This is a genomic window from Pseudomaricurvus hydrocarbonicus (genome assembly GCF_011602365.1).
Taxonomy (GTDB): Bacteria; Pseudomonadota; Gammaproteobacteria; order Pseudomonadales; family Cellvibrionaceae; genus Pseudomaricurvus; species Pseudomaricurvus hydrocarbonicus.
Window position 1 is genome coordinate 173,015 of the sequence record NZ_JAAONZ010000006.1, and the last position, 57,671, is coordinate 230,685.

Here is a 57,671-nt window from a genome sequence, read left to right on the forward strand (position 1 = left end):
GGATGAGTACGAATTCTGGGGGCCGGGGATTCAATTGCAGTTGGTCTCTTCACCCCCGATTTACAAAATGCCCTTTGTGTTAACCGCCGAGATTGACGTGCCGGAAGGTGGCGCTGACGGGGTCATCGTTGCCGCGGGCAGTTATTTTAGTGGCTGGAGTTTCTATCTGAAAGACGGCAAGCCCGTTGCTTATGCTGCTATTTCGCCCTTGAACAAACCTGGTCTGCAATCGCGCATTGCCAGTGATACCGCATTAACACCAGGTAAACACCAACTCCGTTATGAGTTTGATCACGATGGTGCAGAGGGGGGGGAATTGGCGATCTTTGTCGATGGTGAAAAGGTTGCGCAAGGTGAGGTGACACGCCGGCCTGAAATTCTGGCGGGCAATGGTGAAACCTTTGATACCGGTCGGGACGCCAATGTGCCTGTGTCCAAAGAATACCAGGATCAGGGTGTCTTCACCGGGACGATTGAAAAAATCACCGTGAAAATAAAAATGCCGCTTGTTTATCGAGCTTACAAAGCCATAACGGGTTGAGGTTGTCTGGTCTTTCCCGTTGGTTTTTTGCAAGCAGATAGTCGCCATTCGTATAGGTCCGTTTGATGTGACCCATATTGGATGGCGCCGTACCGAGCTGTTTTACGCTGGCATGAACAACCGGTTTACGGTTGTTCATGCTGTTACTTATTAGACCATTACGATTGTACCGTGGGGAAGAGAGAAGAATTATGACCGAAATAACTCAGGGCTTTTTAAAAAAACCTGTATTAGTCACTGGCGCCAGTGGGTTTGTGGGCAGCCACATTGCCCGACAATTGGTGGCGCAGGGGCGTGAAGTCAGAGTCTTGCTGCGTAAAACCAGCAGCACGAAAGCACTACAAGATTTGCCTGTTGAAATTCATTATGGCGATGTCCTTGAACCTGCAACCATCCGTGCGGCGATGGCGGGCTGTGGTTCGGTGTTTTACAGCGTGGTGGATCCACGTTTTTGGTTGACCGATCCGACCCCTATCTTCCGCAATAATGTGGAAGGCCTGGTCAATGCCATGGATGTGGCTCTGGAGCTGGGGATTGAGCGCTTTATTTTCACAAGTAGTATGGGCACCCTGGGTTTCAATCCGGATGGCCCGGTGACTGAGAAATTCGAGTTTAATTGGCACGATAAGGCCTCGCCCTATATTCTCGCGCGGCTGGAAGCGGAAAACCAAATGTTGGCTTATTGCCGTGAAAAAGGGTTGCCAGGTGTGGCCTTGTGCATTGCCAATACGTATGGGCCGCAAGACTATCAACCTACGCCTCACGGCCATGCCCTGTGGGAAGTCGCTTCAGGGAAAATGGGCGCCACTTTAAACGCCAGTCAGCCGACGGTGGATATTCGCGATGCCGCCCAGGCTGCGTTGAAAGCAGAGACCCACGGGAAAGTGGGTGAGCGTTACATCATAGCCAACGAATACATCAGCAATCAGGAATTTTACAAAATTGCCACTGAGGCCTATGGCAACAAGCCACCGAAACTGATTCCGCTGCGCTTGGCGTATGGCATTGCCTGGGTGGCCGAGCGCATCTTTAAGCTGCTGGGCCGCAAAGATTATCTGGTCAGTACAACCGCGGTGTACCTCTCCGATGCTTTTAAGGAAATGGACAGCAGTAAAGCGCGACGTGAGTTGCACTGGAGCCCACGCCCGGTCGCCGAAACGATCCGCGATGCGCTGGCCTGGTACGAGCAGAATGAAAACCACAGTAGTCACTGAGTAACATGTGCACCCTTGGCCATGCCAGGATAGTGCCAGTGCCTGGCGTTGAAGTTGGCGTCGATGTTGAATGCAGCTGATCAACATCGACTCGGTGTGCAAAACCGTTCATTTAAATTGCCTGATGTTTTTGTTTTATTCTTTCCTGTCGTACTGCTTTTTCCGCCAGGGACAGTTCTCTGCGTTGACATGATTGCGCTATAGAGCCACTATTATTGGCAGTGAACGACACTGGTGATCATAGAACTATTATAAGAATATGAGGGGGCAGTTTGCGCAAGAACAGTAAGGAAGCAACCCGTGAGGCTATTTTGGCGGCGGCACGAACCGTATTGGCCTCAGACGGACCTGAAGCGTTAAAAGTATCCCGAGTGGCGGCTTTGGCCGGCATTAATCGTGGTACCGCCTACCAACATTTTCAAACCCGTGAGGACCTGATCAAGGCCACGGTTGAGTGGGTCAGTGATCATTTGTCATCAACGATATATGGTGATCTGGAGTTCAACGAAGACGGCTCGTTGGTTGAACTGAACCCTGGGAGTATTTATGAAGTCATTTCCCTGATGGTTAATTTTGCCGTTGAAAACCCGACCTTGGGGCGAGTCTGGTTGTTCGAGCTGTTGGCATCCGAGAACCCCGGGGAGGATAAGTTTTTCCGCTTGTTTAAGAAGACCACGCAACAGCTGGCGGAGAGTCAATACAGTCAGGGTGATATTGATGTCGAGGCATTGTCAGTCATTGTCTTATCCGGGTATTTTATCTGGCCGGAGTGGGTCAGGGCACACGCGGATACCGACAGCGCAAGAGCGGGCATGGCTGCCCGTATGAGTCGGGAAATGCTGCGTTTGTTTATGCATGGCGTGTTAAAAACAGAAGAGTTTCCACAGTTTGAAGATATTTTAAAACAATAATCCGTTCACTGTGGGATCTACCGAAGGGCGCCTGTGGCGCCTTTCTTTTTGTGCGCCTTCTTGCCTGCAACGGGAATTTACCTTTAGGCGGTAGTTTTGGCAGTGTTTTCGAGTAATGGCAGGCTGAACCCCATGGATAAAATGGCCTGAACGGTCACTTGATTTGTTAGGAATGTGGCCGCGATTGGTATATATTAGACAACAGTGATGTCTAAGTGAATGCGCACCACACAACAATAAAACCGGGCTGCGGCTGGGTTATTGCGAAAAATAAGGAGTCATAGAGTGACAGAAAATACAAAAGTGGCCGTTGTTACGGGGGGAGCATCTGGAATCGGTGCTGAAGTTTGTCGTTATCTGGCTAAAGATGGTATCGATATTGCCATCTGGGATCTGAATGAAGATTTGATGGCCGAGATCGCTGCAGAAATTAAAGCGATGGGGCGCCGAGTTACTATGGCGGTCGTCGATGTCTCCAGTCGTGAATCCATAGAAGCGGGTGCGGCCAAAACTCGTGCGGTCTTGGGGCCAGTGACGATTCTGGTGAACAGTGCTGGCATGCATTCCACCGCTCCTTTGGCCGAGATTGATGACGCGACCTGGAACAAGGTAATGGCGGTCAACCTGACCGGTTCTTACCTGGTGGCACAAACTCTAGCGCCTGATATGGAAGCTGCTGGCTGGGGCCGCATTGTGTTTATTTCTTCCTCCAGTATTCAAACGGGCTCTCCCAATATGGCGGCTTACATTGCTTCCAAGGGCGGTGTGATAGCGCTGACAAAAGCACTGGCTGTTGAACTTGGCCCCAAAGGCATCACCGTGAATAACGTACCACCGGGTATGGTTGTTACACCAATGTTGAAAAACCTGGAAGAAAATGGTGGCCTGGGCCCGGGTGGTGCTGAAGCTCTTGGGCAGCATTTGCCCGTTCGCAAGGCGGGTAAGCCCGAGAATATCGCTAAAGCAGTTTCTTATCTGTGTTCAGAAGAGGCTGGCTACGTCACTGGACATACCCTCAGCGTTAACGGCGGTCGCTATATGAACTAAGCCGTGACACGGGCTGGGTGGTGACATCCTCTGAGGTCGTTACCAGAATTCAGTAGTCGCAACACTTAGTAATTCAGCATTTTGTAGTTACGGCTTTATCGAGCTACGGCGCTACGTGGTGACAAAGCTAAGCTGTCAGCGATATTGGTAGCAGCGTATTGATGCAAAAGCCGGTGTAACAGCCGGCTTTTTAGGTTTCTGCTGGCGCTGGCATGACATTGTCACAAAGCGTTGGTTGCCCGGTAAATACGGTGCAGATTTGCATAAGCGCGCTCGAAGGTCGAGCGTCAATTGCTTCTCTATAATTGAACAACACTGTTGATTTGGTGGTTGCAGGCGCTGTATTATGGTGCTTTCATTAATCTGCGGCGATGTCGATTCTGCTTTGGCATCAACGGGCCGCCTGATTTGGTAGGGGACGACGAATGACTGATTCACAAGCACTGGAAGGGGTCCGGGTACTGGACTTGACCCGTGTACTGGCTGGTCCTTTTTGTGGCCAGATTCTCGGTGATCTTGGCGCCGATGTGACTAAAATCGAGCGCCCGGGGGTGGGGGACGATGGGCGCATGTATGGCTTTTCGTCTCTGCTGGACAGCGATGGTAACAAGACACGAGAGTCGGCATTCTATCTGACGGCCAACCGCAATAAAAAGTCGGTGACCTGTAACCTCTCCAGGCCGGAAGGTCAGGAGTTGATCCGCCGTCTGGCCGCCGACAGTGATGTGCTGATTGAGAACTACAAGGTGGGTAACCTGAAGCGCTATGGCCTGGATTATGAGAGCCTGAAACAGGTCAACCCCAAACTGATCTACTGCTCGATTACCGGTTACGGCCAAACCGGCCCCATGGCTACCCGACCTGGCTATGACGGTTTGTTCCAGGCCACTGGTGGCATGATGGCGGTGACGGGCATTCCGGAAGGTCAGCCAGGAGCGGGTCCCTTAAAGGCCGGTCCAAGTCTGGTGGATGTGTTTACCGGTCACAACGCCGCGCTGGCGATTTTAGGTGCCCTGAATCAACGCCACACGAGCGGGGAGGGTCAGTACATCGACGTGGCTCTGCTGGACTGTTCCGTGGCGATGACCTCGCACATCATGCAGGATTATCTGGTTTCCGGAGTTGCGCCTCCGCGACTCGGTAACGGTGGCAATGGCGGTGGCCCGGCAGATCTGATCAATTGCGCGGACGGCATTATTTATATCACCGCGGGTACTGATGAGCACTGGCGGGTACTGTGTGATTTGATGGAGCGCCCGGATCTGTTTGATGACCCGCGTTTTAACTCCAATCCTAAGCGTGGCACCAATCGCAATGAACTGGTGGCGATCATCAATCAATGGAGCATGGGTTGGAAGGCGGCTGATCTGCTTGAGGCTTTGGACAGTATTGGCTTGCCGGCGGCGCGCTATAACGAATTGCCAGAAGTGTTTGACGACGTGCAGGTTCAGCATCGTGAACTCAAAGTGACGGTACCGCACCCGGTGGCAGGCGAAGTTACTATGCTGGCAAGTCCGCTGGCGTATATGTCAGGCTCGCCGATGAAATATGTGGCACCGCCGACGATTGGCCAGCACACCGATGAGATTTTGGCTGAGCGTCTGAACATGTCTTCGCAAGAAATTGCCCAACTGCGCGAGACGGGTATCATTTAATCTCTGAATCCGGTCGATGTCCGCGAGCCTGGCTGTGAGCAAAGCGGGGAGAGGAGCGGTCGGATTAGAGCTAAAGCCTGGCAATGTCTTAAATAACATAAAGGTAGAATTCCAATGAAAGTAGCAATCATTACGGGCGCCGGCAGCGGCATTGGTCTGGCCACCGCCAAACAGATGCACGAGATGGGTATGGCCATTGTGGGTGTGGGCCGCAGTCAGAACAAGCTGGATACTCTGGTTTCGGAACTGGACAACAGCGACCGTGTGGCGACTCTGTCGGTAGATATTACGGCTGCGGATGCGCCTCAGAAGATTGTGGACTTTGCCCTTGAGCGTTTTGGCGAGATCAATTTTTTGGTCAATAACGCCGGTATCGGCGCGCCCAAGCCACTGCATGAAACCGATGATGAAACTCTGGATTACTTCCTCGACATTATGTTGCGCGCCCCATTTCGTCTCTGCCGCGAGGTGATTGGTCACATGAAAGACGGCGATGCCATCGTTAACATTACCTCAACCTACGCAGTGATCGGTGGCCGCCGTGGCGGTGCTTATTCCGCGGCAAAAGGGGGCCTGGCTTCGCTGACTGAGCACATGGCGTGTGAATACGGTCCATTGGGCATTCGTTCCAACTGCGTGGCGCCTGGTGTCACCATGACCGACATGGTGAAAGAGCGCATGAACGACAAGGCCTTCCGTCGTACCAACATCGAAACCACGCCTTTCCCGCGTCTGGGAACGGTTGAAGAAGTGGCTGGCACCATTGCCTTTCTGTGCTCGCCAGCCGCTGGTGCGATCAACGGCCAACAAGTGGTGGTGGATTGCGGTTGGACCTCAACCAAATATCTCTCCCAGTCGGTGCTGGATCTGGATTGATTGGTTTTACATGACGATTTGCGCAACAGGAGAGAAAAATGAGTAAAGGTTCGGTTGAGGATCGGCTGGCAATTCGCGAGCTGATAGAAACCTTCGCTGTGGGGGTGACCACCATTGATCCCGATTTGTGGGGCAGTACCTGGGCGCCAGAGGGTTGTTGGAAAACGCCTTCCATGCCAGCGGTTGTCGAAGGTAAAGAAGCTGTGGTGGAAAAGTTCAAACAAATGATGGCCTACATCAATTTTATGAGCATGAGTGCTGTGCCGTCACCGACGGATTTGGTGTTCGACGGCGACAAGGCCATCGGCCGAACCTATTGTCGCGAGCTGATATTTCCCAAGGCCGGCGGTCAGAAAATAGTGATTGGTTTTTTTGACGATGAGTATGTGAAGCGGGACGGCCAGTGGCTGTTCACCTCGCGTTTGTATACCGTGATCGGAGCGCAGTAAGACACCAGCGCTCATTTTCACAATACCCGGCGATTGATGGGCTTTATTGGCCATGGTTAGTTGTTGACCGCAGCCAATGGTCGTGGATTTCCCCGCATAGGGTCGTAGGTTTCCCTGCATACTGTCGTAGGTTTCCTTGCATACTAAAGCGATAATAAATGAGGACTTATTGATGTCTTTTGAAAGCGGACGTTACACCGCCGGTCATGCCCCCTCGGTGGCAGATGGCTGGAAGCTGGAGCGCTTGACGGAGCCCAGTCGTTTGTACGGGGCCAACGGTATTCGCACCGGTGCAGATGGGCGTATTTACGTGGCTCAGGTTTCGGGTAGTCAGATCAGTGCCATCGATGTTAATTCTGGCGCAATTGACATTGTCAGCCCCATGGGTGGTGACATCATTGGCCCGGACGACCTGGTGTTTGACGATCACGGTAACATGTTCGTCACTGAATTTACCGAAGGCCGGGTCAGTGTGAGGGAGACGAACGGCCGTACTCGTGTGGTTCACGGCAACCTGCCTTCCGCCAACCCCATTACGGTTTACAACGGTCGTTTGTTTACTGGTGAGTGTCGTCCCGATGGGCGTCTTCTGGAACTGGATCTGTACGGTGGCGAACCGCGCATCATTCTTGAAAATGTTCCCATGCCGAACGCGATGGAAGTGGGCCCTGATGGCAAGTTGTATGTTCCGATCATGGGCACCAACGAAATCTGGCGGGTTGATTTTGAAACCGGTGCCCGCGAGGTGGTTGCCACCGAACTGGGTGTGCCCGATTCCGTCAAATTCGATGCTCAGGGTTTTATCGTCTCGACTCAAGTGGGCAGCGGCGAGGTGCTGCGCATCAATCCCAATACCGGTGAGAAAACCGTATTGGCCAGTATTGCTCCGGGTCTGGATAACTGTACCTTTGTCGGCGAGCGATTGTTTGTGTCCAGTATATCCGGGCAGATCAATGAAGTTTTACCCGGTGGTGAATTGCGTTCACTGATTCACGACGGTCTGCAATGGCCATTAGGGTTGGCTGTGGCTGAGGACGGCGTGCTGTTTGTGGCCGACGGTGGTTACAACTACGCACTCAAGCCTGGCGGTGAACTTAACTGTATCGGCATGCTGTTTACCCCCGGCTGTCCGGGTTATGTTCGCGGCGTCGTCGCGGACGCTCAGGGACAGTTTCTGGTGACCACGGCCATGGGGCAGGTGTCGCGCTGGAATCCGGCTCAACAGCAGAGTGAAGTGCTGGCCGAGGGCTTTGACAGGCTCTACGGTCTGGCGAAAGTCGATGCGAACACGGTGATCGTAGCGGAATGTGGTACTGGTAAAGTGCTGGCCATCAGCACCGGGCAGGTACGGGAATTGGCCTCCGGTCTCAATGAACCCATGGGCGTTGCACTGACAGCCGACGGCACTTGTTTGGTCAGTGAAGAGGGTGCAGGCCGAGTGGTAAAAATCACCGCTGCCGGAGCCGAGACTCTGGTGGATGACCTGCAGCAACCGCAGGGCATTCTGGTGGTGGGTGAGATGCTTTACATTGTCGATGCCGGGGCTAAAGAGCTGGTGGCGGTTGATTTGAGCAACCACAGCCGCAGTGTTTTGGCCGCGGATCTGCCGGTGGGACCACCGCAGGGTGTGGTGCCGAAGTTTCTGCGTGGCGTGCCACCTTTGTCCGGGCCGATGGGATTGTTTGCCGGTATTGCCGCAGGCAGTGACGGGACCTTGTATGTCTCTGCCGATGCCGAAGGCAGTGTTTTGGCAGTGCGTCCCGAGCGATAAGGTGAAGCGTCAGCGGTAAGTCCGCTGGCCCCCAAAAGCCACAGCCACCTTGCGGGTGCTGTGGCTTTTGGGTGTTGGCGGTTTAACGAGCGTCTAAACCTTGCTTACCCTTCGGGATGGGTAAGCGCAAACTGTTTTGCATGTAGGCAACGGTTTTGTATTGCCCGGCGATGACCGTCAGTTCAATCAGCTCTCTATCCGAATAGGTTTCGGCCAGATCCGCCCAGGTCTCGTCGGTGATCATGGAATCAAAGTGCAGTTCTTCCATGGCGCGAAGAGTGGCGCGATCATGCTTGTTCCAGCCCGGGGCGGACGAGCCTTCAATGACCCACTCAATTTCTTCCGCGCTGATGCCATTGCGTTTAGCAATGACCACATGTGAACCCCACTCAAACGGCGCCTGTGACAGCCAGCCAATGCGTAAAATCGCGAGCTCGCGATCGCGAATGGATAAATCACAGCCGGATAAAAATTGCTTGCCCACACCGAGGTGCGCCAGATAGAGCTCCGAGTGACGAATTAAAATTTCCAGGCAGTCCAGATCCTCTCGGGGCTTTTGTACCCCGTCGACAACCACCATGCTGATTTCATCCAGCACCTGTTGCTGTTCTTCGCTGCGTTCTTCGGGTGGCAGTGCGGCGATACGTGGTGGTTTGCCAAGAATGTACGCTTCACGGGACTCCGTGTCGGTGGTGATGGTTTGAAATTGACTGTGCGTGTTATTGTTGTCTGACACGGTAAGCTCCTCTGATGGCAGAATGATTCGGGCTATAGTACACCAAAAACATCAGACCATTAGGGTATTTGGTTGGCCATTGCGTCAATTATAGGCCACACGGTTTAAAGCCGAGCGACGTCCTCGGAGTGGGGGCTGCAGCGCACCTATCCGTTGCTGCAGAGCTCGTTGAATGTTGATAACCCTCAAACTTATTTGGACGATTTGCTTTTTTTTGCATTTTCATACGCCACGAAAAATTCTCAATTTTTGCCTGAATAATTTCAGAGAAAGAAAACAGGCCGGCATGTTGGGTCAGCCAGGCTTTCATCGTCAGGCGCCGGTATTTATTTTAGGCTGACGTATTCATGTGGGTTTCATGCTTTAAAAATCAGAGTTCTTCTCCGCTGAGCTGCTGTGATAATTTCCGGCCGGCGGTCACCATCGCCTGTTGCAGTTCCGGTAATCCTTGTCGTTGCAGGTTGCTGCCGATGCCAATGGCCACTAAGCCGTGGTTGAGTTTTTCCCGGGATTTCCATACCGGTGCCGCGACCACCGTGACACCGGCAATGTAATTGCCGGTGTCAATGGCAAAGCCCTGCTCGCGGGTTTGTTGCACCTGGGCTTGCCACTGTTCAAACGTGGGCGGCTCATCCCAGCGCAGAGAATGAAAGCGCGCTTCGATGTCTTCCTCGGGGTAGTTGCCAAAGGCGGCAATGCAACGCCCGGTGGCGCTGATCAATGCCGGAAAACGGCTGCCGATTTGGGCGCTGATCTGAAAGTTATTGCCAGCCTGGGAAGTCGCCACCACGATGATGTGCTCCAGTCCAACTATGTGAACCCCCAGCATCGTGACGTCAAACTCCTGGCTGATGCGATCCAGAAACGGTTGTGCGCGATCGGTAAATTTATTGCGTCTGAGCCAGTGTCGGGCGAGGGTCAGGACACCGGCTTCCAGTGCGTAACGTTTGGTGTCCGGATCGAAGGACACCAGTTCTTCTGCCACCAGCGCTCTCAACACATGCAAGCAGGTACTGGGCACCAGGTTCAATGTTTTGGCAATGGTTTGCAGCCCAAGTGCGGCATCACTTTTTCCCAGCAGGCGCAAAATGGCTGCTGCACGAGCGATAGCCGGTGCTTTACTCGTTTTGACGGACTCGGCGAGTTTATTCTGCGGCACTGTTTTTTGCGTAAGTTCAGTCATTTCACGACCCTGATTCTGTGTATGGCGTGACAATAAACTATTGTTGTCTGGTTTGGAATGCAAGCCTATATTTCGATATATAAAATCATATTCTATATTTACAACAATGTTTGGCTGTGGCATTGTTGTGTCTCACCAAAAGACGGCGCGGTTGTAGTGGTGCTGCGTTAAAGCAAAAATAATCAATACCTGGTGGGTCCATGGTCAAGCTAACTGAGTACACATCCTTTGCGGATGCCCAGGCGCATGCCAATTCAGCGGCGTTGTGGGAACTTTTTGACGGCGATAAAGATTATCTCAACATTGCCAATGAGTGTATGACGCGCCACGCGGATGGGAGCGGACGCACCGCTGTGCGTATTGCCCACGCCGATGGCAGCGACGAAATCCTGGCCTTTGATGAGTTGGCGGCAAAATCTGCCCAATTTGCTCACTGGCTGGTAGAAAAGGGCATCAAGCCTGGTGACCGTATCGCGTTCATGCTCGAACCCTCTTTGCCTTTTTACACCAGCCTGTTTGGTGCAATGATGATGGGGGCCATCAGCGTTCCACTGTTCACCTTGTTTGGGTTGGATGGTCTGCGCTTGCGTGTCGATGATTGCCAGCCGAGCTTGCTGGTAACCAATGACGAAAAATTTGACATTGCCAGCCGGGTTGACGGGTTGAATACCGTCGTTGCCAACGACAGCCTGCTGGAAGAAATCAGTGGTTACCCAACGACCTTTGCGGCCAAAACCAAAGCGACTGATCTGGCGGTGTTTCAATACACATCGGGCACCACGCGTGAATTGCCTGCGGCGGTTAAGCACACTCACAAGTCGCTGGTAACCTTGATGTTTGCCGCTCTATACGGCACCGGTATCCGGCCAAAGGATCAGTTTTTCTGCCCGTCGTCACCCGCCTGGGGACACGGTTTATGGCATGGCACTCTGGCACCGCTGGCCATGGGTGTGACCACTGGAACCTTTGCCGGTCGGTTTGATGCAGAACGCCTGATGCAAGCCCTGCAGGATTATAAAATTACCAACATGTCTGCAGCGGCAACACATTACCGGATGATGAGAAATTCCGGCGCGGCGGACAAATTCAACTTTTCCATTGAGAAGCTTTCCTTCACCGGTGAGCCCTGCGATACCGCAACGCTGGAATTTATCGATAAAACATTCCATGTGCCGGCGTGCAGCATGTACGGCACCACCGAGATCGGTGTGGTATTGGTGAATTTTCCAGGTGCTGACGACTATCAAGTCAAACCCGGTTCATTAGGTAAGCCAATTCCCGGATTAAAACTGGAAGTACAGCGTGCCGACGGTACCCCAACCGAACCGGAAGAGGTGGGCGAACTGATGCTGTGGAAGCGCGATCATTGGGAAACCACCAAGGATCTCGCCAAGGTAGATGCACAAGGCTACCTCTACCACTGCGGGCGTGCTGACGACGTGATCATTTCCGCGGGCTGGACCATGAGTGCGGTGGAAATTGAAAACACTATGCTGAAACACGATGACGTTCAGGAGGTCGCGATTATTGGTGTCCCTGATGAGGCGCGTGGGCAGGTGGTGAAAGGGTTTGTCGTCACTGGTCGTGCAGCCAGCGATGAATTTGTGAAAGAACTGCAAACATTTACGCGGGAACGATTGGCACAGCATGAATTCCCGCGTCATATCGAATTTGTGAGTGAGCTGCCCAAAACGCCGGCAGGCAAGGTTCACCGCAAGATCCTGCGTGACCGTGAAGCTGCGAAAGCAGTGGCGGCCGGCAATTAAACTGAGGAGAAGAAAGAATGTCTACCAATAAATTTCCCAAAATCACCGAGGAAGGTTTGGCGGATCTGCGCGAGCGTATCGGCGTTAAGATCACCAATACCGTTGAACCCTGGAACTACGAAGCAACTCGTGATGCGGTGCGTCACTATGCTCACGGTATTGGTGATGATAACCCGCTGTGGTGTGACCCTGAATACGCCAAGAACACCAAGTTCGGTGATGTGGTTGCGCTGCCTAGCTTTCTGTTTACCACCAGCCGTATTATATCCGGTTACTGCGGTGGCCTGTCAGGTGTTCACGCCATGTGGGCGGGTGCAGACTGGACTTGGCACAAGCCGGTTATGCGCAATGACACCATTACGACAGAGGCCTACCTGAAAGATTTGGTGGAGCATCAGACCCGTTTTGCCGGACGTGCTTTCCAACAGATTTATCACGTTGATTTTTACAATCAGAACGGTGATCTGGTGGCTGAGGCCGACAGCTGGGTGTTCCGTACCGACCGCGACGAAGCCCGTGAGCGCGGTACCAAGTACACCGAAGTGAGAGGTAAGGTTGAGCCGTTTACCGACGAGCAGCTGGCCGAGTGGGGCAAGTTGTACGGCGACGAAGAAATTCGTGGCGCAGAAAAACGCTACTGGGAAGACGTGAACGAAGGTGATGAGCTGCCGCGCATGATGAAGGGCCCGATGACCGTGACGGGTTTCATCTGTTACGCGCAGGGCTGGGGTGGTCTGTACATCCGTGCCAATAAACTGGCTTGGAAAATGCAGCAGGCGCACCCGGGTCTGGGGATTAAAAACCGCTTCAATGTACCTGACTGTCCTGAGCGTGTTCACTGGGATGAGGCGTTTGCGCTGGAAGTGGGGGCACCGGGTGCCTACGATTACGGCCCCGAGCGCTGCTCCTGGTTGACGCATCATGCCACTAACTGGATGGGTGATGATGGCTTCCTGCGCAAGAGCAAATGCGAAATCCGTCGCCACAATCCGGACGGTGATGTCATTTTCATTGACGGTACGATTACCCGCAAGTGGGTTGAAGATGGCAAGCACCTGGTGGAAATCAAGCAAGTGGCTAAAACCCATCGTGATGAATTGTCAGCACAAGGTTATTCTGTGGTTGAACTACCGAGCCGCGGTTAATGGTTAACCCTGCTTCATAGCAGGTCATATCAGTCAGAGAAAAAAGGGGGTTCCTGCAATGGGAACCACCGTCTCTGGATCACATGCTTTAATTTCTTTATATGTTCACGTTGAGAGATTAAGGCGTTAGGATCCAGAGAGCTTTTTACAGCAGATCCAGTTTATTTAAGACGGTTCATTTATGAGCCTTTTTTAATAAAACGGATATGTAAAATAAAAAGACGTTACAAAGAACATTGTATCAATAATAAAAACGATTGCAGCCTGTGTGGTCATGCGATCACCCATTTCCGCAGAAGTGACTGAGACTACAGGTTACGACACTATGCAAAAAAAGAGCTCCATGACAGAGAGAGACGCCCAGGCTTGGGAGGGTCCTTTAACAGGGATTCGAGTACTGGATTTCACCCGGGTGCTGGCCGGGCCATCAGCCTCGCTCGCCCTCGCTGACCTCGGCGCCGAAGTGATTAAAATCGAGCCACCCGGCAACGGGGACGAAACCCGAACCTTTCCACCGTTTCGTGCCGGCGAGAGCCACTATTTCCTCAGTATCAATCGCGGTAAGAAAAGCATCGTGATCGACTTAAAAACTGAGGAAGGTCTGGTGCTGGCCAAAGAGTTGGCCGGCAAATGTGATGTGCTGATTGAAAATTACCGCCCGGGAGTGATGGATCGACTCGGGCTGGGGTATGAGGTGCTGTCAGAGTTGAATCCGGGGTTGATCTACTGCTCGATATCCGGTTTCGGTATGGATGGCCCGCTGCGCGACAGGCCTTCGTTTGATATTGTTTTGCAGGCGCTGTCGGGCGCACTGAGTGTCAATGGCGAGCCCGATTCACTGCCCACCAAAATGGGTATACCGCTGGGGGATCTCATCGGCGGGATCAATGGCCCTATCGGTATTTTGGCCGCCTTGCATGAACGCAATCGGACCGGCAAGGGGCGGATCATTGACGTCAGTTTGCTGGACGGGATGCTGGGTATGTTGGGCTATTTGGCCCAAATGGCTTTTTTTACTGGTGAAGACCCCAACCCCCAGGGTTCCCAACATCAAAATTTGGTGCCCTACGGTGCGTTTACCGCCCGCGACGGTTCTATCATCATAGCGTGTTTAACCAACAGCTTCTGGGGCCGAATTTGTCAGGCGCTGGAGCAGCCTGAATTAAGTCACGACACGCGTTTTGATAGTTTGGAAAAGCGTCGTGACCGTCGTGATCAGGTCAATGCCATTGTGTCGGCGTTTACCTCACAAAAATCGGTGCAGGAATTGGTGGACATTTTCACCGCTCATCAAGTGCCTAATGCACCCATTCTGGGAATACAGGAAGCCTTGTCACAGCCGCAGGCGGTGGCCAGAAACATGGTGGTGGAAACAGAGCATCAAACCCTGGGTAAAATTCCCATTGTGAACCGGCCGATTAAATTCCCGGGCAGCGAGCAACCCGTCCCCTCAGCGCCACCGGTGCTGGGTCAAAATACCGATCAGGTGCTCCGGGATGTACTGGGTTTGACGCCAGAGCGCATTCAGGCGCTGCGCGCTTCCCGCACGGTAGATTGATGTGAGTAGACACTTGGTTGGAGTCGCTGGTACGGTCAATTTTTAGTCAGAGTTTACTGGGTTTATCTTTCTATTGATGTTCATGGAGGTGTAGCCTGACGTTCATGACTTCTGTGTGGCCAGCACTTAGAATCCTGTGCAAACTTCAGGCATTGATGAAAAAACTCACCTGAAGGCGGGATAATAAGCCACCATAATCGAGCAGCAAGGGGAAAGCCGATGTCCGAATTGAGATTTGATGAGCGCGTAGCCGTGATCACAGGAGCCGGCCGGGGATTGGGCCGCGCATACGCTTTACTGCTCGCGTCCAAGGGCGCCAAGGTGGTGGTCAATGACCCCGGTGTCAGCATGAAAGGCGACGGTACCGATGCCGGGCCCGCCGAAGCGGTGGTGCAGGAAATTAAAGCCGCCGGCGGTGTCGCGGTCGCCAATACCGATTCAGTGGCCACACCGGAAGGGGGACAGGCGATGATCAACACCGCCCTGGACAACTTTGGCCGCATCGACATCCTGATACACAACGCCGGAATTGTCCGCCGCGCCCTGCTGGATGAAATCAGCATTGACGATTTTGAAGATGTGCTGGATGTGCACCTGCGCGGTGGCTTCCATGTCGTGCGGGCGGTTTTTCCGCACATGAAAGATGCCGGTTACGGTCGAATCGTGATGACGGGCTCCATTAATGGTCTTTACGGCAATGCCGGTGCCGCCAACTACAGTGTGGCCAAGGCCGGGTTGATGGGCTTGTCTAACGTTGCGGCGATTGAAGGTGCGGAGTTTGGCATCAAAAGCAATGTGATTTTGCCCGCGGCGGTCACCCGTATGTCCGAAGGCGTTGATACCAGCGCCTTTCCGCCCATGGACCCGGATCAGGTGGCACCGGCGGTGGGCTGGCTGGCGCATGAATCCTGTTCGGTCACCGGTGAAATGCTGATTTCAGCGGCCGGTCGGGTGGCGCGGGCTTTTGCCGCTGAAAGTGCGGGGGTCTATCAGCCGTCCTGGACGATCGAGCAGATTGGTGAGCAGATTGATGTGATTCGCAACTGCGACCACCCGCAAGTGTTTGCACCGGTTCCGACAGGCCATATTGATCATTTGAAATTCAGCTTTGCCATGGCGAGTCAGAAGTAGGGTCTGTCAGAATCACGCTTAGCTTAATAGAAACTCGGCATGAGCTTTGTTAATTGTCACAGATAATCGCTGTCGAACATTTATCACCAGATCGGTATTGAGTGACTATGGATAATTGGACCCGACGGGAAATGAAAGGCATTCCGGCATCGCTGGAAGCCCTCTGGACGCAGAAAGGTGATGATGGCTGGCGCTACGCGGTCAAGCTTGACGAAAGCCATGCCAACGCTCAGGGACTGATCCACGGCGGGGTGCTGATGACGTTTATGGATCACGCCCTGTCGTTGATGGTGTGGGAAAAATCCGACCGGGCATTCTGTTCCACGGTGCACCTCGACAGCCATTTTCTCAGTGCTGTGCGCCCGCCGGCGTTTGTAGAGCTGGAAGGTGAAATTCTTAAACAGGGACGCAATCTGGCGTTTGCCCGCGGGGTGTTGAAAGTCGAGGGCAAGGCCGTCATGGAGGGCAAGGGGGTGTGGAGCATTACCCGGCCCCAGCCGTCTGATGGTTGAATTCCGACTGGGAGGGGCTCACCCTCCCAGCCTTTGCTATCTCCCAATCTTTGCTATCCTTCAGCCTTGCCTATAGAGCGAGTGCGTCTCGGGCCATGAGTTGCTTCAGGCTATCAGCGATTCTGGCTTTTAGGCGTCAGCCACTCGAAATTCTGTCCATTCCAATACCGATTTAACATGAGCTTGTCTGTCAATTGTATGTCACAAATGATAATGATTAACATTTATGTTTACATGATCGTTTAGGTTGCTACAATACCCCCCAAATTCAACGCACTGTTTCTTGGGGAAAAACATGAGAAAGCCATTGTCCGTGGCGGTTTCCAGCGCCATTCTTACTTCAACCATTCTGGTTACACCCATCGCGTTAGCGCAGGGTGCAGCGGCGTCTGAGATTGAAGAAATGACCATCATCGGCATCCGGGAGGACCGCAAAAGCCGGGGTGCCACGGGGCTCGACTTGAGCGTTTATGAAACCCCGCAGTCGTTGACCATTATTGATGCGGCCACCATGGAAGACTTTGGGCTGGCGGACATCAATGCGCTGCTGAAAATGACCACCGGCGTCAATGTGGATTCCCCAGAGACCGACCGCACTTACTACAATGCCCGAGGCTTCGACATCACCAGCATGCATGTCGACAGTATCGGTATGCCCTTTGGCTCACTGATTGTGGGCGATGTGGATACCGCCATTTACGAGAAAGTGGAAGTTATCCGCGGTTCTAACGGCCTGATCACGGGCCTGGGGAATCCGTCCGGTTCCATCAACTATGTGCGCAAACGTCCTACTAATGACTTCGAAGGCTCGGTGAAGCTCTCTGGCGGTGAGTGGAACAACCGCCGGGCGGAAGTCGATGTGTCGACTCCGCTGACCGAGTCGGGTACCTGGGCGGCGCGTGCGGTGGCGGTGTATCAGGACAAGGACAGCTGGCTGGATCATTACAGTAATGATCGCCAGGTGGGGTATGTGGTGGTGGATGGTCAGGTGACCGACAGTGTGACCCTGGCCGTCGGTTACAGCCATCAGGACAATAACAGCAATGGCGTACTGTGGGGCGCGGTGCCCGTCATCTACAGCAATGGCGTCCAGGCCGATTACCGGGTGTCCACCTCCACTGCGATGGACTGGACTTATTGGGATACCCAAACGGATGAAACCTTCGTCGAATTAGGCTGGCAGATCAACGACCGCTGGCGTCTGACCGCCACCGCCATGCACACGGATTACGAAGAAAGCTCCGAGGTGTTTTACGTCTTCACCAACACCGGTTTGGATGTCGAAACGGGGCTGGGAATGGAAAGTTATCCTGGCAAATACGATGTGGAACGAGAGAACCTGATTCTTGATGCCAGCCTGAACGGTAATTTCAGCGCCTGGGGACAAGAGCACCAGTTGCAACTGGGGGTGAGTTCGGCGCAGAGCGATTCCGAATCCTTGGCTTATGCGGCCCTGAGCGGATTTGTTTCCATGCCGTCATTTCCCGGTTGGACCGGCAACGAGGTAGCGCGACCCACCTGGGCGGCGCCTTATGTCTCTGCCCATGAGGACATTGAACTCAATCGCATCTACGGCTCGTTACTGTTGTCTCTCACGGACAACCTCAACCTGATCCTGGGGCTGAACGCCGTGGATTACACCAACGATGGGGTCAGCTACGGTATCCCCACCGATTCCAGAGAGGATGGCAGCAGCCCCTACGTGGGCTTTACCTGGGAAATCGTTGATGGCTTGAACGCCTACGCCAGCTACAGCGATATTTATCAGCCGCAGTATGTGCTGGGTGAAGACCTGCAGGCTCTGGGCTCGGCGGAGGGCAAAAGCTACGAGCTGGGGGTCAAAAAGGCATTCACCAATAACACGCTGGTAAGCCTGGCGCTGTTCCGCACCGAGCAGTCAAACTTGCAGGAGTTTAAAGAGTACGGCGACGGCGACGGTGTTGATGACACTGATTACAGTGACGATTTCAACTACTCCATTTACCGTGGCATTGACGTTGAGTCCAAAGGCGTAGAGCTGGAAGTCACCGGCGACCTGACCGAGCAGCTTTCTCTGCAAGCGGGATTCACCCACCTCCAGATGGAAGATCCGAACGGCGACGAAGCGCGCACCTTTATCCCGCGCAACACCGCCAAGATGTTGCTGAACTGGGCTCCGGCCATGTTGCCTGACTTGAAACTGGGGATGTCGGCCCGTTGGCAGGATGGCATCTACTTCGATTCTGGCTACGGCCGCATTACCCAGGACAGCTATCTGGTGGTTGGCGGTTATGCCCGTTACGCCATTGCTGACGATTTCACCCTGAGTTTGAACGTGGATAACCTCACTGACGAGAAATACTTCAGCTCGGTGAAATACGAACAGGCGTATTACGCGGCACCGCGCAGCTACAACCTGTCGGCCAGCTGGAGTTTTTAACATCCACTAAGCGTTTTATATCGGAGGGTTACCTTCGAGATCACTGGATAACGGGGGCACTTGTGCCCCCTTTGTTGATTGTACAACGGGGCATTTGTGAATAAATCTCTCTTTAAAATCCACAGCTGGGCAGCACTGTTTGCGTTTATTCCGCTGCTGGTCATTTGCATCACCGGCAGTATCCTGGTGTTCAAACACGAAATTGATGCGCTGCTGATGCACGACAAGGTGCGGGTAGAACCCTTGGCTGAGCGTGTGCCTTTGGATAATCTGTTGGCCAGCGTAAACCAAGAACACCCCGAATATGAAGTGGTCGGTTGGGTTTTGTTCCAGGACATTGCCCGCGCCGATATGGTGTATGTCATGGAGAAGGGCACCAGTGAGTGGTCCTATCTGCTACTCAATGGTTATACCAATAGCTTGTTGTCCACCCCGGTCCCTCACGATCACTACCTCACCGACTGGCTGCTGGAACTGCACTACACCTTGCTGTTGCACGACACCGGGCTGCTGGTCACCAGCGTGTTTTCCATTGTGCTGTTGTTGTTGGGCATCACCGGTTTGATCCTGCACCGAAAGTTCTGGAAAAACTTTTTTACTCTGCGCTGGAACAGCCGCCTGGTCGTTTATTTTTCCGACCTGCACAAAATGGTGGGGATTATCAGTTCGCCGGTGCTGATCATTCTGGCGTTTACCGGTGCCTGGTGGAATATTTCAAGCTACCTGCACGAGTTGGAAGAGCATGCCGAGGGCATTGAGCATCACATCATGCAGGAACGCCTCTACAACGATGCCATATCTCTGGACGCCATCACTGCCGCAGCGCAACGGAGTCTCGAGGGTTTTACCCCAACCTACCTCTCGCTGCCCTGGGAGCCACAAGCCAACATCACCGTCTGGGGGGATGTGCCCACGGGCAATATTTTGAGCAGTCAATATTCCAGTACCGTGACCTTCGATGCTCAAAGTGGGGACAAACTCTCCAGTTATGACGTGCGTGAAGCGGGGCTGGGCGCTTTTATTGTGGACACCTACGGTCGCCTTCACTACGGCACCTTCGCCGGGCTTTTCTCCCGCATTCTGTGGGCGTTACTGGGGGCGTCACCCCTGATCCTGGCGATCACCGGTGTGACGCTTTGGTTCAAGCGCCGCAAGCAGCGGGCGCGGGCCAAGTTAAAACGTCGACAGCAGCCCAAGCCCGTTTTGCAGGGTAGCTGATTGCGCACGCAACAATTTTTCTTTCTTAAGCGGCAGACAGTGTCGGCAATGCGCGACTCTTTATTTCAAGGCAAATATTGGCTAAAGCTGTTGGCGCATTCACACTTAAAGGCCAGCAACATCTGGTCAAACGTGTTGTTTACAGCAACTGTGCCATTTGTTGCAGAAAAGTTAACAGCTTTGGCGTTACGCATTGACCCTAACGTTCAAACTGAAGAAATCGCTGGCAGTGTTATGGCCTTGGTACCCTGTCTGGAGCACCGTTAGAGGCATGGTCAGCTAGAGATATAGTCTGACAGAAATATAGCCAGGTGCCGTCACAGTTGCGGCACACTGATTGATTCGCTGTCACCATTAGACTTGCAGAAAAGCGCGTTTTGTTAAATGCTATAGAACACGCCCCAACCAAACACTCAACATGTCCAGTTCTGCTGTTGTTCTATTGTTGTTGATTATTGCGGCAAACAGCACGCCAGTGTTGCTAACCAGTCTCTTCGGAAGCCGCTTTAACCGTCCCGTGGATGGTAATCGGACGTTTCCTGGGGGCCGACCGGTGTTCGGCAAGAGCAAAACCTGGCGGGGAGTCATCGGTGCGATTCTGTGCTGTACCTTAGTGGCGCCATTGCTGGGTTACAGTGCGACCCTTGGTGCCAGCGCCGGTGCTTTAGCCATGCTGGGGGATCTATTTTCCAGTTTTACCAAGCGCCGCCTGGGGTTGGCCTCCAGTGCCCAGGCGCCTTTGCTGGATCAAATACCGGAGGCACTGCTGCCAGCCCTGGTGTTAAAAGGCGCTTTAGGGCTGGATGGGTTGGACGTATTAATGGTGCCAGTGTTGTTTTTGGTTTTGGAAGTGATTTTTTCCATCATCTTTTACAAACTGGGCATCCGCAAGACCCCTTATTGAAACCTAGAGACCAAGTGCCATGGGGTACCGTCAGGATTTATTCAAACCACCTAATCTGGTGAGTATGGTGCGGTTGTTCATGGCCCCGGTACTGCTCTATCTAGCGCTTAGACAACAACCTGGCTTGTATCTCGGCGCTGTGTGTTTTACCGTTTTTACCGATCTGGCGGACGGTTTTCTGGCACGCACATTACATCAAATTACGCCGCTGGGCTCATTGCTGGACAGCTGGGGAGACTTCACCGTTTATTTCACCATGGCTGTCTGCAGCTGGATCCTGTGGCCAGCGACTGTTGTGGAGCATCTGTCCGCATGGGTTGTCATTGTCCTCAGTTTTACGCTGCCGCCGTTGATTGGCTTGATCAAGTTCGGCAGTGTCACCAGCTATCACACCTGGAGCGTCAAACTGGCTGTGGCGGTTACCCTGATCAGCTATGTGTTGTTATTTGCCGATGTTCTGCACTGGCCCATTGATGTGGCTGCCTTTTTCTGCACGTTGGCGGCGATCGAAGAAATTACCATTACCCTATTGTTGAAACAGAAACGCAGTGATGTGCGGGGACTGTGGAAAATTTTCAAATAGCAGGTTTGTGTAATGGGTGATTTTATTAAGTGAATTTGGTTAAATGGCGACCATTGATGACCGAGGACAACGCTTGATTGACGATTGTACGTCTTCAGTCTCGTTAAGCGTTACGACGTGAGGACGACCTCACCTCTTGAAAACTGGCAGGGGACGACCCCGGAACACGAGAGGTGCTTATGCATTGGTTGATTCTGGTGCTAGCGGGTCTGCTTGAAATTGGCTGGGCAATTGGGCTGAAGTATACAGAGGGCTTTACGAAACTTTGGCCCACCGTCGGTACGGTGTTATCCCTGGTGGCGAGTTTTTTATTGCTGGGCGTGGCAATGAGAGCATTGCCGGTGGGAACTGCCTACGCGGTATGGGTAGGGATTGGGGCCGTTGGTACCGCCATACTGGGTATCGTGTTGTTCAACGAGTCTACCGAAATACTCAAGCTGGTCAGTCTTGGTTTAATCTGTGCCGGCATTGTGGGCCTTAAACTGGCCCATGGATAACCAGGCACTGTTGTCGAGCTAAAGCGGCTGGAATGAAAGGATTATGCGCAACTTTCGTTCTGAACCCTGTCAATCAACGCCGAGATATAGCTTTTAACATCCTCATGCCCTGCAGTAATTCCCAGGCTCTCTTCCATCACCAGCGTTCTGGCTACCGCCAGCAATAACAAATTTAGCCCGGCGGGTGTGAGGGATTCCTTGGCGGCAGCCTCGTGGTTCAAGGTTGCTTCCAGCAGTTTGGCTCGCCGTTGTCGAGTGTGTTGGGTGTAGCTGGCGATTTCCCGTTTGATGGCTTCGCGGTGACTGGCCAAAGCCATAAATTCCATCGCGATGGCGGTACGATCGGGGTCGAGAAAGTTAGCCCATAAACTGCCGAGGGGTAATGAGGACTTGAAGGCACCATCCTGCTTTTCTACCGTTGCTTCCACGGCACGGCGAAACACCGCTAAAAACAAATCATCGGTGGTGGGGAAATAGTAGTGGATCAGTGACGGCTTGACATCGATACTCTTCGCCACTCGGCGGCTGCTGACCGCTGCGTAACCCGACTCCAGCATCAGCCGTTCGGTGGCGTCGAGGATCAATGCCCGGGTCGCGGACTGCTCAGAACCCACTCGCTGTCGTACAGTGCTTTTCTTTGGCGGTGATTTTTCCGTAACCTTCTTGGGCGGCTTGCGATCTGTCATTGTGTCCTTCGCAATTACAGTGATTGAGCGACCGTATAATACGGGGCTAGCCGCTTTGGACCAAGTCTTAACAGCGATTGACTGCTGTTATCCAAGGCAGGTGGCCGGTGATTGTGCGAGGACGATACCAATGTCTCCAGCCTCCTGTCTCTGAAGGCAGGAGCTGAGTGTATACCTATTGACACGGCAACTGCATGTATGGACTTGGCCGTTTTAGCTCGCGTTTTTGTTCTTGCCCCAGCCATCACCGGTATCCAGTGTGCCGAATAACCAGTCATAGAACAGGGAGATGGTGGCAAAGTTACCACTGGTGAAACGCGAGTGATGGATATGGTGCATATCGGAGGCGTGCTTGAGGTATTTAAACGGGAAGCGATCGCTGTTCTGACGATCGTGGTTGTGAAGATTGATTTCGGAGAAGGCGATCCAGGTCAGTATCAGAGTGACAATGTGGAAATCACCCATAATGAAGCTCAATCCGAACACGGTGCCGACATACAACCCCAGGCCCATGGCCACTTCCAGTGGGTGAATGTAACTGGAGTCCATCCGGCAGGGGTCCTTCTGTTGATGGTGAACGGCGTGCACCCAGACCAGTGGACCGCCATCGTGGAACAGGAAGCGGTGGGTCAGGTAGTAGAAGAAATCATAGACCATCAGGATCACGACAATATCGACCAGGTATTTCCACCACACCTGGGGCGCGTCGGTAATCACGAACGGAATGATGCAGACGTAAATCACGGCCGTGAAAACGAGCCCCCACTTGCGGTTCCAGGCCTGATTTTTCACCCAGTGGGGTTTGGTGGATTTTTGCTCGACCACCGAGTGATTGAGATCACTGATTTCTTTAAAGACGCCAAAATGGGTTAACACCTTGCTGGAAAGGAAGGGTATCCCCATCACGCAAACCGCCATGATGAGCGACAACCAGCCCTCATAGTCCGCAGCCAGTGTGGAAAAAAACGTTGTATCCATTCTGTATCACCTCGCGTTATCGTCATTATTTTTTGTTGATTGGGTCGTGGGCCGGTGGGCATCAAAGTTGCCTTCCGACCCGTTTCTGATTTAGGTCTTATCGAATTTGGTCCAGTTCGGAATCAGCCGTTAGTGTCTGCCAGCAGATAACGATCCAGCTCCCGATGCATGTTCAAAATTAACGATTCTTGCTTTTCCGCCAGCCACGCCTGCTTCATCCCCTGAGAGCGCAACCCTTCCTGTACCCGGGGCAAATTGCTCAAATCCTGACGGGGGATCAGTCCCAGTTGTTGTTCGGGGTCGGTCACCTCCAGCACTTCAGCCCGTTGCGGGGTTTGGGCTGCGGGCAGGGTTTTCAGGGAGCGGATCTCGAAAATACATTGATTGGGATCGGTTGGGTGGGGCAGCACTCGGTACATGGCTGCGTTACCCGCTTGCGGTAGAATCAGGATGTTTGGGAAAATAAAATTCACACCGCCCCATTTGCCCACATTCTCAGCCGTCATTTTGGGCATGGGACGGTTCTGTTGGGCGGCCGTCTCGTATTGCAGTTTGACGTATTCTGCGCCGGGATTCGCATCAGCGGGCAGATTTTTCTCCTTTAACGACAGCAGTAATTCAATATCGGCTTTGAGGATCATGGCCTGTAACCCTTCCGCCGTCAGGTTCATTCGCTGTGCCATAGCGTCAATCATGTTGTCTTGCGAGGTGGGCTCCTGCACGTGTCCGGCAATGGGCGTTTTGGCGCCGCCAAAGAAATGGCCATGGCCATTTTGCTGTGGGATGTAGGTCAGATCCCGATAGAACATTTCACCGTCCTGGCGATCACCGTAGACCACTTCGCGGCCCACTTTTTCCAGTTGAGGGTGGGTGGCGGACACATGATAGGCCTCGAAAAAGGCTTCCTGTGCGACCTTCCAGTTGCAGGGAACCGGGGCCCGCTTCCACCAGTCGTGGTGCATATCGGCCAATACGAAATCCTCCAGAAACGGTTTGACCGGAGCAATAAACTCCTCAAAAGGCTGTGGGTTTTCATCCAGATTGATGAACACAAAACCGGCGTACACCACGCAGTGAACGGATCGCATAGCGACGTCTTCGTCGCGCAGATTGCCCCCGGCAAACTCGTTGCGCTCCAGAATCATCTGAATATTGCCTGCCAAATCCCAACGCCAGCCGTGGTACGGACAGATAATTTTATGGTCCTTAAAGTGCCCACAACCTTCACCCAGTGTGGTGCCGCGATGGGGGCAAAAATTGTAATAGGCCTTGACGTTGTTCTCATCAATCCGTACCAGCAAGATGGACTGGTCACCAATCTTGTAGGTGGTGTAATCACCGGTTTCAGGTATTTCATCCAGCCGCGCAGCGGCCTGCCAGACCTTTTTCCAGAGTTTTTCAAACTCCAACTGAGCAAATTCTGTTTCGGTATAACGGCCCGTGCCCACGCTCTGGGTGCCTGTTTTCCAATTCGAAGGCCAGTCATTGAAGCTGATGAGAGTGTTTTCTTTTGCAGACGTTGCCGGGATCAAGTTTTGGGTGATTGCGCTCATGGAAAGTCCTCGCCTGAGGTGATTGCTGGCAAATGTACCAGTCATTTATTGGTTGTGATTGTGGGATCTATGGTAGTTCCCCGGGAGTTAGCCTGTCCTTGATCTGGGTCAACACTGTTGTGTAGTTGTGGGTGCATGATGGCTTCACTGCCAGGGTGCTGTAGACCTTAAATAGCGCCTAAACAGCCCCGTACCATTAATCAGCACCACACAATAATGAGCTGGAGACAGAGCGATGAAAATGAACGACATGGTGATCATCAGCGTGGATGATCACATCAGTGAGCCCCCGGACATGTTTAAGCGTCACCTGCAGGGTGAGGATCTGGCCACCGCGCCACAGTTTCATACCACCGAAGACGGATCCAACTACTGGACCTATCAAGGCATGACCATGACGTCCGTGGGGCTGAACGCAGTGGTCGGCCGGGTACCGGAAGAATACGGCATGGAACCGCAGTCCCTGGCGCAGGTGCGCAAGGGATGTTATGACCCGCAAGCCAGACTCGATGACATGAACGTCAATGGCATTGCGGCTTCGTTGAATTTTGGCAGCATCGGTGGCTTTGATGGCAGCCGTTGTTTTCACAATGCTCCGGACAAGAATCTGGCCCTGATCCACCTGCGCGCGTATAACGACTGGCACATTCTGGACTGGTGTGCGACGGACCCTGGTCGCTTTATTCCGTGTGCCATTTTGCCTACATGGGATATGGACGCCACCGTTGCTGAGATTGAGCGCGTAGCGTCCATGGGCTGCACGTCGGTCACCTTAACCGAAAACCCCACCAAAATTGGCCTGCCCAGTATTCACAATGCCTATTGGGAACCCATGTGGAAGGCACTGTCCGACCACCAGATCACCATTTGTTTGCACATCGGCTCGGGTAACCCGCAGCCCCACGCATCGCTGGAAACCCCGATTGAAGCCTGGATTACCACCATGCCGATGTCGATTGCCGTCGGCGCCGCCGATTGGTTGCAGTTGGAAGCCCTGCAGCGCTACCCCGATCTGAGAATTTTTCTGTCGGAAAGTGGCATCGGCTGGATTCCTTACTTCCTGGAGCGGGCGGACTTCAGTCATTCCCGTCACACCGCCTGGACTCACTCGGATTTCGGTGGCCTGAAACCCAGTGAGGTGTTCCGCCGGCATTTTATGACCTGTTTTATTGACGATGCGTTCGGCTTGAAGAACTTACAGGACGTCGGTGAAGACATGGTGGCGTACGAATGTGATTACCCACACTCCGATGCGCTGTGGCCGGAAGTGCCGGAATACCTGGTGAAGTCGCTCGATGGTTTGTCGGACCTGCAGATCGATAAAATTACCCACCTCAATGCCATGCGCTGGTTGCGGTTTGACCCCTTCAAGCATTACACCCGTGAACAGTTGAGTGTCGGTGCACTCAGGGCTCAGGCGGCGGCGGATGGTGTGGATACGACGCCCATTTCCAGTGGTGGTGCTGCACCTCTGGCTGAGGGTGAAGAGAAGCGTCGCATTACCTCTGGCGACATAATGAAAATGTTTGAAAAGCAAGCGAAAGTGGCGTGATCGTGAGGGGCTGCCGGTTAACTCTGGCAGTTCCGTTGTGGATGGCAATGATCAATGATTCGCGACGCCGAATTGCAGAAGACAAAAAAGACAAAAAAGACAAACATCAGACAATCAACAGACATAACAAAGTCCTATTGATGCAGGAGAACTCCGATAATGAGTCATGCAGCCGCAGTACAAGCGACGGGTAAATTGAAATATGAAAACATTTCTGAATTCATTGGCTCGCGAATTCTGAATTCCAAAGAAGAATTGTTGAGCGGTGAACTGGGCAGTGAGCTTCGTGAGTTGCTGGAGCAGCGTGGCGTACTGGTACTGCCCAAGATTGACTTTAGCGATGATGAACAGGTGCAATTCACCGAAACTATTGGCAAGTTTTTGCCCGAAATACAGGGACAAAAAGTCTACAACATTTCGCTGGATAAAGAGAAAAACCCCAACCGGGACTATCTTAAAGGCTCGTTGTACTGGCACTTGGACGGCACCATGAACAAAGTGCCTATTGGCGCCGCCATTTTGACCAGCAAGGTGTTGCCCACCTGGGGAGGCAATACCGAATTCTGCAATACCTACGCCGCCTATGAGCAGTTGTCAGAGGAGGATAAACGGCTGGTGGCCGATAAAAAAGCCATGCATTCTGCCTGGACCTCTTTGTTTTATTACGAACCCGAGCCCTCTTCTGAACAACTGAACGCACTGATGGGGTTGGGTGAAGTGAATCTGCCATTGGTATGGACTCATCAATCGGGTCGCAAATCACTGGTGTTAGGCTGTACCGCGCATCATGTGCTCGATATGACCCCCACCGAGAGTACCCGCTTATTGGTTCGGTTAAGGGAGTGGGCGACCCAGCCGAAATTTGTCTACAGCCACGAATGGTCCGTGGGGGACACGGTCATCTGGGACAACACCGGTACCATGCATCGCGCCATGCCTTACGACCCGGACTGTGGTCGTTTGCTTCACCGCACCAAAACCGAAGGCGTAGAGCCGATTCAGTAGAGCGTAGACACAAGGTTTATGAATGCGCCGCCAGTGTCAGAGAGTGACCTGCGGTCAGGGATTCTCTGGTTCCCCTCGCGTCGCGTTTAGTTGTCTGTCTATTTATTAAAAATATCAGGTTAATAAAAATATCAGGAATACCCATCCTGAACTCAATGAGGTTGCAAGCCATGACTCTGTACGATGTGGATTTACCGTCAGCCGAAGACATCGATATTCCTGCGTTAAAGCAAAAATACCAGCAGGAGCGTGATCGGCGCATGACCCGGCAAGGGCAAAGTCAGTATGTGAAGCCGGTGGAAGATTTGTCTTATACCTACGAAGGCGATCCGTATACGCCTGTCACACCCCGTGAGCCGGTGAATGAAGACATCGACGTGGTGATTTTGGGAGGCGGCTGGTCCGGCATTATGGCCGGGGTTGAATTAAAACGCGCCGGCATCAGCAATTTCCGCAATATCGATCACGCTGGCGATTTTGGCGGTGTCTGGTATTGGAACCGCTACCCGGGGTTGCAGTGCGATAACGATGCCTATTGCTATTTGCCATTACTGGAAGAAACTGGCTTTATGCCTTCCAAGAAGTTCACCGAAGGTTATGAAATTCTGGCGTATGCACAATCCATTGCCAAACAATACGAGCTGTATGAAAAAGCCCTGTTTCATACCCTGGTGAATCAACTGCGATGGGATGAGAGCCGGCAGCGCTGGATCGTGAAAAGCAAACAGGGTGATGAGATTCGTGCACGGCATTTGATCGTCGCGAACGGCCTGTTGAATATCCCCAAATTACCCGGCTTGGAGGGTATTCACGATTTCAAGGGACACATGTTCCACACGGCCCGCTGGGATTACGATTACACCGGTGGCAGCCAACGCGAGCCGGTGTTGGACAAGCTGGCTGATAAAAAAGTGGCGATTGTCGGGACCGGGGCCACCGCCGTGCAGCTGGTGCCGTACCTGGGGAAATACGCCAAGCAGTTTTATGTGTTGCAGCGCACCCCCTCCTGTGTTGACACCCGGCGCAACTCGGAGACCGATCCGCAGTGGGCCGCTTCACTGAAGCCTGGCTGGCAAGCGGAGCGCCGTGCGAATTTTCATCGCGGTGCCAATGAGCGCTATCAGCCCGGTGAAAGCGATATGATTGTCGATATCTGGACGGAAGTGAACCGCCGACTCACTGATCAGTTTAATGAGCAGGATTATTACCCGGACATGGCCGGGTACGCAGAAGACCGGGACGTGATGGACTTTCGCGTGATGGAACGTTTGCGTCGCCGCGTGGATGCCATTGTCGAAGACCGCAACACCGCTGAAAAACTCAAGCCTTATTATCGGTATCAGTGCAAGCGTCCGACCTCTAACGACAATTATTACCAAACCTTCAACCGCCCCAATGTGGATTTGATCGACGTCTCACAATCGCAAGGGATACAGCGCCTGACGGAAAAGGGTTTTGTGGCCAATGGTCAGGAATATGAAGTCGATTGCATCATCTTTGCCAGTGGCTATGAGGTGACCAGCGACCTGGACAGGCGCTGGGGCTTCGAGGTATTTGAGGGCCGCAATGGCTTGTCGATGTACGACAATTGGGCCGGGGGGTATCAAACCCTGCACGGCGTCATGACCCACGGCTTTCCGAATATGTATGTGATTGGCTTGAACCAGGGCGGTTTGAACTCAAGCCTTACGTTGAACTTCGAAGAGCAATCCAGGCACATCAGTTACATCATTCAAGAAGCTATGAATCGTGGCGATGCGACGGTTGAACCCACCGAGGATGCACAGCGTGCGTATGTGCAACATATCCGCGATACAGCCGTGGATCGCACCGAGTGGATTCGCGAATGTACCCCCAGCTATTTCAACAACGAAGGCAAGCCGGACATTGATGAAAACGGCAATGAAAAATACCGTTTCTATCTGGGTGACGTTTACGGACCGGGCTGGGATGCGTTTGTCAGCCTGTTGGAAAACTGGCGTAAGCAAGGGGATCTGCAGGGGCTGTCGATCACCAGGCCTTAACACAGCCTGGTTGAACATCGGTTCACCTTCAAGCCTGGTGGCGCCGTTAAGCTGACGGTTCGATAGACGGTTCGAGAAACGCTTAACGTGCCATTAGGCCTGCGTTGGTGGGGCTCAGTTTCAGGCGCAGGGCGTTCTGGAAATAACCGACGGTGGCAAACTGACCCACCAGCACAATCAGCTCGAACAACTGCTTTTCACTCAAGCGTTCTGCCAGTGTTGCCCAAGTGTCATCGGAGATCATGGCGTTTGTCTGCAGTTCTTCTGCCGCTTTGAGTAACGCACGTTCGTACCGATTCCAGTAGGGCGAGGACGAGCCCGCGGTCACGGCTTCAATATCCTCGCTGGTGAGGCCAACTCTTTTGGAAACCTGGACATGCTCTCCCCAGATGTAGGGGATTTGACACAACCAGCCGACCCGCAAGATGACCAGCTGCCGGTCTCTCAGTTCGAGTGAGGGATTGTTCAACAGAAACACAGAAACATCCGACACCTTGTCGAACAGCTGCTCATGGCACATCGCTGTGAGCAGCATGTGTGGAACCTCTGCGTCCGCCATGGGCACGTCGTCACCGCTGGCAACGCCGATAATTTTGGCCAGTTGATTGCGCGCCGCGGTCATCTCCTCTGCAGTGTGTTGTGGTGAAATGCGGGGCGGTTTGCCGAGGATGTCGTCTTCACGGGCCTGAATGGATTCTGGAGTGTTCATGTTTTCGACCTGTGGCATAAAGTCACCAGCGTTCCGGGGTGTGGTTGAGATCTAATGGTCGCTGGTAAGACACATCACGCTTGTCTCTCAACCCTTTGGTGTAGCCCTGATCTTTGAAGATGGGCGAGTTCAAAATTTTCGCATCCCCCGAGATCAGCAGATCGACTGTCGAGCGGCGCAAGGCGATTTTCCACTGGCCCTCGCGTTTTTCCAGGCGATCGATGTAGCGACCGCTGATCATCCGTGCACTGGCGCCGTCTTTGTTGAGCAGTGCCACAATGACGTAGCTTTCACAGTGGGCGATATCACCGTCAATGTCGCAGGTATGAGTGGTGATGTTGTGGGTGTGCAGCTCGGCGCCGGCGGCATGAATGGCGTTGGCCCACTCGGCGTATTGGGGACCGGGGTTGATGGCGTAACCGTGTTCGTCGACCCCGTCTTCGTGGTAAGCGTGGGTCAGCATATCCACATCAAAGCGATCGTGCGCTCTGGCGTGCCGGGCGATGCAGTCGAGGATGGCGCTGCGGTCTTTGAGGTATTCGACGTCTTTGATCAGTTGTTCGAGCGTGTGGGTGGGTTCCATGGTGGGCTTCTCTTAGGGGGATGACGGGATGGCTGTCGGCGGTGCGCCAAATTGTGCGGCCAGTTGCAACAACTCTTCTTCCCGATCGACCCGGACACTGTTTAGTACTCCTCCCAGCAATTGATAGGCGCCAACCGTAAACAGAAAATCCAGGATCTCGCGAGTTGTCAGAAATTCATTCAGCGCGGCCCACGCGTCGTCACTCAGTGCGTGGTGATCTATCAGTTCGTCCGTTGCGCGCAGGATGGTGCGTTCCTGAGCTGTCCAGTGGTGCGAGTTGTTAGCCCCTTTGACACATTCAAAATCGTCCGGGTTGAGGCCGTTACGCAAAGAGGTTCGCAGGTGACTGGACCATTGATAGGTGGCATTGATACGCCAGGACAAACGCAGAATGGCAATTTGTCGCAGGCGCACAGGCAGGGAGGACTCCCGCAGCAGATAATGATTGAACGGTAAGTACTGCGCGGCCAACTGCGGGTGCTGAGCGAGGGTGTTTAAAACATGATTGTCCTCAATGTTCAGGTCGGTGGAACCGGCAAACAGATCAAACATGGCCTGCATCTCTGGTGTGATTTGTTCACGCCGAAGACGCGCTAACCGTGGTGAGGGATCTTTTTCCGTCATGGCAAATTCCTGGTCGCGCATTAGCGGATGATGTAAGGGTGTTGAATGCGTGGTTCCACACCATGGGCCGCGCGGCAGGACGCGGGTTGACGACCATTGCTGTCTTGAAAGTCGTATTTGATGGCCATTTCTGCCCCGATGACCGTCTGCCCACTCAGTTGCATCCGCTCCGGATCGTTGTAGATATGCCAGATCACATGGCCGGTAAATTCGGGAGTTTCAGTATGTTCCAGCAAATAGCGGTATTTGTCGGGATCGGAATCAATCACCATTTGCAGGCGCTCGGCCTGCAGGGCGCCCATCCACACAGAGACGGCGGTAACATTAAAGTCTATTAAATCAACGGCCATGTCGGCGGCAAACTTGTCCATTCCAGCCTTGTGGGCACCGTACACAGGCCCGTAAACATAGTGTACGGAGCCGGAGGCTGAGGTGAACATAATCAGCCCGTTTTTTTGTTTGACCATTAACGGTGCTGCGTAATAGCTGGCGACGTAGCTGCTGCGCAAACCGACATCGAGCATGTTGACAATGCCCAGGGGTTTTTCCCAGAAATGGCCGGGATTCGTCAGGTCATCATGCAGCGCGCAGGCGTTGTTCACCAGAATGTCCAGCCGCCCCTGTTCGGCTTCCACTTGTTGAAACAGGGCCTCGACGTCGCTGTCGACGCCGTGATCAACCCGCACCGCAATACCCTTGCCGCCAGCGGCTGTCACAGCGGCGGCGGTCTCATAAATGGTACCGGGTAAGGTGGCATCACCGGCTTTTTCTGAGCGACCGGTGACGTAAACGGTACAGCCATGGCTGCCGAGCGCGAGCGCTATGCCTCGTCCGGCACCTCGACTGGCACCAGTTACCACCGCAACGGGGGCTGTCTCAGACATGAGGTTTCTCCAGTTATTATTCTTTGGGATGTGTGATGGTTATGAACTCATCTTCAAAAAGTAGCAGATGCCATCAGGCAAACGGTTCGTCACCGGCGACTTGGGTGCGATACATCAGGCGGTCACTGTCCATCGGATAGGCAATGGCCCGATGCATGGTGCCCGTGTTGTCCCAGATCACCAGGTCGCCCACGGTCCATTCATGCCGGTAGACAAACTGGGGTTGCGTGGCCCAGTCGCGCAGTTTGGTCAACAACGTTTGTCCCTCGCGAAAGCCCATCCCTTCAATGTGGGAGGCGGTGGAGCCAATCACCAGGGACTTGCGTCCGGTGCGGTGCTTCCACACCAGCGGCAGGGTATTGGGCTGGTGTTTCTGCCAGTCTTGCAGCTGTTCAAACGAGGGTTCCGGGTTGACGTAACGCTGTGACGTTTCAAACATATGCACGACTTTCAGTTGTTCCAGTGCTTTTTGTTCGGATTCGGGCAGATCATCAAAGGCCGCGTAGGTGTTGCTGAACTCGGTTTGACCGCCGACGGTGGACAAGCGTCGGGAACTCATCACGGAGGCAAAGATGGGTATATCCAGCATGGTGCCGTCGATGTGCCAGTAGAAGGCGCCTTTGATGTAGCTGGCGTTGGGGTTTTCCAGCGGGTCCATGGTGATTTTGGTGATTTTATAGTCTTGCGAGCTGGTACCCAGGGTTTTGGTGAAGGTGAGCTGTTCTTCGTCGCTCAGATTCAATTCCCGAAAGGCAACCACGCCGCGCTCTTCGAGCAGAGCCCGGATGTCGGCGGACACATGGCCGCTTAACAGGGTTTCCTGGTCGGCACGCAGTTCACTGGCGATGCGCGGTGTCAGGTCAATCCGGGTCAGGCCATTTACCGAGGTACTTGCAGAGGTGTTTGTCATTTCAGAGGCATTCATGAAAAGCTCTCCAGCTTGGATCTGGCGTTAAGCCAGAGGGTGTTGTTTTCAGAATTAATCGTGTCTGAGCAATCAGTTATCGTGCTGAACATGTGTTCAACATTTATAGCAAGATGGGATCAGTTGGTCAACAAGGATGTTGAATAGTGCGTGGGTTGGGGTTTGATGCAAGTGAAGCGACTGAGTATCGCAGGGCACTGATAAGAGGCCGGCGGAGCGATCGATTGGGTTTACCAGGTTGTTCGCCCCTGATGGCTTGAGGGGGAGAGGGGGTTATTCCGCCTGGCGTTCGCGGATGGCGGCTTCCATAACCTGCTGCATGGTCAGACAGAAATCGGCCATATGCTGTAACCGGTTGATGACCAGATCGCTGTCAGAGAGGTTGGCATTTTTTAACAGCAATGATGCCAGATTGCCTTGCATGGTTGCGTGATCAGCGACGGTTGCGGCGGTGTCATTGACGGCGCTGTACAGCACCCGCTTGGTTCCTTTCACACGATGTCGTTTCACCAGCTTGGATTGCTCCAGCGTGCGGGCACTGACGCTGGCGGTACTTTTGCTGATCTCCAGGGCTGCACAAATCTCGTCCAGGCTGATGGGCTGTTCCTGTATCAACAGGCAGGCGTACAGGCGAGCAACCCCGTTGGTCATTCCCCAGGGCAACAACAGCGCGGCCAGGTCATCCATGAATTGGAGTTGATCAGGCGTGATGGTTAACTTTGACATATTCGACATAAACCGAATATAGTGAATTTAAACACGAAGGTCAATCGGCTATTTCTTGTCCGGCTTGCCCTGAAAATTTCAATAACGATAAAAGTTAACATGAGGAATTCAAAATGATTGGAGACGATCCGTTCGATCTGGGTGGTCAGGTGGCATTTGTGACCGGCGCGGGTCAGGGGGCGGGACGTGCAATCGCCGTGATGTTGGCGCATCACAACCCGGGTGGGGTTGCCGTCAACGATTATGTGCTGGAGCGCGCCGAAGCTGTGGCGGCCGAGATCCGCGAACTGGGGGTGCCTGCCTGTGCCGTGCAGGCCGACGTCGGTGATCTGGCGTCGGTACAGGCGGCGGTGAGCGAGGCCGAACAAGCGTTGGGGCCGATCACTATTCTGGTCAACAATGCCGGCAACGCCGGGCCTAATGCCAGCATTCAGCATTCCCCCCTGTTTTGGGAAACCGACCCTGAAGACTGGGACCGCTATTTTCACACCAACCTCAAAGGGGTGATGAATTGCTGCCATGCCATTTTGCCCGGTATGGCCAAACAACAACGCGGCCGTGTGGTGACCATTGTGTCGGACTCCGGGCGCGTGGGGGAATCGCGGCTGGCGGTGTATTCGGCCGCCAAAGCCGGCGCGGCCGGCTTTATGCGCTCGCTGGCCAAAGAGGCCGGACGCTTCAACATCACTTGCAACAGTGTGTCCTTGTCGACGCTGGAACCGCCGTTGCAAGAACCGCAAAAATCCGAATTTCTCGCCAGTGAACAAGCCAGAGCGCATGTTTCCCGCTATGTCATACGCCGCTTTGGCCAACCCGACGATGTCGCCGGCATGACGTTGTTTTTGTGTTCAGACGCAGCGGCCTGGATCACCGGTCAAACCTATCCGGTGAATGGGGGTTACGACTTTGCTGTGTAACGTCGATCAGAATTCAAATTATCCAGTTATGGAGCGTGAACATGCTGAATCCCAGTAATATGAACGGTAAAGTTGCGCTGGTCACCGGTGCCGCAGCCGGGCTTGGCAAAGCAACGGCGCTGACGCTGGCCCGTGCCGGCGCCAACCTGTGCATTGTGGACATCAATCCCGAGGCCCTGGAACAAACCGCCAGTGAGATTCGCGCACTGGGGGTGGAGGTTCTGGTGCAGGCCGTCAATCTGGCCAGTGCCGACAATTGCCGCAGTGCCGTGGCGGCTGCCATCAAACATTTCGGGCGACTTGATGCCCTTTGTAACGTGGCGGCGGTGTTTATGCCCACACACAGCACCGAGATGAGCGATGAGGATTGGAACACCACCCTGGCCGTCAATTTGAGCGCGCCGTTTCATTTGATTCAGGCGGCTATTCCCCAGTTGCTGGAACACCATGGCGCCGTGGTGAACGTTACCTCTTGTGCCGCGCACATGGGCCAGGCCTATTTAGCGGCCTACTCGTCCACCAAGGCGGCGCTGACTCACCTGACCAAGTCTTTGGCCATGGAGTACATGCATCAACCGATTCGTTTCAATGCGGTTGCTCCCGGTGGCATGATGACCGCGCTGGCCGCCGGCTTGCGGGAATTGCCGAATCCGGACACCAGTTTGCTGTCCCGTATCTCCCCGCTGCGCGGTCTGGTAGAGATTGATGATGTGGCACAGATGGTGGCTTTTCTGGCCACGGACGCGGCTCGGGGCTATCACGGCGCGGTCATCAATATCGATAACGGTATTACCGCCGGTTAAGCACGGCATTCGCCATCATCAGAGAGGAATGAACAATGACGCAATCAGTCGCAGTGGTGACAGGGGCCAGTCGCGGCCTCGGCCGTGGCATTGCCCGGGCGCTGGGCAGGTGTGGTTTTACCGTGTACCTCACGGGTCGCAATGCCAGTGAGTTGGAGGCCGCCGCGGCAGAGGTCAATGCCGCCGGTGGGTGTGGTGTGTCGGTAGTGTGTGATCATCGCGACGATGCGGCGGTAACCGCGATGTTTGAGCGCGTGCGCCAGGAAGGCGGGCGGTTGGACGTTTTGGTGAACAACGCCACCGCCGTTTACCCCGCAGAACTGTCGGCGCCGGGCCCCTTTTGGGAAAAGCCACTGCACCTGGTAGACATGATTGATGTGGGCTTGCGCTCCAGCTATGTGGCCGCGTACGCCGCCGCACCGTTGATGATTGCAACCGGTGGCGGCCTCATGGTGCATATTTCGTTCTACGGTGCCGTGTCCTATTTTCATGGTCCTGCCTACGGTGCAGCCAAAGCGGGCACGGATAAAATGGCGTTTGATATGGCGGAAGACTTGCGCCCTCACAACGTGGCTTCGGTGTCGCTGTGGCCCGGGTTTATTTTGTCTGACCTGATCAAGGCTGTTCCACCAGAGCAGTTGCCACCGGAGCTGGTGGCGCGACTGCCAACTTTTGAGACACCGGAGTTCAGTGGTATGGTCATCGAGCGCTTGTGGCAAGACCCACAGCGGATGCAGTGGTCGGGCGAAACGTTAATTGGCGCAGAGATGGGCCAACGCTTCGGTCTCAAAGATCTGGATGGCAAGGCGCCGCTGAGTTATCGCACCTCCATGGGCGCGCCTGAGCAGCGTTTTCTGTGTAGCGATTGAGCCGGTATGGTGCGATTGGGCTAATCCAGACTTCACCGGAAGACTCTGTTGTCCGTAGAATGGAGCGATGTGTAGCTTGTCCAAAAGGGTGCTTGTCGACCGGCTGTCTGCAACTTTGTTGGTCGCGGCACTTTCACAAATGCGTCGATGTATAAATTTCATTTCTCAAATTTATAATAAAGGAGAATAAAGTGAGGAACTTGAAAAAGCGGCTGTTACAAATAGCCAGTGTTACAGTTTTGCTGTCGCCAGCGGGATGGTCCCAAGCGGAACCGCAGGCTGAAAACCGCATGCAAAATTCATCCTCCCAGGAGTCCGCGATGCCTTATGTTCGACCCGATGTTCGCGCCTATCTCGATAATCTGCAAGCGCACCCCCGGCCAACATTGACCCGTGAAATGCTGGCCATGATCCGTAAAATTCCCGCGGAAAAAATGAAGAGCACCGACGATCTGCCGATGGGTGAGCTGGCCACGGTGAAAGATGTGATCATGCCTGGGCCGGGGGGTGAAATCCGCCTGCGTTTGTTTGATGCGCGCGCTGAACGAGACGCCGGTCCGGTGCTGGTGTTTTTTCACGGCGGAGCCTATATCGTTGGCAGTATTGAGACTCACGAGAGCTTGACTGCGGAAATGGCTCGCCAGCTGGACCTTCCCGTGATCTCGGTGGAATACCGGTTGGCACCGGAAAATCCCTGGCCGGCAGCCGTGGATGACGGTGAGGCCGCCGCCCGCTGGATTGCCGAAAACGGCAAGGCCTTTGGGCGGGAGTTTACCGGGCTGATTCTCAGTGGTGACAGTGCCGGCGGCAACCTGACGCTGGTGACTGCGCTAGCCCTGCGCGACCAACCGGCAACCTTGCCAGTGATCATGCAGTTGCCCATCTATCCCGCCTCGGACCGGACGAAGAAATACCCTTCGGCGCAACAGTTCAGTCAGGGGTATGGTCTGGACATTTCAGATGACGATGAAGACTTTTATGCCGCTGACCCCAACAGTCTACGTGCCTCCCCCTTACTTGCTGACTTGCACGGTCTGCCGCCGACCGTACTGGTGACGGCATCACTGGATCCGCTACGGGACCAGGGCCGGGCCTATGCCGCCAAACTGATCGAGGCGGGCGTTCCTACCAGTTATTACGAGGCCAAGGGCAACATCCACGGCTTTGCCACCTACCGTCAGGCCATTCCCTCGGCCCAGCAGGACACGCTGAACTTTTTGGAGCTGGCCCGGATCCTGTTGAAACAACAAGCCGATAGCAGCGCCCATTGATTTAACGAGTCAGACTCAAGCGGCCAGGTTGTCGTCTTTAAAATGGGCTGCCTTGTTCAGTGGTGAGGGCTGTATTAATATACAGCTCTTGTCCGCTGCCATGAATCACCTGAACCCACTATGCACCCGCCCCGCCAGTTTTACCGCCGAGGTTTAAATCACCTACAATCCAGCGCATCGCGCTCCGCGTCGGTGACCTTTGTGGATGTGCGAAAACGCTTTGGGTTTCGTTCTATCAGCATCGGTCGCTGGGTTAAAGCGGATGAGCGCGATCGTGCGGCGGGTCTTTTTTACGATGCCCTGGTGGACCTGATGGCCATCCTGCAGGGGCCAGAAACCCTCATCTCCATGCGCGGCGCCTTGTCGTTTCAATACGGCATTGGCGGCCGTCCGGGTATCTCCGCATTTTATGACCCCTCGGCAAGAAGTTTTTCCCTGGCCAAAAACGCCGGCCCCGGTTCGATTGCGCACGAATGGTTTCACGCCCTGGATCACTACCTGGCCGAGAAGGTGTTTAGCGATGCCGGCCGGGACATGTACGCCTCGGAAGCCTGGATGCAAGAGGCAACGCCGATACCACACCCCATCAACGATTGTCTCTTTGCCTGTTTTCGCGCCATTATGCTCGACGAGAACGGGGAGGGTCCCAGTGAGCTGGTGCGCATCTCGGTTCAAGTGGATAAGGAGCAGAGGAGTGACTATTTCAGCCAGCCGGTTGAGCTCTGTGCCCGCGCCTTTGAAGCCTTTGTGCAGGACGCCAGCATCAGCAATAATTTTCTGGTGGCGGGAACCAAAGCCACGGCAGAAGCACGCCGCGGACTCTATCCGATGGGTGCGCAGCGCGAGCGCATAAATGCGGCGTTTGGGGATTATTTTTTTGCATTGGGTCGCGCGCTGGCCAATACCGGGACTAACAGTTAAGGCTTACTAACAGGTCCGCCTCGCTGATCGTTCATGCACAGCGCTTATGATATTAGTCTGGCTTATGTATCTCATCAAAAATGACGATTGGTTTTATATGTAGGTTGCCGTCACTATGCACCCCAACAACGGTTCTACGCTTTCCACCAATGGGAAACACAACCAAGAGCAGCCGACTTTCACGATGTATCCGAACGAGATTTTTCCATGAGCGCACTATTTACGCCCTTTACCCTGAAAGACGTCACCTTGCGCAATCGCATCGCGGTGCCGCCCATGTGCCAGTACAGCGCCCGGGACGGCTTCACGAACGACTGGCATTTGGCACATTACACTACTTTGGCCCGAGGTGGTGCCGGGCTGGTGATTGTGGAGGCCACGGGGGTATCGCCTGAGGGCCGTATCAGCCCCGATTGTTTGGGACTGTGGGATGAGGCCCACGTTGAGGGGTTGGCCCAAATTGCCTCGGCGATAAAACACGCCGGGGCGGTGCCCGGCATTCAAATAGCCCATGCGGGGCGCAAGGCCAGCGCGAACAACCCGTGGGAGGGCGATGACCATATACCAGCTTCGGACCCTCGCGTCTGGACGCCTATAGCGCCTTCTGCCGTGGCGTTTGGCGAGGGCTTGTCGCGGGTTCCTGAGGCCATGACCCGGGAAGACATTGCGCGGGTCACGAGTGATTTTGTGGACGCTGCCCGACGTGCCCGCGATGCCGGATTCGAGTGGCTGGAGCTGCACTTTGCGCACGGTTATCTGGCCCAAAGTTTCTTCTCGACCCACGCCAATCAGCGTAGCGATGAGTATGGGGGTGATGTCGCCGGCCGCAGCCGTTTCCTGCTGGAAACGCTGGCGGCGGTGCGCGAGGTCTGGCCGGAAAACCTGCCACTGACCATTCGTTTCGGGGTGATCGAATACGACGGTCGCGATGAAGAGACGCTGTCGGAATCCATTGAACTGGTGAAAGCCTTCCGCGATAACGGCACCGATTTCATCAGTGTCAGCATGGGCTTCAACACCCCGGACGCACAGATTCCGTGGGCGCCGGCGTTTCTCGCCCCGGTGGCCGAGCGAGTGCGTCGTGAAGCCAACATTCCGGTCGCCACGGCGTGGGGTGTGGATGAGCCGCACATGGCGGAGCGTACGGTGCAAGAGGGCCAGTTGGATCTTGTGATGGTGGGGCGCGCCCATCTTGCCAACCCACACTGGGTGTATGAGGCGGCCAAGCAATTGCAGATCGACAAACCGGACTGGGTGTTGCCGGCTCCCTATGCCCATTGGCTGGAACGTTATCGGCCGACGCGCACGGCTTAATCAATCTGGCACGGCTTAATCAACTTCCGTACGACTTAATCAACTGCGTACGACTTAATCAAGACAGCTGTTGATAATCAGCTCGCGCAGCCAGCGGTGGCCAGGATCGTGCTGGCTGCGTGGGTGCCAGCTCAAGACCTTGGTAAAGCCTGCAATGTGTAACGGCGGCTCGGTCAGCGCCAGACCCTGAGCCACGGCGACCAGGCGTCGCGGCACCACGGCGATCACATCGGTTGCGCGCAGAATATCCGGCAGCAGTAAAAAATTGGGTACCGACAGCACCACCCGTCGCTCACGGCCGATGCGGGCCAGGGCATCGTCGGTGGGGCCGCGGAAATTACCGCCTTCGTAGGAGCCAAAGGCGTGGTCCAGGGCGCAGAACTGATCCAGGCTGAGTGAACGCTGAGTCGCCATCGGGTGGCCCTCACGCATGGCGCAGACGTAATCTTCAGCGCCCAGTTCGTGGCTGTGCAGGTCGGCCGGTGCGGAGTCGATGGACATGAACGCCATGTCCAGCTGTCCCTGCTCCAGTTGGCTCTGTACCTGATCGTCTTTCAGGGGCAAGAGCGCCACGCGAATCCCCGGTGCCAGAGCCCGCAGCTGTCTCAAAAAAGGCACCACCACCGTGGCTTGAATATAATCTGTGGCGGCAATAGAAATCTGCAGTTCAGCTTGGGCCGGATCGAACTGGGGTGGCTGTAACAGCGCGTGAATGTCATCCAGTACCCGCTTGACCTGCACCGCCATGTGCTCGGCCCGAACCGTCGGCACAATGCCATGGCGGGAGCGGATAAACAGCGGATCGTCGAAATTCTCTCTCAGGCGAGCGAGCATGCCGCTGACGGCGGGTTGCGTTAAGGCGAGCCGTTCCGCCGCCCGGGTGACGCTGCGCTCCTCCATCAGGGCATCGAAGGCTTTCAGCAGGTTTAAATCGAGCGATCTGAGATTAGCCATGTTGATGAGGGCCCGCGAATGTAAGGTTGAATCTTATCGCCCACACTGTGTGATCACAAGCGCACGGCCGCGCCTCATACCTTGATTCAGATCCACCTTGCCGCCGGTCCAGCACAGCTGTTGTTTAGCAGAGGTAGTGTGTCACTACTTGTGCCTGGGGGTGATGACACTGTCCTCCCCTGGGTATGAGTGACCTGTCTCCTTGCTATCGGCAAATTGTCCCCAGTAGAATTGAGGCAATAATGATGAAAAGAAAAGGAGCAGAGTATGTCAGAGTTGCTGGTCGCGGATTACGAAATCCGCCAATTGTACGCCCGTTTTATCGATGCCGTGTGGCGCAAGGATGGCGAGGCCTATGGGGATCTGTTCGCTGAAAACGGCGAGTGGAAACTGGCGGCCATGCACATGAAGGGGCGGTCGGAGATCCGCGCAACTTTTGGCAAGCTGCTGGGTTATACCGCCCAGGTGCAGATGATTCTGGGGTTTCCGGTGCTTGAGGTGAACGGCGAGGAAGCCATAGCCCGCATCAACTGCACCGAAATCACCAAAATGCCGGACGGCAGTTCGTCCATGGCGCAGGGGGTTTACTACGATCGTTTCGTCAAAGAAAACGGCCGCTGGGTGTTCCGCTGGCGGCACTTTTCGCTGGGGTATCGGGGGCCAATCGATTTTTCCGCAGAGCTGGTGAACGGGCCGGACTACGGTCCCTTCCCGGGCATGCCGGAGTGGGATGAAGTGACCCAAACCCGGTTAAAACAGGATTGAGCCCAGCGCTCAACCGTGGTCAGTGCCTGGTTGAGCGTGTTCTAACCAACCTGGCTTAACCGCCGTGCATGCTGTCGGTGATGCCCAGATTCATTAACCCGCAGACCGCGTAGTTCTGACCGGTAATGAACTTGGCTTCGTCGGAGGCGAGAAAGGCGGTCATGTTGGCGATGTCATCCGGCTCGCCAAAACGGCCAAAGCCGGTGGATTTAAACAGCGCTTCCATGGCCAGGTTCTTGCGCATTTGCGGCGGAATGCTGCGTCCGGCGTCGCTGCTGGTGGGGCCGGGCGAAACGCAGTTGATGCGCACTCCCTGACTCGAACATTCCTTCGCCAGCGCCTGACTGAACGCAATCACCGCGCCCTTGCTGGCGGAGTAGTCGGCCTGGCCGGCGGTGCCAATCATGCCCGCCACCGAGGCAATGTTGACGATACTGCCACTGCCGCGTTCGAGCATGTGATTGATCACTTGCCGACAGCTGTAGAGCACCCCCTTGAGGTTGGTGTTGAGCACATGGTCCCAGGTCTCTTCTTCCGATTCGCAGAAACGGGTCATCTTGCCGCGGGCACTGCCGCCGGCGTTGTTGACCAGAATGTCCACCCGGCCAAAGGTGTCCAGCACCTGCGCGAAGGTGTTTTTGACGCTGTCGTAGTGGCTCACATCCGTTTGTATGAACACACCTTTGCGACCGCGTGCTTCGATTTCGGTGACGACCTCGGCGGCGGGCTCTGCCGAGGTGGAGGCGACGATGACGTCGGCGCCTTCTTCGGCCAGTTTAATGCAAATGGCGCGACCGATGCCGCGACCGCCGCCGGTGACAACGGCGATTTTGTTGTTCAGTTTCATGGTGTCTGTCTCAATAAAAAAATCTGTCTCAATAGAAAAAATCGTTGTACCAGGTGGAGTACTCTTCGTGCCCGGGCACATCGCGTGCGTTGGCCACCGGATCAATCGGAATTTGAATCACCGCCGGTTTGCCGCTGGCCAGGGCGCGCGCAATCGCCGGCGCAATGTCTTCTTCGCGCTCGACAAACTCGCCGTGGGCGCCGTAGCCTTCGGCGACCTTATCCAGGCGCACCTGTTTGCCCCAGTGGGCTTCGGTTTCCGGTGAGTTTTCTCCCACCATGCCGCGGTAGCCGCGCACTTCGACGCCCCAGGCGTAGTCGCTGGCGACGATGCAAATCACCGGCAGGTTTTTGCGCACCGCGGTTTCCAGTTCGGAGGTGTGAAACAGAAACGCCGAGTCGCCGCTGATCAGCACCACCCGCCGGTCATTGCCCACCGCCAGTTGCGCGCCTATGGCGTAGGGCAGGCCCGTGCCCAGATGACCAAAATTTTGATTCCAGATGGAATCTTTGGGCGAGACCTGCGAATAGGTCCAGGTGTAGATGCTGGTGGCGCCACCATCGCGGACAAACACCGCATCTTTGGGAATGGCGCCGGTGGCTTCCACCATCAGGCGGGCCGGGTGAATCAGATCCTGGCCGCTGGGAGCCGCCAGGCGTTGGGCAGTTTTAAACTCGGCGTGCATTTCGATCCAGCGGTCCACGGCGTTGGCGCGTTGGCGAGGTGTGTCCTTGAGGGCGGCGTTCAGCTGCGGCACGATATCGCGCAGATCACCCACGAGCGGCACGTCAATATGACGGTTGACCCCGATGCTCAGGGGATCGCTTTCCACATGGATCCATTGGCGCCCGGTGTTGCCTTTGGCCCAGTGGCCAGCGACACCATGGTGTACCGGCTCGCCAATTTCGGTGCCGATGGCAATCACCAGATCCGAGTTGACGATGGCTTCGACCCCCGCCGGAGAAAAACCACAGGGAAAGGTGCGGTCTTCGACACCGGCCAGAAACGAGCTGACCGGATAGGTGTGAATCACCGGGCTCTGCAGGTTGTGCGCCAGTACCGCCAGGGCGTCGTGAGCGCGAGCGGTAAAAGCGCCCTGACCGATCAGCAGCAGCGGCATCTGCGCCCGGCGAATGAGTTCGGCGGCTGCGTCGATGGCCTGTTGATTGGCCGGTTGATGTACCAGCCGGTATTGCTCCGGCGCGGCGGGGGGCGGCAACTCGCCCAGCTCCGCCTGCATGGCGTTCATGGGAATTTCGATGTAGACCGGCCCCGGGGTGCCCGACAGCGCCTGCCGAAACGCCTCGCGGATGATTTCGTCGGTCTGTTCCGGGTACTGAATCACACCCACGTATTTCACCGCCTCTTCAAAATAGCGGTACTGATGGGTGTACTGTATGCGGCCGCGGCGCACTCGTTGCGCGGCGATCTGTGCGCGCTGGCCGCCAATAAAAATCACCGGCGCGTTTTCCTTGGCGGCGTTGATGGCGGCGGGCACCAGGTTGGCCACCCCCGGCCCCTGGTTGCCCACCACCACACCGGGGGTGCCGGTCATGCGCCACAGGCCTTCGGCCATAAAGGCGCCGGCCTCTTCGTGGTGCGGGGCAATCACCTGCCAGCCGCGCTGTTCGGCGCGGATGAACATATTGAAAAAGCTGGGGTCGGGGATGCCGAAGAGTGTCTTAATCCCCTCGGCTTCCAGCAACTGCAGAACGCGCTCATAAACATGGACAGACATGGGCAGCTCCGCTTACGACTGGTCGGGGCCGGGCAAAATGGCCCGGGTCTGGGTCAGGCAGCTGCCAAAACTGTGGAAGCCGGTGGCGTGCAAGCCGCCGGTGCCGCCACAGCAAATGACCAGCACGTCCTTGGGCTCAACCGCCACATAGACGCGGCCGTTGATGACGCGATGCTGCGCTTCCAGCTGCTCGCGGTGTTTTGTCGTCAGGTGATCGGCGGCGATGCTGGCGTGCTGCCAGATCAGTTCCTGCACGTCTTCGAGATGGGGAATGTCGCGGTGGATGATCTCGGCCCACACCGGGTTGATGGCCACCATCATTTCGGCGAATGGCATGGCCGGGGAGAAACCGTTGGCGCCGGGGTAGGCCAGTGATTTGCCCGTCATCTCCAAAAATTCCGGCCCGGTTTGTGACGTGGTATCAATGATGTTCTGGGTGCCCATGGTGCCGTAAACCGACACCGCATTACCGCTGACGCCGCGTCGCTCGGCAAACGGGGCCCAGGGCGAGCGCTCTTCCCACTCACCGAACAGAATGCCGGGGAGTCGACCGGGCGAGCCGAAGGTGGTCTGGCAGGTGACTTGCACCTGCTGGCCGGCGACATTTTTGATCAGCAGACGAATGGCCCGTCCGGCGGCGATGGACAGGGACGGCATGCCACCCAGGCAGCCGTGCTGGTAGGGAATGTCCAGCTGGTTGCGAATCGGTCCGTTGACCAGAGTTAGCGGCACCACCGGAGCGGTGGTGGCGTTGAGGCCGAACAGCTCGAAATTGGGATCGGCCAGACCTTCCAGCGCGGCAATGATGAGCGGCAGGGTGGCCGCCGGGGCACCGGCCATGACCGCGTTGATGGCGATTTTTTCCACGGTGCAATCGGCGTCGGTGGGCGGCAGTTTGCAGATCACTTCATCCGGGTAGCGGTTGCTTTGAGCCAGAAACGCGCGCACCCGACCTTCCGTCGGCGGAATCAACGGCAGGCCATCACCCCAGCCCTGTTGCATGGCGTAGCGGGTAAACGCCATCACATCGTCGATTTCCGTTTCATGTCTTTGGCTCGACAGCCAGTCCAGCTCGCAGCCTTCGGGGCCACAGTCGCGCAGGTTGACTTGCTGGGCAGGTGAAGGGGTGTTGCTGGATGTGATGTTGATAGTGCGGCTCATGCCAAGGCCTCCTTACGTGGGTGGGTATCGACCCCCATGGTGTGTTGCACGGACTGCAGGTGTTCAAACGCCACCGGCTCAACTTCTGCGCGCCGTTTTTCGTTCAGCGGGTAGGGCAGAATATGAATGCGCAAGCCGGAGCGGCCACCGCGGGCGGCCAGTTGATGGCCCAGCTCTTTAAACACTTCGGTGCAGATGGCGGTGGTGGGCAGACCTTTATTGGCAGCCGATAACGCGTCGCGAATGGTCCAGCCGGTGCAGGAGCCGCAGTTGCCCAGACCGACGACGGCAATGTCGATTGAGTCGAGAAATTCATCCAGGGCTTTGGCGACCTTTTCGCCTTCGGCGCCGGTGCGTCCCTGGTGGGAGCGCCAGAATTTGACAGTGGCACCGGCTTTTTCAAATTCCGCGGCCCAGATTTCAGCGATCCAGTCCCAGGCGCGCCAGATTTCATCCAGCCGGAAGCCGATGGTTTTGCCGGTCAGTGGGCCGGCGTCGGGGCCGGGTGAAGTAATGTCGTCTGCGCGAATTGCTGTGGGGTCGAGCACATTGCCAAGAGCCATAGCGGTTCTCCCTTAAAGCGGTTGTAGTGTGTTATTAGTGAGCAATTAACGATGACGCCGTGATTCAATGGTGATGGCATCGTCAGCGGGTTTCGTCAGTCGCTGTGATTGTTTTTCGCCTTGGGTTCAGAAAATGTTTGATCTATAGTCCAAAATATTGGACTATTAAGTTCAAATATTTGGATTATTATGGGGTTGCCTTAGATGAACGTCAAGCAGATCACCAACCTTTTCAGTCTTATGGAGTTTTTTGTGCGCGCGCAAAGGCCTCTCGCGGTGAAAGACATGGTGGCGGAATTCGGCTGGCCTCGCTCCAGTGTGTTTAACACGGTATCCACCCTGGTGGATCTGGGGTATTTGTATCAGCCAGTGGCGCGCGGGGGTTATTACCCCACCACGAAATGGATGGAGCTGGCACGGCAGTTGTCGGAAGCCCAACCGCTGCCGGAGTCGCTGCACCAATTGCTGGAGGAGTTGGCCAGCAAGACCGGAGAGACCCTGTTTCTGGCCGCACCGGAGGGCACCAGCATTGTGTTTCTGGATGTGGTGGAGTCGCTGGCCGACATTCGTTTTATTGCCAACATCGGGCAGCGCCTGCCCATTCATGTGACTGCGGCAGGGCGTGCGATTCTGTCACAGTACGCGCCGGCGGAACGGGCAGCAACGCTCAGGCGCATTCAATATCAGCCCTATGAGCGCGATGACTTTATGACGCCCGAGGCGGTGGAGGACAACATTCAGCAAGGCCTGTCCCAGGGCTGGTTTGTGAACCCGGGGATCTACGCGCCGGGGGTGGCGGGGGTGGCGGTGGCGTTTCCCTTTCAGGGTCAGCGTTACGCCATTGCCTTAGGTGGCCCGGCTTCGAGGCTGGAAAAAAACATGGCATCACTGGGTGAACTGTTGCAGACGTCGGTGGACCAGTTTTTACACGATAACGAATCTTGAGCCGACGTCATGCTGGCGCCATTGTCACCATTAACCTGAAATAAATTACGTTGAGAAAGTGAAGATGAAAAACTCCGGATCGCCCAAGTTGGTCAAATCTGCGATCAGAACCATGGAATTGTTCGCCCTGTTTGCGGACCTGAAAAAACCCCTGGCGCTGGCTGACATCGCTCAGGCGTTGGCTGCGCCCAAAAGCAGTTGTCATGAGTTGATTCAGACGCTGGTGCAGCTGGGTTACATTTTGGTGATTGACGGTGGCAAAAGTTACTACCCGTCACGGCGCTTGCTGCATGTCGGGGAGCAGATCAATACCTTCAATCCGATCAAGGAAAAAATTGAACACGAATTAAAACGGTTGCGGGATCTGACGGGGGAAACGGTGTTTATCGGGCGGATGCAGGGGCAGCAGGCGGTTTATACCGATGTGTTTGATGGCAATCACGCCATGCGGTTTACCGCCCAGGCGGGAGATCTAAATGATCTACACGTCAGTTCCATTGGCAAGGCGTTGTTGGCCGGCATGGAAGAAATCGAGCGCAATCAGTGCATTGCAAAGCTCAAACTGAAACGCTTGAGTGACAGTAGCATTACCGGCAAAAAGCAGCTGAAAGAAAATTTATTGGCGTGCGGTGAGCAGGGGGTCTTTACGTCCGTGGGAGAATCTTTGCCGGATGTGATGGGCATGGCCATGCCGGTCAAAATACAGGGGCATCTGCTGGCTTTTGGCTTGGCAGGACCCATCACCCGAGTGCAGAAAAAATTACCGGTTTACATGCGCGCGTTGAAAGAAAGTGCGGAAGTCATGCAGCGCCAATAAATTGACAGGAGCATCCGGGTGGACCACGTGTTGAGATATTTAGCTCAACACAGTTGATCATTAAGAGTTGATTAATAAGGCGGAAGCTGCGTACAATCTTTCATCGTCTTCATATGCATATTAATATTCGCATATACGAACAGTAAAAATAATTAAAACGGCAAGTCTCGGGCTGGACAGTACAGGCACACGACAGCGAACTTCAAGCATAAACAGCTGCGTTTCACTCCTGTCAAAACACCTGTCGTATCGTTCATGGTTTTCGGCGTGAGCTTGCATTCTCAGGGTTACTGTTTTTTTAGAAGAGAGATGGAGGAAAGTATGGTAAACGTATCTGTCGAACCGATTTCACCGCAATTGGGTGCGCGCGTCTATGTCAGTGCCGATCAGCTGCTGGTTGAGGGAGTGCCGGAGCAATGTCTGGCGCTGCTGAACACACACGGGGTGCTGGTGTTTCCGGCAATCGGTGTCAGCGATCAGTTGCAGGTCGAGTTCAGTAATCGACTGGGGCAAATGAAAGCGTCGAAAATCTATACCAATGGAGATGATTCAGGCGACTCCCTGGGCATTTATCCGGTGACGCTGGACCCCGGTCGCGCCAAGTACATTGATTACATCGTTTCCAACGAGCATTGGCACATGGACGGCACCACCTACGCCGTACCGCCCAAGGCGACCAACCTCAAATGTGAAGTGCCGGCCAGCAGCGGTGGGGATACCGAATTTGCCAATCTGTTTGCCGCCTACGAACAACTCCCCGACGAAAAGAAAGCCCAACTGCAAGGTTTGCGTGTGGTGCACGGCGCGGCAGCGGCCAATCTGCGCTCCTTCAAAAACCCCTCCATTGTGGATTTGGAACGCTGGATGAGGGATGGCCCGGCGACCGAGCAGCCGCTGGTGTGGCAGCAAGCTGATGGCCGCTGTGCGCTGGTGGTGGGCTCAACGGCGGATCATATCGTCGGCATGGACTTGGATGCGGGCCGGGCGTTGTTGCAAGAGCTGCTCGACTGGTGCACTCAGCCTCAGTTCTGCTACCGCCATCAATGGCAAAAGGGTGACATGGTGATCTGGAACAACCCCGGCTTGTTGCACCGTGCGCACCACTACACCCTGGATTCTGGCCGCTTAATGCACCGCACCACCATCAATGGTTCCGAGGCGTTGGCGTAACATTTATTAAACCTGATAACACAAGAATAAGGAGCACACATGACTGACTCAAATGGCGCTGTAGCGAATACCAGCAACGGGGTTGAAACGCGAAGAAATAAAGTGGCGGTGGTCACCGGTGGCGGCAAAGGCATCGGCGCGGCCATCTGTAAATTCTTGGCCCGAAATGGTGCCGACATTGCGATCTGGGACTGGAACGTGGATGAGGCAGGTTCGGTGGTGGAAGACATCCAGGCCCTGGGGCGCAAGGTGGTGGTGTGCAAAGTGGATGTTTCCAGTCGTGCCGACATTCAAGCGGCCACCGAAACCACTCGCGCAGAGCTGGGGCCCATCGGCATCCTGGTCAATAACGCAGGTGTCTCGCCAGAGCAGGACTTTGTTGACATCACCGATGAGGAACTGGATCGTGTGATCGACATCAATCTCAAAGGCACATTTTATTGTACCCAGGCGGTGATTGAGGATATGATCAATGCCAAATGGGGGCGGATCGTGAATATCTCTTCGTCCAGTGCCCAAACGGGTGCCAAGCGTATGGTCCATTACGCGGCCACCAAGGGTGGGGTCATCGCGTTTACCAAGGCTCTGGCACAGGAAGTGGCGCCACTGGGCATTACCGTCAACAACGTACCGCCCAGCACCGTGTATACCGATGGCCTGAAATCTGTAGAAGACCGGTTTCCCGACGGGCTGCAGGGGTATGTTGACAAAACCATACCGGTAAAACGCCTGGGACAACCGGAGGACATTGCCAATGCGGTGGCGTTTCTGGCGTCTGAGGCATCGGGATTCATCACCGGGCAGACCCTCAGTGTGAACGGTGGCCGCTTTATGGGGTGATGCCCCGCTGGCCGCCACTTTCGAGACTGCCCTGTTGTAGGATCGTCGTTCCTGGGTAGTCGTTCCCAGGTCGTTGTTCCCGAACAGTCATTCTCACATGGCAGTTGCAAGTTGGCAGCTGCCGCATCCCTTCGACACCGGGAACCTTTCTGCCGACACTGGAAATCTCTCTGTCTGCAGCCCTATGTCATTGTCGGCGCCGACCAGGAATGGCGAATATCAGCTCGTCGGCGGTGTAGTCTTTGTCTATTAACTCACAGTCTATTAGCTCACAGCCTGTTTGCTCACAGGTGATGTGGGGCTTGTTACAAGCGGATGCGGGTGAGTGGAGGGGCTGCTTTGCAGCCCCTCTTTTCGAGACAAACCCGTCTTTTCTCTGGACCAGTCAGGCGCAGTGCCGTCTGTTAAACCTCTGTTTTTTTCTTTCTGAAGACACGTGGGCTTCGCTTTGGCGGGTAATTTTCCTTTTAAGTGTACTGAGTCTGAATGACTGTTTTTTTCGGCGACGTCTTTGTTACTGAATGAAACAGCTTGCAAAGGTGCAGGTGGCATGTCTATTTGTTAGTAGACAACACTGTTGATTTTACATTAATATCATCTTCTATATTTATACAACACTGATGGCTATTTGAGCCGCGTACACTAATAACAGAATCGGATCAGAGAGGTTGGATATGACGTGCGAGCCCACCAATGTACCTTCCCCGGAAGAGATTGATATTCCGGCAATTCAGGAAAAATACCAGCAGGAGCGCAATAAACGTATTCGTCCCGATGGTCAGAAGCAGTACGCCAAAATAAAGGAAGAGTTCACCGAGGAGTATTTGCACGACCCGCACACTCCTGTGGTCTCGCGCGACCCCATTTCAGAAGATCTGGACGTGGCCGTTCTCGGTACCGGCTGGTCCGGTCTGTTGTCGGCGTACCATTTGAAAAATGCCGGCATCACCAACTTCCGCAATATTGACCACGGCGGTGACTGGGGCGGTGTCTGGTACTGGAATCGCTACCCGGGCATCCAGTGCGATAACGACGCTTATTGCTACCTGCCGCTGCTGGAAGAAACCGGCTTCATGCCGTCCAAAAAGTATTCTGACGGCTATGAGATTTACGATTACTTTAAAGTCATTGCCGAGAAGTATTCGCTGGGGGAAAAGGCCCTGTTCCACACACTGATCACCGGCCTGCGCTGGGACGACAACATCAAGCGCTGGCGCATCAGCACCAACCGCGGCGATGAAATTCGCGCGCGTTTTGTGATCATGGCCAACGGTTTGCTGAACATCCCCAAGTTGCCGAAAATTCCGGGTATTCATGACTTTCAGGGCAAGATGTTCCACACCTCGCGCTGGGAGTACGATTACACCGGCGGCAGCTATCGCAATCCGGTGCTGGATAAACTCAAGGATAAAAAGGTCGCCATCATCGGTACCGGTGCGACCGCGATCCAGGCCATTCCGTATTTGGGCAAGTACGCCAAACAGGTGTACGTGCTGCAGCGCACGCCGTCCCCGGTGGATCAGCGCAACAACAACCCCACCGACCCGGAATGGGCTGCCTCGCTGCAACCAGGCTGGCAGAAAGAGCGTATGGCGAATTTCCACCGCGCGGCGATGGAGGGCCGGTTCCTGCCGGGTGAAGAAGATCTGGTGGGGGATTTCTGGACCGAAATTACCCGCAACCTGATGGCCGAAGTGCGCGCCGAAGGTCGTGAGCAAGAAATTTCCATCGAAGAATACTACAGCCGCCGCGACACCATGGATTACCAGGTGATGGAGCGTATGCGTCGCCGTGTGGAGAGCCTCATCGAAGACCAGGAAACGTCCGAGGCGTTGAAAGTCTGGTACCGTTTCCTGTGTAAGCGTCCATTGTCTAACGATGATTATTACGACACGTTCAATCGCCCCAATGTCAAATTGATCGACGTGTCCGAGACTCAGGGCGTTGAGCGTATGACGGAAAATGGCTTCGTTGCCAACGGCGAAGAGTACGACATCGATTGCATGATCTTTGCCAGTGGCTTTGAGGTGACCAGTGATCTGGATCGCCGTTGGGGCATCGATACTTACGAAGGTCGCAACGGCATCTCCATTTACGACCACTGGAAGTACGGTTATAAAACCCTACACGGCACCATGACCTCCAACTTCCCCAACCAGTTTTTCATTGGTTACTATCAGGGCGGTCTGAATGCCACCACCACTGAGCAGTATGGACGTCAGGCCTATCATTCAACGTACATCATCAAAGAGGCTCTGGCGCGTGGCTTGTCTGCGGTTGAGCCCAGTGAGCAAGCACAGGAAGCCTATGTGCAGCATGTGCGTGAAACCGCTGTCGATATCAGTGCGTTCCAGGCGCAATGCCCGCCGAGCTATTACAATAACGAGGGCCATAAAGTCAAAGACGAGGACGGCCATCTGAAATTCCGCAACTTCCTGGGTGAAGCCTATGGCCCCGGTTGGGACGCGTTCGAGAAACTGCTGGCTGACTGGCGTGAGCAGGGTGACCTTGACGGGCTGGTGACGGAATAAACCGGATAGTAAAAAAATAACGATAAATGTGAGAGTAAAGCGCCGGGGTAGTGGCTTGAGCCGCTCCCCCGATTGCTCAGGACAGGAGAATGTTATGCGTATCCCAACCGTTACGGATCATGGAGAGCTCACTGACGAGGATCTCGCCGAACCGTTAACCTATCCCGTTGAAGCCTTTATTTCGCCTGAATACGTCCAGCGTGAAAAAGAATTGCTGTGGCCCAAGGTCTGGCAAATGGCGGCACGTCTTGAAGACATCCCCAACGAGGGTGACTTCATTACCTACAATATTGGTGATGAGTCCTTCATCATTATGCGTTCCACAGAAGATACGCTGCGCGCCTTCTATAATGTTTGTCCGCACCGTGGTCGTCAACTGGTCAACACCCCGGACGATGTGAACTGTGTGAAGGGACGCAAAAAGAATTTCGTCTGTGGTTTTCATGGCTGGACTTTTAACCGCGATGGTGAAAATACCTCCATTCTGGATAAAGACGATTGGAAAGGTGTTCTGGACGAGAAAGAGCTGACCTGCCTGTCGCAAGTCAAAGTGGACACCTGGGGGGGCTGGATTTACATCAATATGGATCCCGACTGTGAGCCCCTGAGCGATTTTCTGGGGGAAGCCGGTCGTATCCTGAGTCATTTTGAATTTGAAAAAATGCGCTACAAATGGCGCCAATGGGCCGTGTATCCCTGTAACTGGAAGACCGCCATTGAAGCGTTTATGGAGCCCTATCACGTCGCCGGTACCCACACCCAACTGCTCAAATACGGTGAGTTTTACGCCTACAGTAAACCCTATGGTTACCACGGAGTCAGCGGCTTTGATGAGCGCGATGCGGCCAACAAGAACAGCCAAAGCAGCTCGGTGACCCGCACCGGTCGCAAGGATCAGGACCCGCGTATTTCGACCTACGAATTGATTCGCGAGAACTACGAAACCGTAAACTACGCGGCTTCCACCGAGACCCTGGTGAACGCGGCCAAGCGCCTGGTGGACGAATTGCCGGAGGGCACGCCGGGTAATGAAGTCATTGCTCACCTGATGAAAAGCGCGAAGGCTGACGACGCCGCACGCGGTGTCATCTGGCCGGAAATTCCACCGGAAGTGATGTCCGAAGCGGGGCTCGCCTGGAGCATGTTCCCCAACCAGACCATTCTGCAGGGGGTGACCTTTGCTCTTTGCTATCGCGTGCGCCCGTATGGCGATGACCCCGACAAGTGTATCTTTGAGTCCTACGCGCTGGAACGTTTCCCGGAAGGCGAAGAGCCCAACGCTGAGTGGGTGCACGCTGAGCCGACGGCCGAGAAGTGGGGTTCGGTATTGGCGCAGGATTTTGACAACATGGAGTGGGTACAGCGAGGCATGAAATCCCGCGGTTTCCGTGGCACCTTGCCCAACCCGCATCAGGAACAGAAGATCACCAACTTCCATCGCCATCTGTCCAATATCATGGGCACCGGTGCACCGCAACTCATCAAAAAAAAATAACGATTTAACGTCTGTTGATCGCTCCCGGGGGGAATCCCCGGGGTGCGACGCAGACCGTTAGAAATTCCGGAGAACGATTTATGTCAGTCCCAGTATACGAACGCATTATTGACCTGTTGGAAAAGGAAGGGATTAATACCCTGTTTGGTATTCCCGATCCCGGCTTTATTCACATGGCGATGATCACCGAACAGCGAGGCTGGAATGTGATCGCGCCTCACCATGAGCAGAATGGCGCCTTTATGGCCGATGGCTGGTCGCGCATGACCGGCAAACCCGGTGTGTGTTTTGGCACTCAAGGGCCGGGCATTTCCAATCTGGCCACCGCCATGATCGTGGCCAAGAAAGAGGGATCGCCCACCATTTTCTTTGGCGGCAACCGCTCCCGCACCGCCAACCAGCGCGCGCGCGTAGGTCGTATCCAGTACATGAATCAACTGGACCACTTCAAACCGCTGGTGAAATACGCCGCCATCATTGAAGAGCCCGATCAAGTGGACGAAATCATCCGCGAGGCGCTTCGCCAGGTGACCACCGGCAAGCCGGGACCGGTGTATATTGAATTGCCGTTGAGTGTGATTCACGAAACGTATAACTGGCCACCCCTGATGGAGCCAGAGCAATACCGATTGGTCGAGCAGGCGGCCAGCGGCACCATGATCAATAAAGCGGTTGAACTGATCAAAGCCGCCAAAAATCCGGTCATGCTGGTAGGGCAGGGCATGTTCACTTCCCGCTCTCACCAGGCGGTGGCGGCCTTGGCCGAAAAATTGGATTGCCCGATTCTGCAAACCTCCGGTTGTGCCATGACCATTAAAGGCCAGGAAGAGCGCACCTTTGCTTACGGTTTTTCTCCGGCCGGTCGCGCGGCTGCCAGTGAGTCTGACCTGTGTCTCGCCATTGGTACCGAACTGGGTGAACCGGTGCATATGGGCATTGGTCGCCACTGGGAAAAAGGCGATGCCAATCGCAAGTGGATTTACCTGGACCGTGATACGGCAGCCATGGGTGTCAACCGTCCGATCGACGCTCCACTGGTGGGTGATATGCGCGATGTTCTGCCACAGTTGATGGCAGCCCTGGGCGATTTCCAGCGCACCGGCAGTGAGGAGTTCCAGGGCTGGAAAACCCTGCAGAAAGAGTGGAAGGAAGAGCTGCTGGCTTCAGTGCCCAGTGGGCAGTCCCCGGTTCACCCGGCCCGACTGATTGTCGAAGCGACCAAGGTGATTCCCGAAAACGCGATCTACGCGGCGGATGGGGGGTCGACCACCATCTACGGCTGGACCTATTCTCAGTACAAGCCGGAAGATCTGGTGTGGAACCAAAACACCGGTCACCTGGGTACCGGTCTGCCTTATGCCATCGGTGCGGCCATTGCCACCAAGGGCGAGCGGCCGGTGGTGCTGGTCACCGGCGACTCCTCTTTCCTGTTTGCCATCTCCGAGCTGGAAACGGCGGTGCGCAAGAAGTTGCCCATCGTCACCATCGTGGCCTGCGATTATGCCTGGGGTCTGGAGGTGGGTTGCTGGAAGAAACAGGTGGGGGCAGATTCCCCGGAAACTGAAGCACACTGGGGTAAATGGGTGCGTTTTGACAAGATTGCCGAGGGCTTTGGTGCCCATGGTGAATACGTTGAACATGAAGCCGACATTGCCCCGGCGGTAGAGCGAGCCATTGCCAGTGGCAAGACCGCTGTGATTCAGGTTCCGGTGGATGCCTACGCCAACGCCATGGATGCGCCCAACTACGAAGAGTTCAAGTCCTGGTACACGGACTTTAAAGCCGGCTACGGCGCTGAGGCGGAAGACGCGTATTAAATTGAAGACACTGGTTAAACTAAGGTGGTTGTCGGCTAATCTACATGAAACAGCGTCTAAGTTTCAGCTAAACACCGACCGAGCTTGGACGGTTTAAAGTTTTTTGACGCTGTATTAACAAGAATCGTGGCTGACAAGCTCGGCCACAACGGTATAACAGCACCATAATACACAACGGTATAACAGCACCATAATAATAGGATGACAGAGACATGCGCGAATCTTTGCAGTTTTACATCGATGGCCAGTGGGTTGATCCCATTGAACTGAAAACCGTGAATACCATTAACCCGGCGACCGAAGAAGTGTCGGGGAAAATTGCACTGGGTGAGGCCGCCGATGTCGATCGCGCGGTGCAAGCCGCCCGCAAAGCCTTTCCGGCCTGGTCACAAAGCAGCCGTGAAGAGCGTCTGGCGTTGCTGAAGCGGATTCTGGAAGAATACAACAAGCGCGCTGAAGATTTGGCGGCGGCGATCACCGAAGAAATGGGCGCGCCCAAAGGCTTGGCCCAAGGTTTCCAGGTGGGCCTGGGTTTGGGGCATCTGACCACTGCCATTGAAGTCCTGAAAAACTTTCAGTTCGAAGAGTTGCACGGTGCCAGTCTGATTGTGAAAGAACCGATTGGGGTTTGCGGTCTGGTGACACCCTGGAACTGGCCGGTCAATCAGGTGACCGTCAAGGTGTTTCCAGCCATCGCCACCGGTTGTACCGTGGTGCTGAAGGCCTCGCAGGAATCCCATTACTCGGCTCAGGTGCTGGCTGAAATTTTTGACGCGGCGGGTGTGCCTGCCGGGGTCTTTAACATGGTGCAGGGGAAAGGTTCAGTGGTCGGCGCCGCCATGGCCGCACACCCGGAAGTGGATATGATTTCCATCACCGGTTCCGAGATGGCGGGTGTAGATGTGGCCGTAAAAGCCGCACCAGGGGTCAAGCGCGTGTGTCAGGAGTTGGGGGGTAAAGGCCCGAACATCATCCTCGACGACGACAACTTCGCCGCGAATGTGTCTGGGGGGGTGATCAGCATGATGATCAACTCGGGTCAGACCTGCAGTTCGCCTTCGCGCATGCTGGTGCCCAATTCGCGCATGGACGACGCTATTGACGCGGCCCGTGAAGCGATCACTCAGGTGACGGTGGGCGACCCCAACGGTGATTTTGCTATGGGGCCGGTGGTGTCAGAGAAGCAGTTTTCGTCCATCCAGACGCTGATCCACAAAGGCATTGACGAAGGCGCTGAACTGATCGCCGGTGGCCCGGGTCGCCCCGAAGGTATCGCCAAAGGCTTTTTCGTCAAGCCGACCGTATTTGCCAAAGTCAGTAATGACATGGTCATTGCGCAGGAAGAAATTTTTGGCCCGGTTTTGGTCATCATTGGTTACGACGATGTGGATCACGCGGTCGACATCGCCAATGACACCGAATTCGGACTGGCCGGCTTTGTGGCCGGTAACGATCTGGAGCAGTGTCGCGCAATTGCCCGCCGGGTGCGCGCCGGTTCACTCTCCATCAACGGTGGCTTTGACTTTAATGCGCCGTTTGGGGGCTATAAAAAGAGTGGCAACGGCCGC

53 protein-coding genes (2 of these 53 running past the window's edge) are annotated in these 57,671 nt (G+C 54.8%); 37 read left to right on the top strand and 16 right to left on the bottom strand.

Features of this window, described 5'->3' with window-relative positions; genetic code table 11:
* The 8 genes from G8770_RS10490 to G8770_RS10525 all read left to right on the top strand — a co-directional run.
* Positions 1 to 541, top strand: partial view of an arylsulfatase gene (locus G8770_RS10490; RefSeq protein WP_167185894.1) — the 3' portion only. It extends 1,883 nt beyond the left edge of the window; the window shows 541 of its 2,424 coding nt (coding positions 1,884-2,424); its start codon lies beyond the left edge, outside the window; its stop codon occupies positions 539 to 541.
* Between the two features lie 191 nt (positions 542 to 732).
* On the top strand, positions 733 to 1,755 hold the full coding sequence (locus G8770_RS10495; protein ID WP_167185897.1) for an NAD-dependent epimerase/dehydratase family protein: 1,023 nt from the start codon (positions 733 to 735) through the stop codon (positions 1,753 to 1,755).
* A 272-nt stretch (positions 1,756 to 2,027) separates the two neighbouring features.
* Entirely contained in the window at positions 2,028 to 2,666 is a 639-nt protein-coding gene (locus G8770_RS10500; protein WP_167185900.1) for a TetR/AcrR family transcriptional regulator, read from the top strand.
* A 285-nt stretch (positions 2,667 to 2,951) separates the two neighbouring features.
* Positions 2,952 to 3,713 (top strand): SDR family oxidoreductase, encoded by a 762-nt coding sequence (locus tag G8770_RS10505; protein WP_167185903.1) that lies wholly within the window; start codon positions 2,952 to 2,954, stop codon positions 3,711 to 3,713.
* Positions 3,714 to 4,138: 425 nt separating this feature from the next.
* Complete coding sequence (locus G8770_RS10510; protein WP_167185905.1) at positions 4,139 to 5,368, top strand: CaiB/BaiF CoA transferase family protein; 1,230 nt, start codon at positions 4,139 to 4,141, stop codon at positions 5,366 to 5,368.
* A gap of 114 nt (positions 5,369 to 5,482) precedes the next feature.
* Positions 5,483 to 6,244 (top strand): SDR family NAD(P)-dependent oxidoreductase, encoded by a 762-nt coding sequence (locus G8770_RS10515; RefSeq protein WP_167185908.1) that lies wholly within the window; start codon positions 5,483 to 5,485, stop codon positions 6,242 to 6,244.
* A gap of 38 nt (positions 6,245 to 6,282) precedes the next feature.
* Positions 6,283 to 6,693, top strand: a complete 411-nt coding sequence (locus tag G8770_RS10520; protein ID WP_167185911.1) for a nuclear transport factor 2 family protein — start codon at positions 6,283 to 6,285, stop codon at positions 6,691 to 6,693.
* Between the two features lie 172 nt (positions 6,694 to 6,865).
* Entirely contained in the window at positions 6,866 to 8,464 is a 1,599-nt protein-coding gene (locus G8770_RS10525) for an SMP-30/gluconolactonase/LRE family protein (protein ID WP_167185914.1), read from the top strand.
* Positions 8,465 to 8,546: 82 nt separating this feature from the next.
* On the opposite strand, the gene G8770_RS10530 is transcribed toward G8770_RS10525, so the two are convergent.
* Complete coding sequence (locus G8770_RS10530; protein ID WP_208022187.1) at positions 8,547 to 9,200, bottom strand: carboxymuconolactone decarboxylase family protein; 654 nt, start codon at positions 9,198 to 9,200, stop codon at positions 8,547 to 8,549.
* A gap of 370 nt (positions 9,201 to 9,570) precedes the next feature.
* On the bottom strand, positions 9,571 to 10,383 hold the full coding sequence (locus G8770_RS10535) for an IclR family transcriptional regulator (protein ID WP_167185917.1): 813 nt from the start codon (positions 10,381 to 10,383) through the stop codon (positions 9,571 to 9,573).
* Between the two features lie 200 nt (positions 10,384 to 10,583).
* Here G8770_RS10535 and G8770_RS10540 point away from each other — a divergent pair, with 200 nt between their 5' ends.
* From G8770_RS10540 to sugE, 11 genes are all read left to right on the top strand, one after another.
* Complete coding sequence (locus G8770_RS10540) at positions 10,584 to 12,149, top strand: acetate--CoA ligase (RefSeq protein ID WP_167185920.1); 1,566 nt, start codon at positions 10,584 to 10,586, stop codon at positions 12,147 to 12,149.
* 17 nt (positions 12,150 to 12,166) lie between these two features.
* Positions 12,167 to 13,294 (top strand): FAS1-like dehydratase domain-containing protein, encoded by a 1,128-nt coding sequence (locus G8770_RS10545; RefSeq protein WP_167185923.1) that lies wholly within the window; start codon positions 12,167 to 12,169, stop codon positions 13,292 to 13,294.
* Positions 13,295 to 13,637: 343 nt separating this feature from the next.
* A complete protein-coding gene (locus G8770_RS10550; RefSeq protein ID WP_167185926.1) occupies positions 13,638 to 14,852 on the top strand; it encodes a CaiB/BaiF CoA transferase family protein in 1,215 nt (404 codons plus the stop codon).
* 219 nt (positions 14,853 to 15,071) lie between these two features.
* Complete coding sequence (locus G8770_RS10555) at positions 15,072 to 15,983, top strand: SDR family NAD(P)-dependent oxidoreductase (protein ID WP_167185929.1); 912 nt, start codon at positions 15,072 to 15,074, stop codon at positions 15,981 to 15,983.
* A 107-nt stretch (positions 15,984 to 16,090) separates the two neighbouring features.
* Positions 16,091 to 16,495, top strand: a complete 405-nt coding sequence (locus G8770_RS10560; protein WP_167185931.1) for a PaaI family thioesterase — start codon at positions 16,091 to 16,093, stop codon at positions 16,493 to 16,495.
* A gap of 295 nt (positions 16,496 to 16,790) precedes the next feature.
* Positions 16,791 to 18,914, top strand: coding sequence for a TonB-dependent siderophore receptor (locus G8770_RS10565; protein ID WP_167185933.1), 2,124 nt, complete (start codon positions 16,791 to 16,793; stop codon positions 18,912 to 18,914).
* 96 nt (positions 18,915 to 19,010) lie between these two features.
* On the top strand, positions 19,011 to 20,132 hold the full coding sequence (locus G8770_RS10570; protein ID WP_167185936.1) for a PepSY domain-containing protein: 1,122 nt from the start codon (positions 19,011 to 19,013) through the stop codon (positions 20,130 to 20,132).
* Positions 20,133 to 20,399, top strand: a complete 267-nt coding sequence (locus G8770_RS10575) for a hypothetical protein (protein ID WP_167185938.1) — start codon at positions 20,133 to 20,135, stop codon at positions 20,397 to 20,399. It abuts the gene before it with no gap.
* A gap of 151 nt (positions 20,400 to 20,550) precedes the next feature.
* Positions 20,551 to 21,036 (top strand): CDP-archaeol synthase, encoded by a 486-nt coding sequence (locus tag G8770_RS10580; RefSeq protein ID WP_167185941.1) that lies wholly within the window; start codon positions 20,551 to 20,553, stop codon positions 21,034 to 21,036.
* Positions 21,037 to 21,055: 19 nt separating this feature from the next.
* Positions 21,056 to 21,619, top strand: coding sequence for a CDP-alcohol phosphatidyltransferase family protein (locus G8770_RS10585; protein WP_167185944.1), 564 nt, complete (start codon positions 21,056 to 21,058; stop codon positions 21,617 to 21,619).
* 179 nt (positions 21,620 to 21,798) lie between these two features.
* A complete protein-coding gene (gene sugE / locus G8770_RS10590; RefSeq protein WP_167185947.1) occupies positions 21,799 to 22,116 on the top strand; it encodes a quaternary ammonium compound efflux SMR transporter SugE in 318 nt (105 codons plus the stop codon).
* 41 nt (positions 22,117 to 22,157) lie between these two features.
* On the opposite strand, the gene G8770_RS10595 is transcribed toward sugE, so the two are convergent.
* The 3 genes from G8770_RS10595 to G8770_RS10605 form a co-directional block, all read right to left on the bottom strand.
* Positions 22,158 to 22,802, bottom strand: a complete 645-nt coding sequence (locus G8770_RS10595) for a TetR/AcrR family transcriptional regulator (RefSeq protein WP_167185950.1) — start codon at positions 22,800 to 22,802, stop codon at positions 22,158 to 22,160.
* A 213-nt stretch (positions 22,803 to 23,015) separates the two neighbouring features.
* Positions 23,016 to 23,780, bottom strand: a complete 765-nt coding sequence (locus G8770_RS10600) for a sterol desaturase family protein (RefSeq protein WP_167185953.1) — start codon at positions 23,778 to 23,780, stop codon at positions 23,016 to 23,018.
* Between the two features lie 122 nt (positions 23,781 to 23,902).
* A complete protein-coding gene (locus G8770_RS10605) occupies positions 23,903 to 25,333 on the bottom strand; it encodes an aromatic ring-hydroxylating oxygenase subunit alpha (protein WP_167185956.1) in 1,431 nt (476 codons plus the stop codon).
* Between the two features lie 235 nt (positions 25,334 to 25,568).
* On the opposite strand from G8770_RS10605, the gene G8770_RS10610 reads away from it, so the two are divergent.
* From G8770_RS10610 to G8770_RS10620, 3 genes are all read left to right on the top strand, one after another.
* Positions 25,569 to 26,885, top strand: coding sequence for an amidohydrolase family protein (locus tag G8770_RS10610; protein ID WP_167185959.1), 1,317 nt, complete (start codon positions 25,569 to 25,571; stop codon positions 26,883 to 26,885).
* A 159-nt stretch (positions 26,886 to 27,044) separates the two neighbouring features.
* On the top strand, positions 27,045 to 27,890 hold the full coding sequence (locus G8770_RS10615) for a TauD/TfdA dioxygenase family protein (protein ID WP_167185962.1): 846 nt from the start codon (positions 27,045 to 27,047) through the stop codon (positions 27,888 to 27,890).
* Positions 27,891 to 28,060: 170 nt separating this feature from the next.
* Entirely contained in the window at positions 28,061 to 29,914 is a 1,854-nt protein-coding gene (locus tag G8770_RS10620; RefSeq protein WP_167185964.1) for a flavin-containing monooxygenase, read from the top strand.
* Between the two features lie 82 nt (positions 29,915 to 29,996).
* On the opposite strand, the gene G8770_RS10625 is transcribed toward G8770_RS10620, so the two are convergent.
* The 6 genes from G8770_RS10625 to G8770_RS10650 all read right to left on the bottom strand — a co-directional run bounded on the left by G8770_RS10625 (position 29,997) and on the right by G8770_RS10650 (position 34,365).
* A complete protein-coding gene (locus G8770_RS10625) occupies positions 29,997 to 30,623 on the bottom strand; it encodes a carboxymuconolactone decarboxylase family protein (protein WP_167185967.1) in 627 nt (208 codons plus the stop codon).
* Between the two features lie 22 nt (positions 30,624 to 30,645).
* Positions 30,646 to 31,206 (bottom strand): nuclear transport factor 2 family protein, encoded by a 561-nt coding sequence (locus tag G8770_RS10630; RefSeq protein WP_167185970.1) that lies wholly within the window; start codon positions 31,204 to 31,206, stop codon positions 30,646 to 30,648.
* 12 nt (positions 31,207 to 31,218) lie between these two features.
* Positions 31,219 to 31,830 carry a carboxymuconolactone decarboxylase family protein gene (locus G8770_RS10635; RefSeq protein WP_167185972.1) on the bottom strand — a complete coding sequence of 204 codons (612 nt, stop codon included), beginning with the start codon at positions 31,828 to 31,830 and terminating at the stop codon, positions 31,219 to 31,221.
* Between the two features lie 20 nt (positions 31,831 to 31,850).
* Positions 31,851 to 32,714 (bottom strand): SDR family NAD(P)-dependent oxidoreductase, encoded by an 864-nt coding sequence (locus G8770_RS10640; RefSeq protein ID WP_167185974.1) that lies wholly within the window; start codon positions 32,712 to 32,714, stop codon positions 31,851 to 31,853.
* Between the two features lie 73 nt (positions 32,715 to 32,787).
* Positions 32,788 to 33,639: a TauD/TfdA dioxygenase family protein gene (locus G8770_RS10645; protein ID WP_208022188.1), complete on the bottom strand. Its 852-nt coding sequence runs from the start codon at positions 33,637 to 33,639 to the stop codon at positions 32,788 to 32,790.
* 273 nt (positions 33,640 to 33,912) lie between these two features.
* Entirely contained in the window at positions 33,913 to 34,365 is a 453-nt protein-coding gene (locus G8770_RS10650; RefSeq protein ID WP_167185977.1) for a GbsR/MarR family transcriptional regulator, read from the bottom strand.
* Positions 34,366 to 34,478: 113 nt separating this feature from the next.
* Here G8770_RS10650 and G8770_RS10655 point away from each other — a divergent pair, with 113 nt between their 5' ends.
* From G8770_RS10655 to G8770_RS10680, 6 genes are all read left to right on the top strand, one after another.
* Positions 34,479 to 35,282, top strand: coding sequence for an SDR family NAD(P)-dependent oxidoreductase (locus tag G8770_RS10655; protein WP_167185979.1), 804 nt, complete (start codon positions 34,479 to 34,481; stop codon positions 35,280 to 35,282).
* Between the two features lie 41 nt (positions 35,283 to 35,323).
* Positions 35,324 to 36,085, top strand: a complete 762-nt coding sequence (locus G8770_RS10660; RefSeq protein ID WP_167185982.1) for an SDR family NAD(P)-dependent oxidoreductase — start codon at positions 35,324 to 35,326, stop codon at positions 36,083 to 36,085.
* Between the two features lie 35 nt (positions 36,086 to 36,120).
* Complete coding sequence (locus G8770_RS10665; protein ID WP_167185985.1) at positions 36,121 to 36,954, top strand: SDR family NAD(P)-dependent oxidoreductase; 834 nt, start codon at positions 36,121 to 36,123, stop codon at positions 36,952 to 36,954.
* A 290-nt stretch (positions 36,955 to 37,244) separates the two neighbouring features.
* A complete protein-coding gene (locus G8770_RS10670) occupies positions 37,245 to 38,225 on the top strand; it encodes an alpha/beta hydrolase (RefSeq protein WP_167185988.1) in 981 nt (326 codons plus the stop codon).
* Positions 38,226 to 38,345: 120 nt separating this feature from the next.
* On the top strand, positions 38,346 to 39,146 hold the full coding sequence (locus G8770_RS10675) for a CLCA_X family protein (protein ID WP_167185991.1): 801 nt from the start codon (positions 38,346 to 38,348) through the stop codon (positions 39,144 to 39,146).
* 207 nt (positions 39,147 to 39,353) lie between these two features.
* Positions 39,354 to 40,460, top strand: a complete 1,107-nt coding sequence (locus tag G8770_RS10680) for an NADH:flavin oxidoreductase/NADH oxidase (RefSeq protein WP_167185994.1) — start codon at positions 39,354 to 39,356, stop codon at positions 40,458 to 40,460.
* Positions 40,461 to 40,514: 54 nt separating this feature from the next.
* Here G8770_RS10680 and G8770_RS10685 read toward each other — a convergent pair whose 3' ends face one another.
* On the bottom strand, positions 40,515 to 41,414 hold the full coding sequence (locus tag G8770_RS10685) for a LysR family transcriptional regulator (RefSeq protein WP_167185996.1): 900 nt from the start codon (positions 41,412 to 41,414) through the stop codon (positions 40,515 to 40,517).
* A 267-nt stretch (positions 41,415 to 41,681) separates the two neighbouring features.
* Between G8770_RS10685 and G8770_RS10690 the strand changes: the two genes are divergently transcribed.
* Positions 41,682 to 42,179, top strand: coding sequence for a nuclear transport factor 2 family protein (locus G8770_RS10690; RefSeq protein WP_167185999.1), 498 nt, complete (start codon positions 41,682 to 41,684; stop codon positions 42,177 to 42,179).
* A 55-nt stretch (positions 42,180 to 42,234) separates the two neighbouring features.
* Here the strand turns inward: G8770_RS10690 and G8770_RS10695 are convergent, their stop codons facing one another.
* From G8770_RS10695 to G8770_RS10710, 4 genes are read right to left on the bottom strand one after another with little or no spacing between them, the layout of a single operon-like run.
* The gene (locus G8770_RS10695) at positions 42,235 to 43,026 is read right to left on the bottom strand and encodes an SDR family NAD(P)-dependent oxidoreductase (protein WP_167186002.1); all 792 of its coding nucleotides are present in this window, start codon (positions 43,024 to 43,026) and stop codon (positions 42,235 to 42,237) included.
* 28 nt (positions 43,027 to 43,054) lie between these two features.
* Positions 43,055 to 44,764: a thiamine pyrophosphate-binding protein gene (locus tag G8770_RS10700; protein ID WP_167186005.1), complete on the bottom strand. Its 1,710-nt coding sequence runs from the start codon at positions 44,762 to 44,764 to the stop codon at positions 43,055 to 43,057.
* A 12-nt stretch (positions 44,765 to 44,776) separates the two neighbouring features.
* Positions 44,777 to 45,925: a hypothetical protein gene (locus G8770_RS10705; RefSeq protein ID WP_208022189.1), complete on the bottom strand. Its 1,149-nt coding sequence runs from the start codon at positions 45,923 to 45,925 to the stop codon at positions 44,777 to 44,779.
* Positions 45,922 to 46,488 carry a UGSC family (seleno)protein gene (locus G8770_RS10710; RefSeq protein ID WP_167186008.1) on the bottom strand — a complete coding sequence of 189 codons (567 nt, stop codon included), beginning with the start codon at positions 46,486 to 46,488 and terminating at the stop codon, positions 45,922 to 45,924. Before G8770_RS10710 ends, G8770_RS10705 begins: the two co-directional genes overlap by 4 nt.
* Positions 46,489 to 46,692: 204 nt before the next feature.
* On the opposite strand from G8770_RS10710, the gene G8770_RS10715 reads away from it, so the two are divergent.
* The 8 genes from G8770_RS10715 to G8770_RS10750 form a co-directional block, all read left to right on the top strand.
* Positions 46,693 to 47,433 (top strand): IclR family transcriptional regulator, encoded by a 741-nt coding sequence (locus G8770_RS10715; RefSeq protein WP_167186011.1) that lies wholly within the window; start codon positions 46,693 to 46,695, stop codon positions 47,431 to 47,433.
* Between the two features lie 64 nt (positions 47,434 to 47,497).
* The gene (locus tag G8770_RS10720; protein ID WP_167186014.1) at positions 47,498 to 48,250 is read left to right on the top strand and encodes an IclR family transcriptional regulator; all 753 of its coding nucleotides are present in this window, start codon (positions 47,498 to 47,500) and stop codon (positions 48,248 to 48,250) included.
* 321 nt (positions 48,251 to 48,571) lie between these two features.
* On the top strand, positions 48,572 to 49,420 hold the full coding sequence (locus G8770_RS10725; RefSeq protein WP_167186017.1) for a TauD/TfdA dioxygenase family protein: 849 nt from the start codon (positions 48,572 to 48,574) through the stop codon (positions 49,418 to 49,420).
* A 39-nt stretch (positions 49,421 to 49,459) separates the two neighbouring features.
* The gene (locus tag G8770_RS10730) at positions 49,460 to 50,260 is read left to right on the top strand and encodes an SDR family NAD(P)-dependent oxidoreductase (protein ID WP_167186020.1); all 801 of its coding nucleotides are present in this window, start codon (positions 49,460 to 49,462) and stop codon (positions 50,258 to 50,260) included.
* Between the two features lie 674 nt (positions 50,261 to 50,934).
* On the top strand, positions 50,935 to 52,791 hold the full coding sequence (locus tag G8770_RS10735) for a flavin-containing monooxygenase (protein WP_167186023.1): 1,857 nt from the start codon (positions 50,935 to 50,937) through the stop codon (positions 52,789 to 52,791).
* A 94-nt stretch (positions 52,792 to 52,885) separates the two neighbouring features.
* Complete coding sequence (locus tag G8770_RS10740) at positions 52,886 to 54,286, top strand: aromatic ring-hydroxylating oxygenase subunit alpha (RefSeq protein ID WP_167186026.1); 1,401 nt, start codon at positions 52,886 to 52,888, stop codon at positions 54,284 to 54,286.
* A gap of 80 nt (positions 54,287 to 54,366) precedes the next feature.
* Positions 54,367 to 56,103: a thiamine pyrophosphate-binding protein gene (locus G8770_RS10745; RefSeq protein WP_167186029.1), complete on the top strand. Its 1,737-nt coding sequence runs from the start codon at positions 54,367 to 54,369 to the stop codon at positions 56,101 to 56,103.
* Positions 56,104 to 56,315: 212 nt separating this feature from the next.
* Positions 56,316 to 57,671: the 5' portion of an aldehyde dehydrogenase family protein gene (locus G8770_RS10750; RefSeq protein ID WP_167186032.1), read on the top strand. Its footprint extends 78 nt past the window's final position; 1,356 of the gene's 1,434 nt are visible here — the first part of the coding sequence; its start codon is at positions 56,316 to 56,318; its stop codon lies beyond the right edge, outside the window.

Excerpts from the sequence above, each read along its gene's own strand:
- G8770_RS10615 (WP_167185962.1), top strand. The coding sequence starts at position 27,045 with ATGAGTCATGCAGCCGCAGTACAAGCGACGGGTAAATTGAAATATGAA.
- G8770_RS10725 (WP_167186017.1), top strand. The coding sequence starts at position 48,572 with ATGGTAAACGTATCTGTCGAACCGATTTCACCGCAATTGGGTGCGCGC.
- G8770_RS10540 (WP_167185920.1), top strand. The coding sequence starts at position 10,584 with ATGGTCAAGCTAACTGAGTACACATCCTTTGCGGATGCCCAGGCGCAT.
- G8770_RS10595 (WP_167185950.1), bottom strand. The coding sequence starts at position 22,802 with ATGACAGATCGCAAGCCGCCCAAGAAGGTTACGGAAAAATCACCGCCA.
- G8770_RS10545 (WP_167185923.1), top strand. The coding sequence starts at position 12,167 with ATGTCTACCAATAAATTTCCCAAAATCACCGAGGAAGGTTTGGCGGAT.
- G8770_RS10670 (WP_167185988.1), top strand. The coding sequence starts at position 37,245 with ATGCAAAATTCATCCTCCCAGGAGTCCGCGATGCCTTATGTTCGACCC.
- G8770_RS10665 (WP_167185985.1), top strand. The coding sequence starts at position 36,121 with ATGACGCAATCAGTCGCAGTGGTGACAGGGGCCAGTCGCGGCCTCGGC.
- G8770_RS10680 (WP_167185994.1), top strand. The coding sequence starts at position 39,354 with ATGAGCGCACTATTTACGCCCTTTACCCTGAAAGACGTCACCTTGCGC.
- G8770_RS10510 (WP_167185905.1), top strand. The coding sequence starts at position 4,139 with ATGACTGATTCACAAGCACTGGAAGGGGTCCGGGTACTGGACTTGACC.
- G8770_RS10650 (WP_167185977.1), bottom strand. The coding sequence starts at position 34,365 with ATGTCAAAGTTAACCATCACGCCTGATCAACTCCAATTCATGGATGAC.
- sugE (WP_167185947.1), top strand. The coding sequence starts at position 21,799 with ATGCATTGGTTGATTCTGGTGCTAGCGGGTCTGCTTGAAATTGGCTGG.
- G8770_RS10640 (WP_167185974.1), bottom strand. The coding sequence starts at position 32,714 with ATGTCTGAGACAGCCCCCGTTGCGGTGGTAACTGGTGCCAGTCGAGGT.
- G8770_RS10525 (WP_167185914.1), top strand. The coding sequence starts at position 6,866 with ATGTCTTTTGAAAGCGGACGTTACACCGCCGGTCATGCCCCCTCGGTG.
- G8770_RS10630 (WP_167185970.1), bottom strand. The coding sequence starts at position 31,206 with ATGGAACCCACCCACACGCTCGAACAACTGATCAAAGACGTCGAATAC.
- G8770_RS10710 (WP_167186008.1), bottom strand. The coding sequence starts at position 46,488 with ATGGCTCTTGGCAATGTGCTCGACCCCACAGCAATTCGCGCAGACGAC.
- G8770_RS10580 (WP_167185941.1), top strand. The coding sequence starts at position 20,551 with ATGTCCAGTTCTGCTGTTGTTCTATTGTTGTTGATTATTGCGGCAAAC.
- G8770_RS10690 (WP_167185999.1), top strand. The coding sequence starts at position 41,682 with ATGTCAGAGTTGCTGGTCGCGGATTACGAAATCCGCCAATTGTACGCC.
- G8770_RS10720 (WP_167186014.1), top strand. The coding sequence starts at position 47,498 with ATGAAAAACTCCGGATCGCCCAAGTTGGTCAAATCTGCGATCAGAACC.
- G8770_RS10495 (WP_167185897.1), top strand. The coding sequence starts at position 733 with ATGACCGAAATAACTCAGGGCTTTTTAAAAAAACCTGTATTAGTCACT.
- G8770_RS10535 (WP_167185917.1), bottom strand. The coding sequence starts at position 10,383 with ATGACTGAACTTACGCAAAAAACAGTGCCGCAGAATAAACTCGCCGAG.
- G8770_RS10675 (WP_167185991.1), top strand. The coding sequence starts at position 38,346 with ATGCACCCGCCCCGCCAGTTTTACCGCCGAGGTTTAAATCACCTACAA.
- G8770_RS10730 (WP_167186020.1), top strand. The coding sequence starts at position 49,460 with ATGACTGACTCAAATGGCGCTGTAGCGAATACCAGCAACGGGGTTGAA.
- G8770_RS10585 (WP_167185944.1), top strand. The coding sequence starts at position 21,056 with ATGGGGTACCGTCAGGATTTATTCAAACCACCTAATCTGGTGAGTATG.
- G8770_RS10610 (WP_167185959.1), top strand. The coding sequence starts at position 25,569 with ATGAAAATGAACGACATGGTGATCATCAGCGTGGATGATCACATCAGT.
- G8770_RS10550 (WP_167185926.1), top strand. The coding sequence starts at position 13,638 with ATGACAGAGAGAGACGCCCAGGCTTGGGAGGGTCCTTTAACAGGGATT.
- G8770_RS10685 (WP_167185996.1), bottom strand. The coding sequence starts at position 41,414 with ATGGCTAATCTCAGATCGCTCGATTTAAACCTGCTGAAAGCCTTCGAT.
- G8770_RS10605 (WP_167185956.1), bottom strand. The coding sequence starts at position 25,333 with ATGAGCGCAATCACCCAAAACTTGATCCCGGCAACGTCTGCAAAAGAA.
- G8770_RS10635 (WP_167185972.1), bottom strand. The coding sequence starts at position 31,830 with ATGACGGAAAAAGATCCCTCACCACGGTTAGCGCGTCTTCGGCGTGAA.
- G8770_RS10565 (WP_167185933.1), top strand. The coding sequence starts at position 16,791 with ATGAGAAAGCCATTGTCCGTGGCGGTTTCCAGCGCCATTCTTACTTCA.
- G8770_RS10625 (WP_167185967.1), bottom strand. The coding sequence starts at position 30,623 with ATGAACACTCCAGAATCCATTCAGGCCCGTGAAGACGACATCCTCGGC.
- G8770_RS10520 (WP_167185911.1), top strand. The coding sequence starts at position 6,283 with ATGAGTAAAGGTTCGGTTGAGGATCGGCTGGCAATTCGCGAGCTGATA.
- G8770_RS10515 (WP_167185908.1), top strand. The coding sequence starts at position 5,483 with ATGAAAGTAGCAATCATTACGGGCGCCGGCAGCGGCATTGGTCTGGCC.
- G8770_RS10715 (WP_167186011.1), top strand. The coding sequence starts at position 46,693 with ATGAACGTCAAGCAGATCACCAACCTTTTCAGTCTTATGGAGTTTTTT.
- G8770_RS10560 (WP_167185931.1), top strand. The coding sequence starts at position 16,091 with ATGGATAATTGGACCCGACGGGAAATGAAAGGCATTCCGGCATCGCTG.
- G8770_RS10740 (WP_167186026.1), top strand. The coding sequence starts at position 52,886 with ATGCGTATCCCAACCGTTACGGATCATGGAGAGCTCACTGACGAGGAT.
- G8770_RS10745 (WP_167186029.1), top strand. The coding sequence starts at position 54,367 with ATGTCAGTCCCAGTATACGAACGCATTATTGACCTGTTGGAAAAGGAA.
- G8770_RS10695 (WP_167186002.1), bottom strand. The coding sequence starts at position 43,026 with ATGAAACTGAACAACAAAATCGCCGTTGTCACCGGCGGCGGTCGCGGC.
- G8770_RS10620 (WP_167185964.1), top strand. The coding sequence starts at position 28,061 with ATGACTCTGTACGATGTGGATTTACCGTCAGCCGAAGACATCGATATT.
- G8770_RS10700 (WP_167186005.1), bottom strand. The coding sequence starts at position 44,764 with ATGTCTGTCCATGTTTATGAGCGCGTTCTGCAGTTGCTGGAAGCCGAG.
- G8770_RS10660 (WP_167185982.1), top strand. The coding sequence starts at position 35,324 with ATGCTGAATCCCAGTAATATGAACGGTAAAGTTGCGCTGGTCACCGGT.
- G8770_RS10645 (WP_208022188.1), bottom strand. The coding sequence starts at position 33,639 with ATGAATGCCTCTGAAATGACAAACACCTCTGCAAGTACCTCGGTAAAT.
- G8770_RS10705 (WP_208022189.1), bottom strand. The coding sequence starts at position 45,925 with ATGAGCCGCACTATCAACATCACATCCAGCAACACCCCTTCACCTGCC.
- G8770_RS10735 (WP_167186023.1), top strand. The coding sequence starts at position 50,935 with ATGACGTGCGAGCCCACCAATGTACCTTCCCCGGAAGAGATTGATATT.
- G8770_RS10600 (WP_167185953.1), bottom strand. The coding sequence starts at position 23,780 with ATGGATACAACGTTTTTTTCCACACTGGCTGCGGACTATGAGGGCTGG.
- G8770_RS10555 (WP_167185929.1), top strand. The coding sequence starts at position 15,072 with ATGTCCGAATTGAGATTTGATGAGCGCGTAGCCGTGATCACAGGAGCC.
- G8770_RS10655 (WP_167185979.1), top strand. The coding sequence starts at position 34,479 with ATGATTGGAGACGATCCGTTCGATCTGGGTGGTCAGGTGGCATTTGTG.